Consider the following 55,585-nt stretch of genomic DNA (forward strand, 5'->3'; position numbering starts at 1 on the left):
ACGGCCCGCGACGAGCGCATCGAGGCGCTGGAGCAGGCGTTCCGCGAGCTGGCCGACCTGCTCGACAAGCGCACCGCGCCGGCGCCCGACCCGGCCAAGGGCGGGATCGGCTGATGACATGGCGCCTGGCCGCGTCGCTCGACACGCTGCGCCGGCAGATCGACGCGGCCCGGCCGGCGCGCCGCCGCGATTGGGACGGCACGATCGGTGACGCCGCACACGCCGCGCGCACGAGCGACCACAACCCGAACAGCGCGGGCGTCGTGACGGCGATCGACATCACCCATGACCCGGCCGGCGGCGTCGACACCGCAGCGCTCGCCGAGCACCTGCGCGGCTCGCGCGACCCGCGGATCAAGTACGTGATCAGCAACGGCCGGATCGTCTCGTCGACCATCTCGCCGTGGACGTGGCGGCCCTACACGGGGGCGAGCCGGCACGACAAGCACGTCCACATCTCTGTAATGCCGGATGCGTCGGCCTACGACGACGCCCGCCCATGGGACCTGCCGTTCGGCGGTGCGCGCCCCGCGGCGACCGCCCCGCCGGCGACGGCACCGCCGCCCGGCCGGCAGCGCGACATCACCGCCACGGTGTTCGGCGGGCCGGGCGACGAACAGGCGAGCGCCTACGGCGGCCGGGTCGATCCCGACCGGCCCGGCGTCGCCCTGCCCTTCCGGTTCCCCGGCGCGCGGCCGAAGGTCCGCGTCACCCGGGGCGTCCGGTCCGTGGTCTGCGACGTGGTCGACGTCGGCCCCTGGTATCCGAGCTGGCGGGGCGCGGCCGATCCCTACTGGACCGCCGGCGCCCGGCCGCGCGCCGAGGGGGACGGCCGCACCAACCGGGCCGGGATCGATCTCACCCCGGCCGCCGCCGCGGCGATCGGCCTGCCGGGCAAGGGCCTGGTCGATTGGGAGTTCGTCACCCCGCTGGGCTCGGCGCCGCCGAACCTCCCCACCACCGCCGGCGCTGGCGCCGTCGTCATCGGCTCGGCGCTCGCCGGCCTCCCCCTCCCCGTCGTGGCAGGCGCGGCCGCGGCCGCCCTGGTGCTGCTCGTGCAGCGCGCGCGACATTCCTCTGGAGACCGTTCCCCCATGCTCAAGTCCATTCTCGCCGCCATCACCGGCAACAAGGCCACCACCACGGCCGGCACCAGCGCGATCCTGCTGGCGCTCGCCCACATCCTCACCTCGGTCGCGACCGGCGACATGCAGGTCGGCGCGCTGCTCAACGACCTCGGCATCATCGCGGCCGGCGTGATCGGTCTCCTCTCCGGCGACGGCGGCAAGAAGGCCGCCTGATCCCATGGCCCGCATCACCATCGCCGATCTCGCGACCACCCTGGCGCGGATCGAGGAGCGGCAGGAGGCGGACGCGGCACGGATCGAGCGCCTCGACCAGCGGCTCGAAGCGGCGCTGACGGCCCACGACCTCGTCCCGCTCGACACCCGGGCGGCCGCCCTGGCACAGCGCGTGACGGCGCTGGAGTCGGCGCAGCGGTGGGTGGTGCGGTCCGTCGTCGGCGCCCTGGTCACCGGACTCGGCGGGCTGCTCACCGCCGCCGGGGGGCGGCTGGGATAGCGCCCCGGCCAACTCGTCCCCCACCGCCACCGCCACCATCGCCATCGCCGCCCTCGGGATGCACCGGGGGCGGCTTTGTCGCGTCAACGGTCATGTTGTAAAACGCTGTAAAACAGTCGGGGAAATAGCACTAATTTCTAATGCGAGGCCGAAATCGCACATCTCGTCTTCGAGCGCCGGGAAGGCGCCGACATGCTTCACCCGGCCCTGCTCGTAGAGGGCCGCCACCGGCTCGGCCCGCAGCCATTTTCCCCGGGTGGCGTGAACGGCCGTCACCGGCACCGTCGGATCGACCTCGCGCAGCACCGTCTTCACCATCTCGCCGCCCATATTGATCTCCGCCACGACGGCATCGCCGTCGAGGCGGCGCAGCAGCGCGACGGCGCGCGCCGCCCACGCGGCCGGGGTCAGCCCCGCCGCCGTCGCGTCGTCCAGCACATGGACGATGCCGCTCGCGTCGCGGCCGGCCGCCACGATCCCGCACGCATCGGCACCGCGGCGCGACGAGCCCGGCGGATCGAGCCCGACCACGATGCGGCCGAGCGGCGGCGCCGCCCGCGCGCGGCAGCGCTCCAGCAGATCACGCGACCACAGCGCGTCGGGTCGATCCTCGATCAGCTCGCCGTCGAGCTCCTGGCGGCCGAGCCGGGTGCCGGCGTAGCGCGCCACGACGGTGTCGAGAAAGGCTGGCGACAGGTTGGCGCGGTTGGCCGCCGTGCCGGCCCGCGTCACCCGCGTGTGCGGATCGGCGATCAGCCGGCGGATCAGCGGGATCGGCCGCGGCGTCGTGGTCACCATCTGGCGCGGCCGCGGCCCTAGCCGCAGTCCGAACTGGAGCATGTCGAACGCCTGCTCGGCGTAGCGCCACTTGGCCAGCTCGTCGCACCAGGCGGCATCGAACTGCGGCCCGCGCAGGGAATCCGGATCGTCGGCCGAGAACACCTGGGCGACAGCCCCGTTCGGCCACTGCAAGCGCCGCCGGCTGGGCACCCACAGAGGGCGCTCGTGCGGCGGGGCGACGCGCAGCAGGCCGGACGGCCCCTCCACCATCACGTCGCGGGCGTCGCGCTCGCTCTCGCCGATCAGCGCCAGCGCTCCGCAGCGATGCGCCGCATAGGGCGCGGTGCCGTGCACCAGCGCCCGCACCCATTCGGCGCCGAGCCGGGTCTTGCCGGCACCGCGGCCGCCCAGCACCAGCCAGGTGGTCCACGGGCCGCCATCATTGCCGGCCTCGGCGTGCTCCTGGTGCGGGTGAGCGAACAGGGCGAAATCGTCAGCCAGCCGCCGCAGCGCCGTCGGCGGCAGCGCCGTCATCGCTGCCGTCGTCAGATCGGCTCCGCACAAGCTCCTCAATGCGGCGCGCAAGCACGCGACGGAACTCGTCGATGTCTCGGGGCAGGTCGTCATCGGGATCGCTCGCGGCAGCGGGGTCGCGCAGGCGCCGCACCTTGGCGAGCGTGTCGGTGAGCCGCTCCAGGCTGCGGACGGTGCGCTCGGTGTCGGCAGCGGCGGCGGGTTTTCGCGAGGTGGCCCGCCGCGCCCGCTCGATGGCGGCGATCTCGCGCGCCACCGCCCGCTCCAGCCGCTCGGCCAGCGGACGCGCCGCCCGGCGGGCGGCCGGGCGCCGGGGCGCGCGGGGTGGCGGCGGATCGGCGGAGGCCACGGCCGCATCGGTCGCCGCGACCTCCGGCGCAGCCCCGGCATCCGGCGGCGCAGCATTCGACAGCGCCCCGGTGGACGAGCGAGCGGGCTTGCGGACGGCAGTCCGCGGCGGGCGCACCCAGCCGTTGCGCCGGGCGAGCCCGGCGACGGCGTCGCGCGACAGACCGAAGGCCGCCGCCAGCGCCGCGACGGTCTCCTCGGCCGCCTCGTAGCGGCGGCGCAGCACATCACGGTCCGCCGGCGCGAGGGGGCGGCGGCGCCGCCCGCGGCGACGCGGTCGGGTTCGGTCCGGCATGACGGCTCCGCTCTGGACGTCGTTGCGTGACCGCATTTTCGACGCGCGAACCGGAGTCCACGTCGCCGGAAAATGCTCCAAACGAGCAAACGATGTCGATGATGGACGATGACGATCGATGATGATCGACGAGGAGCGGTGGCGACGAGCATCGCGTCCGGCGCCGCATGGGCGGTGCGCCGGCTCCAGTCGAACCAGCCGGCAGGGCGCATGGCCCATCCCCGGCGGCAACACGGCACGATCAGGCGGCGGTCGTGCGGACCCGGCCGCACCGGCCGGGTCGCGACCGCGCCGCCGTCACGGTTTCAGCGTGGTGACTTCCTTGCAGTTGATGCTGCCGAACGGGCTGCGGACACACTCGCGGGTCGACACATAGGTGGGGCGCGGCGCCTCGGCGGCCGTGCCGGCGCCGGTCGCCTTCGCCACGGCGGCCTGGCGGACGACCGGGGTCGACTGCGGCTTGGCCGGGAAGGGCAGCTTGCCGAGAACGAAGAGCATCACGACGACGACCAGCAAAGCAAACAATGCGCGCATGGGACTCTCCAAAAGGGGCGTCCGGCTCAATCAGGATAGCGACAGGTCGCGGCCGGCCGCCTTGAAAAAAAAGTTCGAGCAACTCCGGATTCGGCGTAGCCGGGTGATCCGCCGTGGTCAAGAGCGGCGCGTGCCGGTCGACGCGGCAACCTGGAACTTCGGGCAGGCGCTCCGGTTGAGCCAACGCCGCCGAGGGCGGTGATCCTATGCTGGAGGCGAGCATGAACAGCGTGATCTACCTGGTCGGTCTGGTGGTGGTGGTCCTGGCGATCCTGTCGTTCTTCGGCCTGCGCTGAGGCCGCGCGCGCCGCCCCCAGCGGCCTGCGCCCCGGGCCTCCGGCCGGTCACGGAACCTACCCCGATCCGCCACGTTGGCCCGGCGGAGCACCGGCGTCCCCACCCGGAGCCGGTCACCGTCGCCTGCACCAAAAGGTCGCGTGCCCAAACACCCAACCGGAACGGCCGCCCGCGCGGCACATCACATCGAAGGAGTGTCGTCATGCGTTCGTCCCCCTCCCCGCGCGCCGGCCGGGCGTGCTCCGCCGGCGTCCGCCTGCTCGGCTCGACCGCCCTGGCGGCCGTCCTCACGGTCGCGGCCCCGCTCGTCGCGCTTCCGGTGATCGGGAGCGGGATGGCCACCGCGCAGGAGCGCGTGGAGGTCTCGGCGGAGTTCCGCGGCGCCCTCGATCCGCACGGCAAGTGGCATCGGCATCAGCGCTGGGGCGAGGTCTGGGTGCCCGCCAAGGCCGGGCGTGACTGGCGCCCCTACCGCAACGGCCGCTGGGTCTATTCGGACGATTACGGCTGGTACTGGAACGCCGCCGACGAGGAGGCCGCCTGGGGCCTGGTGGTCTATCACTATGGCCGTTGGGTGCAGGACACCGAGATCGGCTGGGCGTGGGTGCCGGGCCGCGAATGGGGGCCGGCCTGGGTCGACTGGCGGCGCGGCGAGCGCGCGGTCGGCTGGGCGCCGCTGCCGCCCGACGAGATCGTCGTCGAGGTGCGCGACCGCCCCGACTACTGGGTGTTCGTGCGGCCGCGCGATCTGGTCGCCGAGCGGGTCACCAGCGTGATCCTGCCGCCGCGCGAGCGCGACGTGTTCATCCGCGAGACCGTGGTGGTGAACCGCACCGTGCTGGTGGACGACCGCGGGCCGCGCTTCGCGGTCAATCCGGGCATCCCGCCGGCCTACATCGCGGCCGCCTATGGCCGGCCGATCCGCACCTGGTCGGTGCAGCCGCGGGTGCTGGCCGGCTTCGGCATGGTGCCGGGCGCCGTGGAGGTGCGGGTCGACGATCTGCGCGACCGGCGCAGCCGGGTGATCCGCGACACCAGCTATATCCGCGAGAGCCGCACCACGATCGAGCCGGCACGCACCGTGCCGCGGCCCGAGCCGCTGGCCGCCGGCGATCGTGGCCGCCTCGGCGACACCCCGCCGCGGGCGGCGGCGCGGGACGGCGGACGCGATGGCGCTCGCGATGCAGCTCCGGGCGCGACGGGTCGGCAGCCGGCCGACACGCGACCGGGCGAGACCCGTCCGGGCGATGCGGCGCCGGGCACCGCGACCGCGCCGGCTGAGCGTCGCCCCGGCGAGCGCGGCCCGACGGCGGGCGAGCGGGCCCCGGGCGATCGGCCGGACCAGCGGCGCGACGATGCCGCCGAGCGCCGTGATCAGCGCCAGCAGGAGCGGCCGGACGATGCCGCCGCCCGTCGTGATCAGCCCCAGCAGGAGCGCCGGGACGGTGCCGCCGAGCGCCGCGATCAGCGCCAGCAGGAGCGCCGGGACGGTGCCGCCGAGCGCCGCGATCAGCGCCAGCAGGATCGCCGTGACGGTGCCGCCGAGCGCCGCGATCAGCGGCAGCAGGAGCGCCGGGACGACGCCGCGGAGCGTCGTGAGCAGCGCCAGCCGGAGCGCAGCGACCGGCAGGGCGCGGAGCGGTCCGGCGGCGAGCGAGGCGGCGCCGAGCGCGGCGGGCCGACGGCGGACCGCGCCCCCGGCGTGCGCGTTCCCGGCAGCGAGCGGGGCGGCCCCGAGCGGGGCCCGAGCGAGCGGGGAAGTCCCGAGCGGGGCGCGAGCGAGCGCGGTGGTCGCGAGCCTGCGGGCGCGAGCGCCGGGCGCGGCGGCAGTGACGGTTCGTCCGCCGGTCGCGGCGGTGCTCCCGGCGGCGGGGCTGCCGAGCGCGGCGGTGGCCGCGGCGGCGCCACCACCGGGGCTTCGCCGGGCGGGGCCGGAGGAGCCGGCGGTCCGGGCGGCGGCCCTGGCGGTGCCGGTGGTGGTGGTGCCGGCGGCGGTGGCGCCGGCGGTCCGGGCGGCCGCAACTGACGTTGTTCCCCGGAGATCTCGGGCCGGCGCCACGGCGCCGGCTCGCTGCGCGTCTCGAGACGAAGGCCGAAGCATGCCGGGCAAGCGCGTCCAGATCGACGACGAGACGTGGCAAGCCCTGGTGCTGCTCGGCCGCGACAGCATGAAGGACTTTCAGGAGCTGGCCGACGAGGCGTTCGCGGATCTCCTGAAGAAGCATCACCGGCCGGTCGGTCTGCGGAATGAGCTGCGGCAGAGCCTGCGCCGCGCGGCCGCCAACGACGGTGCCCCGCGCCGCGACGACGCCCGGCGCGATGCGGCGGCGTCCGCGGGCTCCACCGCCCCGCCAGCCACTCCCAAGCGCCGGCCCGCCAAGCGGCCGCCGGCGCGGCGCCTGCGACCCGCTGCCGCCCATCGGAACTGACGAAGGCCACGGCCGGTTGGAGCCGCGACCCCTTCGGCCCGGACGTAGAGGAGACTGTCATGCAGGCCATTCTGCTCGCCGCCGTGCTCGGCGTGCTGGTGCTGGTCCTCTCGGGCCGGCTCAGCCCGTTCGACGACAACGACACGAACACCCGGCCGACGGTCGCCTCGGCGCCGAGCCAGACGGCTCCGGCCGCGCCTCAGCCGACGCAAGCTCAGCCGACGCAAGCTCAATCGACACAAGGCCAGCAGGCGCAGCAGCCTGCGCCGGCGCAGCCCGCCCAGCCTCCCGTCCAGCAGCAGCAGGCGACGCAGCAGCAGCAGACACCCACGCCGCCCCAGCAGCAGGCGGCCGCGCCGGCCCCAGCTCCCGCGTCCCCGGCGCCCGGGGCTCCGGCTCCCGCGACCGGCCCGGTGCAGGACAGCGCCGTCGCCGCCCCGAAGGCCGCCCAGACGCCCGGCCCCAATCCGGTGCCGCCGCAGGGTGGCATCGCGGCCCAGGCCGATGCCGCCGCCAAAGGCGCCACCGTGCCGGAGCGCGAGGTGATGCCGGGACGCACCGCCTACAACACCGAGCGCGTCTGCGCCCGCAGCTTCTGGGGTTCGCTGAGCTGCACCGAGACCTACGTGCAGCAGTGACGGCCGCCCGAACCGGGCTGACTTTCCGAGCCGGAGCGGCGGCGCCGGTGCCGCCGCTCTCCTTCTCGCTTGCCTCGCACCGCCCACGGCGAATCAGCTCGCGGCGAACTTCAGCAGCTTGATGGCGTCGAAGTCCTGCACGCCGCCGCCCACCCGCTTGGTGGTGTAGAACAGCACGTAGGGCTTGGCGGTGTAGGGATCGCGCAGCACCCGCACGCCGGCGCGATCGACCACCAGATAGCCGCGGCGGAAGTCGCCGAAGGCCACCGACAGCGCGTTCGCCGCGATGTCCGGCATGGCGTCGTCGCACACCACCGGGTAGCCGAGGAGCGTCGGCGGCGCGCCGGCGGCGACGCCCGGGCTCCACAGATACTGGCCGTTCTGATCCTTGAACTTGCGGATCACGCTCTCGGTCTTGCGGTTCATCATGAAGGTGGCGTTGCGGCGATAGCCGACCCGCAGCGCATAGCCGAGATCGATCAGCACGTCGGCCGGATTGCTGGCCGGGAACGCCCCGGCCGTCCCGGTGGCCACATAGCCGATATTGCCCCAGCTCCACGAGCCATTGGCCACCGCCGTGGAGGCGAGAAAGCCCTTCGGCTTGTTGATGCCGTCGCCGCTCACGAAGGCGACGCCCTCCTGCTCGGCGAAGACCTGGTCGACCTCGGCGGCGAGCCACTGGTCGACATCCACCATGGCGTCGTCGAGCAGCGTCGCGGTCGCCGCCGGCATGGCGTAGAGCTCCATGGTCGGGAAGCTCAGCTCGGCGAGCACCGGGCTGTTGGTCTGCGGTCGCGCCGCCGTCTCGCCGATCCAGCCGACCGCCGGTCCGGAGGTCATGAACGGCTTCTTGTAGACGCTGGCGCTGACGGTGCGGACGGTGGCGAGCGCACGGATCGGCGACACGTCGACGAGACGACGGCCGATGTCGCGCTCGACCTCGGCCGGCACCAGATAGCCGCCGTCCGGCGCCGAACCGACCGACAGCGCCTTGCGCTCGATGGCGAGCAGGCCACTGGCGTCGCCGCGCCGGACATAGGCGTCGAACGCCGCCTTGTGCTCGCGCCCGGCCGGATCGGCCGGCGGGTCGCCGCCGAGCGCCGGCCGCGCGCCGCGCAGCGCGATCTCGTCGAGCCGCCGCTGCTGATCGCCGAGCGCCGCATCGATGCGGGCGAGCCGGTCGTCGGTGATGGGATCGGCAGCCCCGCGCCGCTCGATCTGGTCGAGCCGGGCGTCGTTGACCTGCCTGTAGGTCTCGAAGATCCGCATCAGCTCGTCGAGGCCGGCGCGGGCCTCCGGCCCGGCCTTGGTCTCCGGCGCGGCGCGCCCACGGTCGAGATCGATGTCCATGGTGTCTCCTTGCTGGTGAGGATGGATGCACGGCGTCGCGGCGCCGTGGCGGCCGCGCACGGCGTGGATGTGATCAGGACGCTCGGTGAGAGCCGCGCACGACCGGCGCCGGCGGCACGGCGCGCACCCGCGCGCCGGCGAGCAGCGGAAAGGTGACGATGGAGATCTCCCACAGGTCGACGGCGTCGAGCTTGCGGATGCGGGTGCGCGGATCGATCCGGCCTCTCACGGTGCGAAACCCGATCGACAGCCCGTCGACGGCGCCGGCCCTGACCAGCGCCAGCACCTCGCGGGCCCGCGCCACGTCGGGGATCAGCCGCCCGCGTGCCTTGAGGCCACGAAAGTCCTCGACCAGCTCCAGCCAGATGCCGATCGGCTCGGCCGGATCGTGCTGGAACAGCATCGGGATGCGGCGCAGGCCGCGGGTGCGCAGCGTCTGCGCGAAGGCGCCCGGCATCACCATGTCGCGTGCCTGGTCGACCTCGCCGAACAGCGACGCATAGCCTTCGACGACGCCGTCGGCGTCGATGGTGGTAGCGGCACGGGGCGAGAGCGCGGGCGCGAGCATGGCGGCTCCGTCGGAACCTGTGTGAGGGCGGACGAACGTGGGACGAAAGTCGGATCGCGAAACGGCCGTCGATCGGCGGACGGGCCTTTCGGGGGACGCGCGGAGGCGCTACAACGCCCCGTGGGCGAGGCGTCTCGAACGACGAACCACCCCGCCCTGCCCCGCGCCGGGAGCCGCGTCATGCTGAGACATCTGAAGGCCAACAACCGTGCCTGGGCGCAGCGCATGGTCGAGCAGGACCCGGACTTCTTCCGGCGGCTCGAGCGTCAGCAGGCGCCGGAGTACCTGTGGATCGGCTGCTCGGACAGCCGCGTTCCGGCCAACGAGATCGTCGATCTCGATCCCGGCGAGCTGTTCGTCCACCGCAACGTCGCCAACCTGGCGCCGCCGCAGGACGCGAACTACCTCTCGGTGCTCCAGTTCGCCGTCGACGTGCTGAAGGTGAAGCACATCATGGTGGTGGGCCATTATGGCTGCGGCGGCGTCAGGGCCGCGGTGGACGGTATCCGCCGCGGCCTCGTCGATCACTGGCTGCATCCGATCCGCGAGGTCTGGCACGACCACCACGCCGAGCTGACCGCCATCGCCGACGAGCGCACCCGCCTGGACCGGCTGTGCGAGCTGAACGTCATCCGTCAGGTGCGCAACGTCGCCTCCGACATCTTCGTCCAGGAGGCATGGGCGCGGGGCCAGCCCCTGTGGGTGCACGGCTGGGTCTACTCGCTCGCCACCGGGCTGGTGAACGACCTCGGCGTCACCGTCGGCGGCCTCGATCAGGCGCTCAGCGCCTGAGCCGGTCGCGCCGCTGCGCTACTCGGCGCGGGGTTACTTGGCGCGGCGTTACTTGACGCGGCGGCGCGGGCGCGGCCTGGCGCGGCGGGCCGGCGGCCCCTGGCGCTCGCGGCGACCCAAGCGGTCGAGATGATCGACGAACTCGCGGAACACCGCGACCGGATCGGGCCGCGACTTGGTCTCGCCGCGCAGGCTGCGCAGCACGGCATGCAGCGTATCCATCAGGATCGTCTCCGCAGGCGGTCGTTGAGGTGGGCGACGGCGTGGACGAAGCCGTCGAAGCGGCGTGCCGCCGCCGCCAGCTCGCGCAGCGCATAGGCGGCGAGCGCGCTCGACGAGGACGCCCACAGGAACAGCGCGAGATGCGCGAGGTCGCCGCGCTCGACCACGGTGGCGACCAGCTCGGTCATGGCGGGCTCCTTGGCAGCGCGGGCTGCCTCACAGGCGGTCGCCGTCGTCGACCGGACCGAAGCCGATCATGGCGCGCTTCTCGTTGACGGTCAGGAAGGGCGCCGCGGTGACGCGCTCCCACAGCGCGTCGCGGTCGGCGGCGAGCGCATCGACCCGGTCGGTGTCGACCTCCAGCCGCACGTCGTCCCCGAAGGCCGGCGCCAGCCAGTGGGCGAGCGCGCCGCAAAGGCGCGTCGCCAGCGGCAGCACGGTGTGGCGCCAGAACGCCCGGTTGGCCTCCTGGAAATTCGCATAGGTGTTGTCGCCCGGGATGCCGAGCAGCATCGGCGGCACCCCGAAGGCGAGCGCGATCTCGCGCGCCGCGCCGTTCTTCGCCTCCAGGAAGTCCATGTCCTTGGGGGTGAGCGACATCGCCTTCCAGTCGAGCCCGCCTTCCAGCAGCAGCGGCCGGCCCGCATTGGCGGCGCCCTGGTAGCTCGCCTCCAGCTCGCTCTTCAGCCGCTCGTACTGGTCCTCGGCCAGCACGGCGCCGTCGGGCGCCGCGTAGACGAGCGCGCCGGACGGCCGCGCCGCGTTGTCGAGCAGCGCCTTGTTCCAGCGCGCCGCGGCGTTGTGAATGTCGATCGCGACGGCCGCCGCCTCGATGGCGCCAAGGCCGTAGTGGTCGTCGAGCGGGTGGAACAGCGCGACATGCAGGATCGGCGGCAGCGTGCCCTGCTGAGCGTAGCGCACCGTGCGGCCAGCGACCGTGTAGTCGTAGGCGGCCGCCCAGCCGTCCGGCCCCGGCACCACCCGCATGCGGTCGGGCCGCAGCACATGCAGCTCGCGCACCCGGCCATCGAGGCCGACCGCCTCGACATAGCCATTGCCGCTGATCAGCAGATGCGCGACCAGCGCCTCCAGCAGCGCGGCACCGTCCTGGCGCGGGTTGGGGCGAGCCAGCAGATCGAGCAGCGGATGGCGGTCGAGCGGCGTGCCGCCGGCACTCGCCAGGAAGGTCAGCGCCGCGATGTTCTCGGCGACCAGCTTGACGGCCCGGTGGGCGACCGCGTTGGCGACGAAGCCCTCGCGGGCGAGCGCCGCGTAGTCGCGCGGCGTCCACCGTGCCATGCCGCCGCTGTCGAGCTGGATCAGCCGCGCCGCCCGCGACGCCTTGTGATGGATGGGAGGGGTCCCGAGTGTGGCAGAGGCAGACGTGGCGGACGGCGGAGCGCGCCGCAGCGCGCGCCAGGGGCGCGTGAGGTTCAGCATGGCGGTGGGTTCCGGTGGATGCGAAGACGTCGGGTGCGGCCCGGCGGTTCGCTCGCGGATGCCCCGCCGCGCCGTCGCCTCAGGCCGAGAAGAACAGGAACCAGACGAAGGCCATCAGGACGACGGCGGCGGCCAGGCTGGTGGCCAGCACCCAGCGGACATTGTGCCCGGTGGTGCCTTGCCGCGCCTCGGTGGCCGGCTTCTCGATCACGGTGTCGTCGTGCGGTGCTGCCATTGCGCCGTCGCTCTCCCTGTCCGGGTCCCGGCTCCGCAGCGGCACGGAGGCGGTGCACGGCTGCCGCGGCCGGGACATGCTGCCCGACCAACGCGGCACGCGCGATCGGTGTTCCGGCCGGGGAGCCGGCGCCGGTGCTCCCCCGCCCCGCTGGCGGGGAGGTGACGCCGGGTGCCATCCCGGAAGCGGGGCGGGTGCTCCCTCTCCCGCTCTGCGGGAGAGGGTGGCGAGGACCGAAGGTCCGAGCCGGGTGAGGGGGGCACGGGTGCTCCCTCTCCCCGCCTGCGGGGAGAGGGTGGCGAGGACCGAAGGCCGAGCCGGGTGAGGGGCCGCAGCGGTGGCGCTGGCCCGGTGTTTCGATGAGCGGTCAAACCCCTCACCCGGATCGCTGCGCGATCCGACCTCTCTCCGCCCGGCGGGGAGAGGTGAAGACGCATTGCCGGATCGCCCCCCGGTGCACGAGGCTCCCCTTGATCTGGCGGTGGGCACGGCGCTCACGTTCCCTCTCCCCGCCTGCGGGGAGAGGGTGGCGAGGACCGAAGGTCCGAGCCGGGTGAGGGGCCGTAGCGGTGGCGCTGGCCCGGTGTTTCGACGAGTGGCAACGCCCCCTCACCCGGATCGCTTCGCGATCCGACCTCTCCCCGCCCGGCGGGGAGAGGTGAGGCCGGGCCTCGACGCAATTTGGGAGCGTGCCCGAAAGGTACCTCGGCAGCGCGACGCTGTCAAGGATTAAAATCCGAAACGAGGATGAAAGTCACAAATGTTGGCCGACCGCCTGGCGGAGCCTTGTCGCGCCTGGCGCCCTACCCCGCCCGGTGGCGAGCGCGCGGCGGGATGCGAGTCGGCCAGGTGACGATGCGGTCCTCCAGCTCGTCGGCTCCCATCGAGTCCTCGAACAGGCCGACGCGGCCGCGCACCGAGACCCCGGCCGCATGCACGGTCTCCGGATCACCCGACACCAGCGGGTGCCACCAGTAGAGATCGCGCCCCTCCGCCACCAGCCGATAGCCACAAGTCTTCGGCAGCCATTTCAGCCGCGGCACGTTGTCGGGCGTGAGGCGATCGCAGTTGTCGACCCGGCGCTGGCGGTCGGCATAGTCGCGGCACCGGCAGGTGACGTCGTCGAGCAGCCGGCAGGCGACGTCGGTGTGGTAGATGGCGCCGGTCTCCTCGTCCTCGAGCTTGTTGAGGCAGCAGCGACCGCAGCCGTCGCAGAGGCTCTCCCACTCGGCCGCGGTCATTTCGGCGAGCGCCTTGCGCTTCCAGAACGGCACGGGATCGGACATGGGGCTCTCGGACCGGCGTGGCGGCTGGGCCGCTGGGGGTAGCAGTGCGGCGGCGCCGGGAGCGGCACGGCGGGCGGCACGGCCAGGTCCCTTGAGATGTCATGCGCGGCCGCGAAGCGCAACAGGCGCGCCGCGCGCCTCAAAGGAACTTGCCGGTGATGTCGAGGGTCGAGCGGTGGCCGATGTCGTCGAAATGGGCGGCGAGCCACGCCCGCGCGGCGGCGCGGCCCTGATCGCGCAGGCGGCAGAGGAAGTCCCAGGCCGGATGGAACAGGCTCACCGCATCGAGCTTCGCCATCACGTCGTCGTCGCCGATCCAGTGCATGAACATGCGGTGATGGCGCTCGGCGTCCAGCTCGTGGGCATCGATCAGCCGGGTCACGAAGGCGATCGCCCGCATCTCGCGCATCATCGACGAGTTGAAGGCGATCTCGGCCATGCGGTGCATCACCTCGGCGGCGGTGCGCGGCAGCTCGGGCCGCGCGATGGCGCCGACCTGCACCACGATCACGTCGCGGGTGCCGTCGCGGTAGACCACCGGAAAGATCGCCGGATTGCCGAGGAAGCCGCCGTCCCAATAGTGCTCGCCGGCGATCTCGACGGTCGGGAAGTAGGGCGGCAGGCAGGACGCCGCCAGCACCGTGTCGGCGGTGATGTCGGGGGTCGAGAACACCGCGAGCTTGCTGGTGCGCACATTGGTGGCGCCGAGATAGAGCGCGACCGGCGTCTCGCGGTTCACCCGATCGAAGTCGATGGTGTCGAGGAGCAGCTTGCGCAGCGGGTTGAGGCGGAACGGGTTGATGAGGTCGGGCGGCAGGCTGTGGGTGAGCGCATGCACGGCGGCATGCGACGGCATGTATTCGGGCGGCAGGCCGATCGCCTGGGCGAAGCGGTCGAGCGGCGCCCAGAACAGGCCGAACAGCGCCTCCATGCGCGACACCTCGTGCCAGAGTGACGCGAGCTTTTCACGCGCGCCCGCGGGGCCGCCTTCGGCGAGCCCGTCCGCGAAGGCGACGGCGTTCATGGCACCGGCGCTGGTCGCGGTGATCGCCTCGACGATTAGCCGCCCGTCCTCCAGCAGGGCGTCGAGCACGCCCCAGGTGAAGGCGCCGTGCGAGCCACCGCCCGGCAGAGCGAGCGCGACGGACTTTTTCCCGGTAGAACTCTCGGACGTCACCACGACCTCTCGACGACGACATTCTCCATGGGCGGGACGAGCGTCACCTCGTCACCCGTCACGCCTTCGCCTTGCGGCGCTTGCTGCCGCCCTGCTGCTCCAGCGCGGTCTCGATGGCGCCGCACAAGGTGCGCAGCACCTTGATGCGGGCGAACAGCTTGTTGTTGGCCTCGATCAGCGTCCACGGCGCCGCCGCCGTCGAGGTGCGGTCCACCATGTCGCACACCGCCGTCTCGTAGACACCCCACTTGTCGCGATTGCGCCAGTCCTCGTCGGTGATCTTGAAGCGCTTGAACGCCACCTTCTCGCGCAGCTTGAAGCGGCGCAGCTGCTCGGCCTTGCTGATCGCCAGCCAGAACTTCACCACCACGGTGCCGTGGCGCACCATGGCGTTCTCGAAATCGTTGATCTCGCCATAGGCGCGCATCCAGTCGGCCTCGGAGCAGAAGCCCTCCACCCGTTCCACCAGCACCCGGCCGTACCACGAGCGATCGAAGATGACGAGACCGCCGCGGCCCGGCAGGTGGCGCCAGAACCGCCACAGATAGGGCTGCGCCCGCTCCTCCTCGCTCGGTGCCGCGATCGACACGGTCTGATAGCGGCGCGCGTCGAGCGCCCCGGTGACGCGGCGGATCGCGCCGCCCTTGCCGGCGCCGTCGTTGCCCTCGAACACCGCCACCACCGACATCGACTTGAAGCGCTCGTCGCGCACCGCGACGGCGAGGCGTCCTTGCCAGGTCTCCAGCTCGCGCTCGTAGACCTCGCGGGTCATCGCCTGATCGAGTTCGAGCGCGCTGATCACCGTCACCCGGTCGCTCGGCGCCGGCAGCGGCGGCGTCCTGTCGGGCAGCCGCTTCGCCGGCTTCTGGTCGAGGCGCTCGCGCAGGGCGGCGAGCAGGTGGCGGCCGACCGTGAGGGCGCGGAAGCGCGGATCGGCGCCCGGCACCACGATCCACGGCGCCGGGCCGGTCGAGGTCTCGCGCAGAAACGGCTCGCTCACCGTGACGAAGTCGTCGTAGCGGCGGTGGAACTCCCACTCGTGCTCGGTCACCCGCCAGCGCGTCGCCGGGTTCTTCTCCAACTCGCGCAGCCGCTGCTTCTGCTGCTTCTTCGAAAGATGGAGCCAGTACTTCAGCAGCAGCACGCCCTCGTCGCACAGCATCGTCTCGAGCCGGCGGATGTCGCCGATCGCCTGGCCGAAGGCGGCGTCGTCGATCTCGCCCAGGGCGCGGCGCACCATCGGCACCGTGTGCCAGGCGCCGAAGAAGATGCCGATGTCGCCCTTGGGCGGCAGCGCCCGCCAGAACCGCCAGTGGTCCGGCCGCCCGCGCTCCTCGTCGGTCGGCTGGAAGAAGGCGCGGGTGTGGATGCGGCGCGGGTCCATCCACTCGTTCAGCAGATTGACGGTCTCGCCCTTGCCGGCCCCCTCGACCCCGGCGATCAGGATCAGCACGGCGAAGCGGCGCTGCGCCGCCAGCTCGAACTGGGCCTCGAGCAGCGCCTCGCGCAGGGCGCTCACCTCGCGCTTGTAGGCGGGCTTGGGAACGTGGTGACGGAGATTGGCGGATTCGAACATGGCGATGCACTTCGAGCGAGACCGGCAGCATCGCGGGCCGCGGCCCCGACGGGGCTGATCCAAATCAATATCCCGGGCCGGTCACCACCTAGAATGGCATGGTCCGAGACGAAAGTCGGTGCGGCTCGTGAACGCGAGCCGGGCGTGAAACGACCAACGGGTTCCAATCCGAGGCGCGACCGATATAGTCGCGACCAACAAGGTCCGGCCGATGGAGTTCGCGACCGATCCAGTGAAGCACGGGACCGGCGGCCGGGCGAGGGTCACGCCATGAAACGGTTGACGTCGACGAAATGGCTTGCCTGGCTCGCGGCCCCCTCCGCCGTCACGGCGGGTGCCGCGCTGCTTCTCGGGCTCGGCGTCGCGGCGCCGCCGCCCGCGGCCGCGCAGAGCGCCGCCGGCGTGCCGGTCGCCGGCGTCCCGGCCGCGGTGGTCGAGGACGTCAAGGGCAAGGTCTCGGGCCTCGAGTTCATGGACTATGTCGAGGCCGGGCGGGTCATCAAGCTCGGCACCAAGGACATGGTCGTGCTCGGCTATCTGAAGTCCTGCTGGCGCGAGACCATCACGGGCGGCACCGTGGTGGTGGGCGCCGAGAGCAGCCTCGTCCATCTCGGCACCATCGACCGCGTCAAGGTCGCCTGCGATCCGGCGGCGACGCTCGGCAGCCGCCAGGCGACCGAGAGCGCCGCCACCGTGTTCCGCGGCATGGCGCCCGGCCAGGCGCCGGGTGCCGAGGGGCCGCAGCCGCCGGTTCTCTACGGCCTCTCGCCGGTGTTCGAGGTGAAGGAGCCCGATACGCTCGTCATCGAGCGGACCGACAAGGTGGGCGAGCGCCGGGCCATCGCGCTGCGCGGCAAGACCCTGGTGCGCGGCCGCTTCTACGATCTCGCCAAGAGCGACACCGCGCTCGCCGCCGGCGGCACCTATGTGGCCAGCCTCGGCGGCCGCAAGGTGGCATTCCGGATCGCTCCGGACGCGCGGGCCGGCGCCACCCCGGCGATCGGCCGGCTGGTGCGGTTCGACTGACGACGTCGAAGGAGAGACGCGGGGAGGACCGCGGCGGAGCGTGCGGGTGCGATGAGGCGGTTCCGGAAACGCGACGTGCTGGCCGTCACCCTCGTCGCGATGCTGTCCGGGCTCGTCTTCGCATCACCGCTGCTCGATCCGCTCGCCGGCGTCTCGGTCGATCTCCTGACGGCGCTGCGCTTCCATCTGCTCGGGCCGCGGCACGATCCGGCGACCTCCCCCTCCGTCGTCGTGGTGATCGACGAGCAGACCTTCCAGACCCCGCCCTTCGCGGGCTCGCCGACGCTCGCCTGGACTCGGGAGATCGGCCGCGTGCTCACCGCCGTGGTCGAGGCGGACGCCCGCGTGGTCGGCTTCGACATCGTCTTCCCGGCCTCGATCGAGCAGTCGGAGATCCCGTTCGGCGACGCTCCCCTGGGCAGCCGGCTGCGTGGCTTCGACCGCGACTTCCTGCGGGCGCTGGCGGGCGCCGCCCGCGACGGCAAGCTGGTGCTCGGCGAGGTGCTGCATCACGCCAACCCGGTGCGGCCGGCGCCGGCCCAGCGGGTGGCGGTGGGACACGGGGCCAACATTCGCGCCCTCAACACCCATGCGGACCCCGACGACGTGGTGCGCCGGCTGCCGCTGTGGTTCACGGTCGGCGACCGGCCGATGCCGTCGATGGCGCTGGAGCTGGCCGCCCGCGCGGTCGGCGAGGCGCCAGTGCGCGATCCCGATGGCAGCACCCGGCTGGCCGGCTGGCGCATCCCGGCCGCGGTGCCGAACACCCAGATGCTCGCCTTCGAGGGCGGCGCCGACGACGTGCCGACCTTCTCGTTCGCGGATCTCAGAGCCTGCCTCGACAAGGGGGACACGGCGTTCTTCCGGCAGCACTTCGCCGGCAAGGTGGTGCTGTTCGGCACGCTCCTCGACATCGAGGACCGCAAGGTCACCTCGAAGCGCTTCGCCACCGGGCCGGAGGGCGCCCGGGCGCCACGCTGCGCGCTGCCGCCGCCCGGCGCCGACGCCGAGGCGCCGGTCCGGCGCTCCATCCCGGGGGTCTACATCCACGCCACCGCGGTGAACGATCTCCTGCGCCGCGACGTGCTGCGGGAGCCGGGCCGCATCGGCGCCACCGCGATCGCGGTCGGCGCCGCGTCGGTGGCGGCCGTCGCCGCCTTCCTGCTTTCGCCGCTGGTCGCGGTGCTCACCATCGTCGGGCTCGGCGTCCTCGTCACCGGCGCCGCGGCCATCGCCATGCTGTACGGCTTTGCCTGCCCGCTGGTCGGCCCCGGCCTCGCGGCGCTGGCCGCCACCGGCGGCACCGTGGGCTGGCGCCTGGTCGCTGCCGACCGCGAGGATCGCTTCCTGCGCAGAAGCTTCGCGCTCTATCTGGCGCCCCAGGTGATCGACCGTATGCTCGACGCCGACGAGCCGCCGGCGCTCGGCGGCGAGATGCGCGACGTCACCGTGTTCTTCTCCGACATCGCCGGCTTCTCGTCGATCGCCGAGACGATGACGCCGCAGGCGCTGGTCGCCTGGATGAACGCCTACCTGTCCGAGATGACCGACATCATCGAGGCGTGCGGCGGCTACGTCGACAAGTATATCGGCGACTCGATCGTCGCGGTGTTCGGCGCCCCGGCGAACGATCCCGACCACGCGCGCAGCGCCGTCACGGCGGCGCTGCGCTGCCGCGAGCGGCTCGCCGTCCTCAACGAGACCGCGGCGTTCCAGGGCCATCGGATCGCCCATCGCATCGGCCTCAACTCGGGCGAGGCGCTGGTCGGCAACATCGGCTCACGCCGGCGCTTCAACTACACGGTGATGAGCGACGCCGTGAACCTGGCGTCGCGGCTCGAAGGCGCCAACAAGTATTTCGGCACGTCCATCATGGCGTCGGAGACGACGGTAGGGCGCACCGGCGACGCCTTCGTGTGGCGCGAGCTGGACGCCATCCGGGTCAAGGGGCGCGTGCAGCCGGTGAAGATCCTGGAGCCGATCGCCGAGGCCGGCCGGGTGACGCCCGCCCAGGCGGCGTGCGCCGCCACCTATGCGGAGGGCCTCGCCCGCTTCCGCGCCCGCGACTTCGCCGCCGCCAGCGCGGCCTTCGACCGGATCGCCGCGGTCGATCCGCCGGCCGCGCTGTTCCGCGAGCGGGCGCGAGCCCTCGCGGCGCAGCCGCCCGGGCCGGACTGGGAGCCGGTGTTCACGCTGGAGGGGAAGTGAGGCGAGCGCCCGCGCTCCCTCTCGCCCCTGGCGAGACGGCAGGCGGGAGTGGAAAGACATCGGTCGGGGCACGGCGCCCGCGTTCCCTCTCCCCGCTCGCGGGGAGAGGGTGGCTCGCCTCGAAGAGGCGAGACGGGTGAGGGGCCAGCATCGGCGCAAGGGTCCGATGATCGAAGAAAGTCCCGTCGCTATGGAAGCGCCCCCTCACCCGCCGCGCTCTCGGCGCTGACGCGCCGCGCGGCGACCTCTCCCCGCAAGCGGGGAGAGGTGAATTCCTGCGCAAGTGGACCAGAGAGATCTTGGGGCGGCACAGCACCGCCTTCCCTCTCCCCGCTCGCGGGGAGAGGGTCAGGGTGAGGGGCCAGCATCGCGCCAAGGTTCCGGTGATCGAAGAAAGTCCCGGCGCTATGGAAGCGCCTCATCACGTCGTGCGCCTGCCGTCGTCGCGCAACGTGGCGACGATCCGCTCCAGCACGCCGGCGGTGTTACCGAGAACGTCGTTATTCCAGAACCGCAGCACGCGGTACTGCCGCTCGGCCAGCCAGGCGTCGCGAATGCGATCGTGCGGATCGCCGGCATGCTGGCCACCGTCCACCTCGATGATCAGCCGCTTCTCGCGGCAGACGAAGTCGACCACGTAGGGGCCGATCGGCTCTTGCCGGACGAACTTGAAGCCTTGGAGACTGCGTGCCCGCAGCTGTCGCCACAGCACCGCTTCGGCGTCAGTGCCGACGCGGCGGAGGTGACGCGCCCGCCGGGTGCTGACGAGATCGGCACCACGCATGGAACGTGTCCCCCTCACCCGGTTCGACAATGCCGAGCATTGCCGAACCGACCTCTCCCCGCAAGCGGGGAGAGGTGAACTCCCTCCCAAGCAGGAACCGGGAGATCGGGGCCCGGCACGGTGCCCGCGTTCCCTCTCCCCGCGAGCGGGGAGAGGGTCAGGGTGAGGGGCCAGCGTCGACACAAGGGCCCGGTGATCGAAGAAAGTCCCGGCGCTATGGAAGCGCCCCCTCACCCGCCGCACTCTCGGCGCTGACGCGCCGCGCGGCGACCTCTCCCCGCCAGCGGGGAGAGGTGAAGGATGCTGCGGCGCCCGCGTTCCCTCTCCCCGCCCGCGGGGAGAGGGTCAGGGTGAGGGGCGAGCGTCGACACAAGGGTCCGATGACCCCGTTCCCCCGCCGCCGGCAGCATCGTATGGTCGGCCCCGCATGACCGACCTCGCCCGCCGCACCGCCTTCGGCTTTCTCAAGCTCACCATCTTCATGGTCCTGCTGGTGATCGGACCCGCCGGCACCTGGCGGTTCTGGCCGGGCTGGCTGTTCCTCGCCGGATCGCTCACCGCCACCGCGGCGATCGCCGTGTGGATGCTGCGCCACGACCGCGCGCTCCTGGAACGCCGCCTCACCGTCGGCCCGGCGGCCGAGCGCGACCCGGTGCAGCGCCGCATCCAGACCGCCGCCGGCCTGTTCGGGGCCGCCCTGATGGGGCTGCCCGGCCTCGACCATCATTTCGGCTGGTCCACCATGCCGCCCGCACTGGTGATCGTCGGCAATCTCGGGGTGCTGGCCGGCTACTGGCTGTGTTTCCTGGTGTTCCGCGAGAACAGCTACGCGGCTGGCACGATCGCCGTGGAGGAGGGCCAGGCGGTGATCGCGACCGGCCCCTATGGGGTGGTGCGCCACCCGATGTATGCGAGCGCGGTGTCGCTGGTGCTGTTCGGGCCGCTGGCGCTCGGCTCGTGGTGGGCGTTCGTGCCGGCCGCCGCCGTGCTGGCCAGCATGGTGGCCCGGCTCCTGGTCGAGGAGCGCTATCTCGTCGCCCACCTGCCCGGCTATGCGGCCTATCGGGAGCAGGTGCGCTTCCGCCTGGTGCCGGGGATCTGGTAGACGGCCCGCCAAACCGGCAGAGGCGCCGCGACGCCGCCGCGGGTTTTCAGCCGCCCTGCGCCGCGCTAGAAGGACCTTGGTCATCCGCGGCGGCCGTCGGCCGTCTCCGGCCCCTTCCCCCTCCATCCGAGGTTTCGCAATGCCGCAGTACCGCTCACGGACCACGACGCATGGCCGCAACATGGCGGGCGCGCGCGGGCTCTGGCGGGCGACCGGCATGACGGATGCCGACTTCGGCAAGCCGATCATCGCGGTCGTCAACTCCTTCACCCAGTTCGTGCCGGGCCACGTCCACCTCAAGGACCTCGGGCAGCTCGTCGCCGCCGAGATCGCCCGCGCCGGCGGCGTCGCCAAGGAGTTCGGCACCATCGCGATCGACGACGGCATCGCCATGGGTCACGACGGCATGCTGTACAGCCTGCCGTCGCGCGAGATCATCGCCGACTCGGTCGAGTACATGGTCAACGCGCACTGCGCCGATGCCATGGTGTGCATCTCCAACTGCGACAAGATCACCCCCGGCATGCTGATGGCGGCGATGCGCCTCGACATTCCGGCGGTGTTCGTCTCCGGCGGCCCGATGGAGGCCGGCAAGGTGGTGGTCGACGGCAAGACCCGCGCGGTCGACCTGATCGACGCCATGGTGATGGCGGCCGACCCCAACCGCAGCGACGCCGAGGTCGCCGCGGTGGAGCGCTCCGCCTGCCCGACCTGCGGCTCGTGCTCCGGCATGTTCACCGCCAACTCGATGAACTGCCTGACCGAGGCGCTCGGCCTGTCGCTGCCCGGCAACGGCACGCTGGTGGCCACCCACGCCGACCGCGAGCGGCTGTTCGTCGAGGCCGGCCACCTGATCGTCGATCTCGCCCGGCGCTGGTACGAGCAGGACGACGCCACGGCACTGCCGCGGAGGATCGCGACGCGCGCCGCCTTCGCCAACGCCATGGCGCTCGACATCGCCATGGGCGGCTCGACCAACACGGTGCTGCACCTGCTCGCCGCGGCGAACGAGGGCGAGGTCGATTTCACGATGGAGGATATCGACCGGCTGTCGCGGCGGGTGCCGTGCCTGTGCAAGGTGGCCCCGTCGGTCGCCGACGTGCATGTCGAGGACGTCCACCGCGCCGGTGGCGTGATGGCGATCCTCGGCGAGCTCGACCGCGCCGGGCTGATCGACCGCGACGTGCCGACCGTGCATGCCGCGACGCTCGGCGACGCGCTCGACCGCTGGGACGTCGCCCGCAGCAACAGCGACAGCGTCCGCACCCTGTTCCGCGCCGCGCCAGGCGGCGTGCCGTCGACCCGCGCGTTCAGCCAGGACCGCCGATGGGACGACCTCGATCTCGATCGCGCCAAGGGCGTCATCCGCGACGCGCAGCATGCGTTCTCGGCCGACGGCGGCCTCGCGGTGCTGACCGGCAACATCGCCGAGGACGGCTGCATCGTGAAGACCGCGGGCGTCGACGCCTCGATCCTCACCTTCTCAGGCCCGGCGGTGGTGTTCGAGAGCCAGGACGATGCGGTGTCCGGCATCCTCACCGGCAAGGTGAAGGCCGGCGACGTGGTGGTGATCCGCTACGAGGGGCCGCGCGGCGGCCCCGGCATGCAGGAGATGCTGTATCCGACCAGCTATCTGAAGTCGAAGGGGCTGGGCAAGGCGTGCGCGCTGATCACCGACGGGCGCTTCTCGGGCGGCACCTCGGGCCTGTCGATCGGCCACGTCTCGCCGGAGGCGGCGGAGGGCGGCGCCATCGGGCTGGTGGAAGACGGCGACACGATCGCGATCGACATCCCCAACCGCACGATCCGGCTCGTGGTCTCCGACGACGAGCTGAAGCGCCGGCGCGACGCCATGGTGGCGAAGGGCGACAAGGCGTGGCAGCCCGCGAACCGCGACCGCAAGGTCTCGGCGGCGCTGCAAGCCTATGCGGCGTTCACCACCAGCGCGGCGCGCGGCGCCGTGCGCGACGTCACCCAGGTGCGGCGGTCGTAGCCGCAGCGCCGGTATCACCCACCAAGACGGCCGGGCACGCCCGGCCGTTCGCGTTTTTGGCCAGCCGGTCCGTCACTCCACCTTGATGCCGGCCGCCTTGACGATCGGCCACCACTTGTCGATCTCGGCCTTCTGGTAGGCGCGCAGCGCCTCGGGGGTCTGCTGGTCGGCCGGGAAGATCACCTGCGACAGCTCGACCAGCTTCTGCTTGGTCGCCGGATCGGCGAGCGCGGTGCGCAGCGCGCCGGAGAGCTTCGCCACCACCTCCTTGGGGGTGCCCTTCGGGGCCCACAGGCCGTGCCAGAACGTGTAGTAGAAGCCCGGCAGGCCGGCCTCGTCGGTGGTCGGAATGTCGGGCGCCACCGCCAGCCGCTCCTTGGCGGTGACGGCGTAGACCTTGATCAGCCCCGAGCGGATGTGCGGCAACGAGGTCGCCGGGGTGTCGAGCTGGATGTCCAGGTTGCCGGCGATCAGATCCTGCATCGACTGGCCGGCGCCGCGATACGGCACCATCGTCCAGGTGACGCCGAGGGTGTTCTGGAGCAGCACGCCCGAGATGTGGCTCGGCGTGCCGACCCCAGAGGTGCCCTCGCTGACCTTGCCGGCATTGGCCTTGATCCAGGCGACGAGGTCGGCGAGCGTGTCGGCCGCCATCGACTTGCGGGCAACGATCAGGAACGGCTGCGTCGAGATCAGGCCGATCGGCTCGAAGTCCGCCATCAGGTCGTAGGACAGCGGATAGATGGCGCCGTTGACCACGTTGGTGCCGGAGTGGCCGATGCCGATGGTGTAGCCGTCGGGCGCCGCGCGGGCGACCCGGCCGACCCCGACGGTGCCGCCCGCCCCGGTGGTGTTCTCGACGATGACCGGCTGGCCGAGCGCCGCCCGCATGCCTTCGGCGACGACGCGGGCGATCACGTCGGTCGAGCCGCCGGGACCGAGCGGCACCACCATGGTGACCGGGCGCGTCGGAAAGCCCTGTGCGCGGGCACTCTCGACGGCCGGTGACATACCCACCACCATCGCCACGGCCACCGCCACGGCTGTCAGAACCCTCATCATCGGTTTCCCCGTCCGTGTTGATCGGCGACGCGCCGCGAAGCCGGCGGCGCATTGTTTTGTATATGAAGAACCACCGGGCACGAGAGTGACGCCGCCGATGGTGAAACACAAGCGGCCGCAGCGCGCCGTCTCGTATCGCAGGACGGAACGCGCGGCGCGGTTCGACACCCGGCGACCGGGCCGCTAAGCTCGCCCCACCTGCACCGTCCCGCCCCGGCATCCACCGACAACCCGAGCCCGAACACCCGCATGACCAGACCGATCGAGATCCGGATGGGCGGCTACGGTCCGTCCACCACCTGCTTCAGCAAGGCCCTGAAGCTCGTCGGCGACCGCGTCGAGGCGGCGTTCGGGGACGCCGTGCGGGTGCGCTATGTGTGGAACATCATGGATCTCGGCTACCGCGCCGAGGACATCCTGTGGCTCGTCGAGTCGGGCATCCTCAGTCTCGGCTACCAGTCGTCGAGCTATCTCACCGACCGGGTGCCGGAGCTGGGACTGGCCGACCTGCCGTTCCTGTTCGCCGACAACGACGCGGCGCGCGCCGCCATGGACGGCGCCCTCGGCGACTGGATGACGAGCCGCATCGAGGCGCAGTGCGGCTACCGCATCCTCGGCTGGTTCGAGAACGGCTTCCGCCACGTCTCCAACCGGCTGCGGCCGGTGCGCAGCGCCGCCGATCTCGCCGGCATGAGCATCCGGGTGCTGCCGAGCGACGTGCATGCCCGCAGCTTCGCGCTGCTCGGCGCCACGCCGCTGCGGCTCGATCTCACCGAGGCGATCGCCCGCATCGCGGCCGGCACCCTCGACGCCCAGGAGAACCCCCTCGCCAACACGGTGACCTACGGGGTGCACCGCTTCCATCCGTTCCACACGCTCACCGGACACTTCTACGTGTCGCGGCCGGTGTTCGTCTGTCGTGATCAGTTCGACGGCTGGCCCCTGGCCCTGCGCGAGACCCTGCGGGCCGCCGTGCGGGAGGCGGTCGTGGCGCAGCGCGTCCTGACGGCCGAGGAGGACGACGATGCCCGCGGCGCCATCGCGGCGGCCGGCTGCACGCTGATCACCCCGACCGCGGGCGAGCACGCGACCTTCGTGGACGCCGTGGCGCCGCTTCTCGCCGACGCCGAGGCGACCTATGGCAGCGCGGCCATGCGGCTGATCCGGCAAGAATGAGGCGCCGCGGTGTTCGCTTCGCCGGGCTGGCGCACCACGGGAACCCGCCCGGCCAGCTTCCTGGTGACGCCGCCCGGCTGGACGGCACGGTGCCTGCCGACACGACCCACATTGCAGCACCGACAGCGCTCGTCTGGGTGATCGGACGCACCAAGACCGACGGTCCGGCTCCAGAACACCAGCCCGGGTCCCGGTCGTGAGTCCAACTGGCTGCCGGCCCCGAAGGGCGCCTTCAATCTGCTGATGCGTCTCTACGCACCGCGCTCCGCTGCGCTGTCCGGCAAGTGGAATCCGCCGGCGGTGACGCGCGCCCACGACATGGCGCATTTCGGCGATCCGTGATCGCGCGACGCCGTCGCCGGGCTCGCCGGTGTGCGCCGAGCCCGGCACCCCGGTCTGCGCGACAGCCGCAATTCTCGATCGTCCACACCCCTCGCAAGCGGCGCGGTGTTCTGCGCCGGGCCTGCAACTCGCCCGGACATTTCGTCGGACCGGCGGTAATCTCCGCGCATTCGGCCGCGGCATAACCGCCGCAGGCGCGGGGGCTCGGGATGAAGATATCCGTGATCGGCATGGGTGCCGTCGGCACCGAGGTGGTGGCGCATCTGATCGCCAGCACGGCGGCCAGCGAGATCGTCGCGGTGGATCAGAACGCCGCCAAGGCGCAGGCGGAGATCTGGGACTTCGCCCACACCACCTCGTTCATCTACGCCAAGAACCCGCGCCTCGTCGCCGGCGACTGGGCCGACACCACCGGCAGCGACGTGGTGGTGATCACCGCCGGTGCCCAGCTCAAGCAGGGTGACGATCGCGACTCTCTCGTCGAGATCAACAGCCGGGTGGTCGCCGACCTGATCGCCCGCACCGCCGCGACCTCGCCGGGCGCCATCGTGCTGATGGTGACCAACCCGGTCGACGTGATGGCGCAGGTGGCGCTCGCCCGCTCGTCGTTCCCCAAGCACCGGGTGATCAGCCTCGGCACCATCGTCGACACGGCGCGCCTGATGCGCATCGTCAGCGACCATGTCGGCATCGATCCCAAGAACATCTTCGGCTGGGTGCTCGGCGACCACAGCCACACCGGCTTCATCCCGTGGAGCCTGTGCAACGTGTGCGGGCTCGACGTGGACACCTATTGCGCCCTCAACGGCGTGCCGCCGATCGATCGGGCGGCGGTGCGCGAGCGGGTGCTGAGGATCGGCCTCGACATCTTCGCCGGCAAGGGCAACACCAATCACGGCATCGCGGCCAGCGTGTTCCGCATCATCCGGGCGATCGCCGGCAACGAGCGCTCGGTGCTGCCGGTCGGCACGCTGCTCGAAGGCGAGTACGGCGTCGACGGCGCCGTGATGAGCGTGCCCTGCGTGATCGGCCGCGGCGGCGTCGAGCGCATCCTGGCCTGCCGCTTCACGACGGAGGAGCAGGCCGCCTTCGCGGTGTCACACGCGCATGTGCGCGAGCTGATGGCGCTCGCCGGGCTGTAGGCGCCCCGCGGCCCGCCCGCAGGGGGCCGCAACGTCGGGGGCCGCGACGCCGCGTCGCTCAGCCGGCGTTCTGCTCCAGGTGGCGGCGCAGGTCCTCGATGGAGGCAAAGCGCAGCGTGTCGTTGCCGAAAGCGGCGTCGATCGAGCCGTCGGTGTAGAGCGTGTAGCCCATCCCGTCGATGACGCCCGACTTGAGCACCGCGGGCGCCTCCTCGCCACCCCCCGATGGAGCTGCCGCCGGCGGCGCGGAAGCCGGGGCGGCCGGCGGTGCCGGCGGCGCGGTGCGCCCACCGGCCCGGGGCGGCGGCGGGGCGGGGCGCGCCGGAGCGCGGGGCGCGGCGGCGGGCGGCTCGGCCGGCTCGGAGCGCTCGAAACCGGGCGGCGGCATCTCGGAGAGCGGGGCCTCGGCATCGGGGCTGACGGTCTGGCGCCGGCGCGTCCAGCCGAAGAAGCGCTTGCTGCGCTCGGCCGAGGGCGCCTCGCCCAAGGGGTCGCGCACCCAGTCGGGCGGCGACGGGACCGCTTCCGGCGGCCCACGCTCAGGCCCACGCTCGGGTCCGCGCTCGGCCGAAAGGCCGCGCGACGCCGCCGGTCGGCCGCGCAGTGCATCGGGCAGGCCGATGTCGGAGGTCGGCCCCGGCGCCGGCGGCGGCGCCACCATGGGGGGCCGATACGGCGCGGGCGGCGGCTCCGGCGGCGGACCGCCGTCGAGGTCGGCGCGCCGCAGCGGCGGCGGGGTCTGGGGGGCGCGGAGCGGCGGCTGCGGCGGCAGCGGTTGCGGCGGCGAGGGCTGCGACAGCGTGGGCTGCGACAGCATGGGCGCATCGAGCCGGTCCGGCGGGGCGGCCCGCAGGCGCTCGGCCGCCACGAGGGCGGACGGCGGCTCTGGCGGCGGCTCGGCCGCCAGGCCGCGTGGCGGAACCGGCGCGGTGGGGCGCTCCAGCGGGCGCTCCATCATGCGCTCGGCGGCGCCCGCCTCCAGGGTGGCGCGCAGCGCCAGAAGCTCGCGCAGGATCGCCGAGAGCGCGATCAGGATCACCCCGGCCACTGTCGCGGTGGTGCCCGAGACCACCAGGATGTTGCCGAGCCCGAAGTCGTTATACGGGATTCCGTAGGCCACGGCGGCGAGGCCGACGACCGTCATCACCGCGCCGACCGCCATCAGGATCACGACCATCGCCACGCCCTCTACGCCGACCCGTGCACCATCCGCCCGACGAGGCCGACGCCGGGCACGACGGCGAGGCGTCGACCGGAGCGGGGCGTCCGACGGAGCGTCGACCGGCGGTGCACACGACGCCGGCCGGATCACCGAACGGACTCGTCCGTTTCGTCCGGAACATTATCCAGTTCGTCCGGAACATTATCCAGGCCGTTGACCCGTCTCAACCATTTTGCAGCTCCGGAACACCGCCCGGGTGCGGCCGGCGACCATCGCCGCGGCAGCCCGGCACCACGGCGAGGTTGCGCATGGGGCGGCCGATCTCTAGGTGAGGTGGGGTCGGATGCCGTTCCGCGACCAGGATGGTCACCCCCGATCCACACCCGAACCCTCGAGGAGCCACGCGATGTCGTTCTCGCTGCCGGACCTGCCCTACGCCCATGACGCGCTCGCGCCCTACATGTCGCGCGAGACGCTGGAGTACCACCACGACAAGCACCACCTCGCCTATGTGAACACCGGCAACAACCTGCTCAAGGGCAGCGAGTGGGAAGGCAAGTCGCTGGAGGAGGTGGTGAAGGGCTCTTACGGCAAGAACCAGGGCCTCTTCAACAACGCCGGCCAGCACTACAACCACCTGCACTTCTGGAAGTGGATGAAGCCGAACGGCGGCGGCGACAAGCTGCCCGGCAAGCTGGAGAAGGCGATCACCGCCGATCTCGGCTCGCTCGCCAAGGCCAAGGAGGACTTCATCCAGGCGGGTGTCACGCAGTTCGGCTCCGGCTGGGCGTGGCTCGCCGTCAAGGACGGCAAGATCACCGTGATGAAGACGCCGAACGGCGAGAGCCCGCTGGTGCACGGCGCGGTGCCGATCCTCGGCGCCGACGTGTGGGAGCACTCCTACTACATCGACTATCGCAACCGGCGTCCCGACTACCTGAAGGCGTTCGTCGACCATCTGGTCAACTGGGACTACGTGGCCGAGCTCTACGAGGCCGCTTCCAAGTAGCCTCCCGGGTGTGAGATGATGCGGCGGCATCGGCACGGGCCGGTGCCGCCGTGCGTCTCGACGCGAGGCGTCCTGCCGGTTCCCCGTGCGTCGAGTCCTGGTCCTTGCATTCCCGGCATCTCCATTGCCGGCATCTCCAGTCCCGGTGCTTCCAGTCCCGGTGCTTCCAGTCCCGGTGCTTCCAGTCCCGGTGCTTCCAGTCCCGGTGCTTCCAGTCCCGGTATCCCGACCGATCGTCCCCGCCCGCTCCGCCACCCCACCGCCGTGCCCATGCCGGCCACCCGCTGCCCGCCGTGATCACCACCGCCCCTGCTCGCCCGGCCGCGGCCCGCGGGCTGCACACCGCCGACGTAGCGGCCGTCATCGTGCTGGCGGCGACCTGCGTGGTCGCGCTGCTGACCTTCCGCGACTTCGGCATGGGCTGGGACGACTACGCCCACGCCGAGTATGGCGGGCTGCTGCTGCGCCTCTACGGCTCCGGCTTCACCGACCGCCGCGCGCTCTCCTTCGTCAATCTCTACGCCTATGGCGGCGGCTTCGACATGCTGGCGGCGCTCGCCGCCAAGGTGCTGCCGTTTCCACTGTTCGAGACGCGCCGCCTGGTCGGCGCGGTGATCGGCATCGCCGGCCTCGCGATGACGTGGCGGATCGCCCGCCGGCTCGGCGGCCCGCTCGCCGGCTTCGTCGCGGTGACGCTGCTCGCCACCTGCCCGCTCTATGTCGGGCACATGTTCATCAACCCGAAGGACGTGCCCTTCGCGGTCGCCATGCTGGCCGCGACGCTCGGCTTCGTGCGCGCCTTCTCGGAGTATCCGCACCCGACGGTGCCGACGACGGCGCTGCTCGGGCTCGGCCTCGGCCTGTCGTTCGGCACCCGCGTGATGGGAGCGCTCGCCGCGGTGCCGGCCGCCGCCGCCTTTCTGCTGATCATCGCGGCCGAGGCGCGACGCAGCGATCTGCGCGCCGCCCTGTGGCGGGCCGGCGAGTTCCTGCTGCGGCTCGTCCCGGCGCTGGTCGTCGCCTATGCGCTGATGGCGCTGATCTGGCCGTGGTCGGTGGTGTCTCCGCTCAATCCGCTGCGGGCGCTGGTGTACTTCTCGCACTTCTTCGAGAAGCCGTGGAAGGAGCTGTTCGAGGGCGCGCTCCTGTCGGTCGCCGAGATGCCGCGCCGCTACGTGCCGGAGCTGTTCGCGCTGACCACGCCCGAGCTGTTCTGGGCCTTCGGCATCGCCGGCATCGTGGCGGCGCTGGCCGGCGCCGTGCAGCGCGACCGCCCGCTCAACCGCCGTGCCAGCCTGGTGTTCCTCGCCGTCTCGGTGGTGTTCCCCATCGCCTTCACGGTGGTGACCAAGCCGGCCATGTATAACGGGCTGCGCCACTTCGTGTTCGTGCTGCCGCCGATGGCGGTGCTCGGCGGCCTGGTCGGCGCCCTGCTGGCCGAGCGGTTCGGCGGCAGCGCCCGACGCAAGGCGCTGATCGCCGCCGCCGTGCTGGCGGTCGGCCTCGCCCATGCGGTGATCGGCATGGTGCGGCTGCATCCTTATCAGTACACGTACTTCAACGCCGTCGCCGGCGGGCTCCAGGCGGCCGACGGCCGCTTCATGCGCGACTACTGGGGCCTATCGCTCAAGCAGGCCTCACATTCGCTGCTCGACGCGCTGGCGGCGCGCGGCGAGCTGGCGACGCGCGAGCACAAGGTCAAGGTCGCCATCTGCGGCCCGCAGCGGCCGGTGCGGCTGGCGCTCGGCAAGAACTATCCCACCGACTGGCAGCCGCAGGGCGCCGACTACGCGATCTCGCTCAACGAGTTCTACTGCGCTCCGCTGGACGCGCCGGTGATCGCCGAGGTGGTGCGCGACGGCGTCGTCTTCGCCCGCATCTACGACATCCGCGGCCGCGACATCCCCTCGCTCCTGACCCTGGCGCCGCCCTGACGGACCGCGGTCGTCGTTCCTTCGTCGGTCTTGGTGGCGCGCTCCCGGCTTGTCAGGATGGTGGCTCCTCGGGAGGAGACGCCGCCATGCCGGTCCATGTGTTCGACGCCTACGGGACGCTGTTCGACGTGCACGCCGCCATCGCGCGCCATCGCGAGACGGTCGGCCCGGAGGCGGACCGGCTCTCCGACCTGTGGCGCACCAAGCAGCTCGAATACACCTGGACGCTGACGCTCGCCGGCCGCTTCGTCGACTTCTGGGCGTTGACCGAGCGGGCGCTCGACCACGCCCTCGCGCGCCACCCGTCGGTCGATCCCGCGGTGCGGTCGCGGCTCCTCGACGCCTACCGGGTGCTCGACGCCTATGCGGACGCCCGCGCGACACTCGACGCCCTGAAGGCGCGCGGCGAGCGCACCGCCATCCTGTCCAACGGCACGCTGCGGATGCTCGCCGGCGTCGTCGAGGCGGCGGGGCTCGGCGATGCGCTCGACGCCGTGCTGTCGGTCGAGGCGGTGCGCCTCTACAAGCCGCGGCCCGAGGTCTACCAGATGGTGCTCGACACCTTCGCGGTGGCGCCGCGCGATGTCGTGTTCGTCTCGTCCAACCGCTGGGACGTGATGGGCGCCGCGGCGTTCGGCTTCCGCGCCGTGTGGATCAATCGGGCCGAGCTGCCGGAGGAGTACCCGGAGCTCGCCCCGATCCGCGTGCTGCGCAGCCTCGCGGCGCTGACGGGCTGATGCGGGCGAGCCCTGGTGACGGCGGCCGAGGACAGGCCGCCTCAGCCGAGCAGCCAGGGCAGCAGCAGCGGCACCAGCACGGCGGTGAGGAAGCCGTTGAGGCCGAGCGCGATGCCCGCGAAGGTGCCGGCCAAGGGATCGACCTGGAAGGCCCGCGCGGTGCCGATGCCGTGCGAGGCGAGGCCGGCCGCGAAGCCGCGCGCCGCGAAGTTCTTCAGGCCGAGCGCGTTCATCAGCGGCGTCACCATGATGGCGCCGGCGATGCCGGTGAGGATCACCAGCACGGCGGTGAGGGCCGGATCGGCACCGACCGCCTCGGCGGTGCCCATGGCGATGGGCGCGGTGGCGCTCTTCGGCGCCAGGGCGCGCACCGTGGTCGCGTCGAGCCCGACCAGGCGGGCCAGCAGCACGGCGCTGACGATGGCGGTGACCGAGCCGACCACCAGCGCGACCAGCATCGGCACCATCAGGCGGCGCACCTGCGGCAGGTAGCGCACCAGCGGTACCGCGAGCGCCACCGTCGCCGGGCCGAGCAGGAAGTGGACGAACTGCGCGCCGGCGAAATAGGCCGGGAATGGCGTGCCGCTCACCACCAGCACGACCGACACCACCGTGACGGCGATCAGCACCGGATTGGCGAGCGGCCGGCGGCCCACGGCGACGAACAGCGCATCCGCCGCCACATAGGCGATCAAGGTGGTGGTGAGCCACAACAGCGGCCCGCCGGCGAGATAGACCCACAGATCGACGAGGCTCACGGCTCGCCCTCCCGGGTCGCCTGCTCGGTCGCCGCCACCCCCATCAGGCGGGCGACGCCGGCGAACACCACGGCGGTGACCACCAGGGTCACCGCCGTCGAGACGAGCACCACGAGCAGGATGCGCAAGCCCTCGCTGCCGACGCGGCCGAGCTGCTGCACGATGCCGACGCCGGCCGGCACGAACAGCAGCGACAGATGCTTGAGCAGGCCGTCGCCGACCTCGCCGACGCCGGCCGGCAGCGGGGCCCGCGCGAGCATCAGCGAGGCGAGCAGCGTCATGCCGATCACCGGGCCGGGGATCGGCAGCGCCAGCGCCCGCACGAATGCCTCGCCGACGAGCTGGCAGCCCAGAAGAGTCGCGAAACCGTAGAGCATGGAACCTCGTCACCTCCGCCGGCAGGATCGGGGCGCGCACTCTCGCCGCTGCGGCCGCGGGTGACAAGGCGGGCTTGCGCGCTGGGCGCGATCACATACATTCGAGACCCGACGAGGACTCCGACATGAAGATCAAGGCCGTCGTACACGAGGCCGACGAAGGGGGCTTTTGGGCCGAGGTGCCCGCCATTCCCGGCTGCGCCACCCAGGGCGAGACCTTGGACGAGGTCCTGCAAAACCTGCGCGAGGCCATCGAAGGCTGCCTGTCGATCGACATCGAGCAGCCGAAGGCCGGCGGAAATCATATCCACGGCAGCACTCTCTGACTGAATCCTCCGTCATGGCCGGGCTTGTCCCGGCCATCCACGTCTTTGTGGCTGCTCGGCCTAAAAGTCGTGGATGCCCGGCACGAGGCCGGGCATGACGAGGCAGCATCAGCGGCCATCGGTATCAGATGATTGTGGGATCGCGATGTGACACCGATATCCGGCCGTGAGCTGGCGCGCCGTCGGCCGGACCATTGCGCCTCTCCCTCCCGCTCCACCAGAACGTCGATGCGCCGCGTCCCTACCCGGCCAGCGCCGCCAGCACCCGCGCCCAGCTCCGGATGCCCTTGTGGAACGACTTGAGGTCGTACTTCTCGTTGGGCGAATGGATGCGGTCGTCGTCGAGCGCGAAGCCGATCAGCAGCGTGTCGAGCCCGGCGAGCCGCTTGAAGTCGGCGACGATCGGAATCGAGGCGCCGGAGCCGACCAGCAGCGCGTCGCGGCCCCACTCGTCGGTGAGCGCCGCCCGCGCCGCGGCGAGCTGCGGCAGGCCCCACGGCACCGCGACGGCGGGCGCGCCGCTGTGATCGGTGAAGCGCGCCGAGCAGTCGGCCGGCAGCCGCGCCGTCACGAACTCGCGGAAGGCGCTGCGCACCCGCGCCGGGTCCTGCCCCGCCACGAGGCGGAACGACACTTTCGCGGATGCCTTGGCGGGAATCACGGTCTTCGAGCCCGCCCCGGTGTAGCCGCCCCAGATGCCGTTGATGTCGCAGGACGGCCGCGAGAACAGCTGCTCGATGACGCTGCGGTCGCGCTCGCCGGCCGGCACGCCGAGGCCGACCGGACCGAGAAAGCTCTCCGGCGTCAGATCGAGGCGGCGCCAGGCGGCCAGCACATCGGCGGGCGGATCGGTGATGCCGTCGTAGAAGCCCGGAATGGCGATGCGGCCGGCGTCGTCGTGCAGCGCGCCGAGGACGCGGGTCAGCACCCGGATCGGATTGCGGGCCGGGCCGCCGTAGAGGCCGGAATGCAGATCGCGGTCGGCCGCCTCTATCTCCACCTCGTCGTAGACGAGGCCGCGCAGCGCCGTGGTGATGGCCGGCGTGTCGGCGTCCCACATGCCGGTGTCGCAGACGAGCGCCAGCGAGGCCGCGAGCGCCGCACGGTTGCCGGCGATCCAGGCCGGCAGGTTCTTCGAGCCGCACTCCTCCTCGCCCTCGATCAGCAGCGTGACCGGCACCGGCAGGGCGCCGGTGACCGCCACATAGGCGCGGCACGCCTCGACGAAGGTCATCACCTGGCCCTTGTCGTCGGAGGCCCCGCGGGCGACGATCACCTCGCGGCCGTCGTCGAGCGTCGCGATGCGGGGCGCGAAGGGCGGCGTCGTCCAGGCGTCGAGCGGATCGACCGGCTGCACATCGTAGTGGCCGTAGAACAGCACGCGCCGGTCGTCCGCTCCGTCGCTGCGCGCCAGCACCACCGGATGGCCGGCGGTCTCGCTCAGCTCGGCGGCGAGCCCGAGGCCGCGCAGATCGGCGGCGAGATGCGCGGCGGCGGCGCGGCAGTCGGCGGCGTGGTCCGGCACCGTCGAGATCGACGGGATGCGCAGGAACGCGAACAGCCGCTCGCGGCTGGCGTCGAGATCGGCGTCGATGCGGGCCAGCACCCGGTCGAGAACGGTCATTTCCAATCTGATCCTTTTGGTTGCTCCACCCGATCGGGACGGAGCGGCGGGGTCGCTCAGCGCCGCCCGGGGCGCTGCGGATTGCCGAACAGGCCGCGCTCGGACGGCCCGGCGGCGGCGCCGGTGTCGAGCAGGCCGTAGCCGCTGTCGCCGCGGCTCGAACGACGGCGCGCGGAGGTCGACATGCCCATGCGCTTCATCGCCTCCTGGGTGGCGGTGCGGGCCACCACGGCGGCGACCGAGCGGCCGAACTGGCGCACCGCCGGATGCGACAGGAACGCCCCGATGCCGCCGAGAATGCGCGTGCCCAGACCCGGCTGCTCGGCCGGTGCGCCGGCGCCGCCGCGGCCCGATCCGGCGTCCGCGTCGCCACCCGCCGCGGCGCTCCCGGCGAGCAGGTCGGTGAGCGGCCGGTGCGGCTCCAGCCGGTCGTAGCGGCCGCGCAGCGGGCTCGCCGCCAGCGCGGCCTGGCGCTCCGGCGCGGTGAGCGGGCCGACCCGCGCGCTCGGCGGGCGGATCATCGTGCGCTCCACCATCGAGGGCGTGCCGTTGCCTTCGAGGAACGACACCAGCGCCTCGCCCTTGCCGAGTTCGGTGATCGCCTGGGCGGTGTCGAGCTGCGGGTTGGGACGGAACGTCTCGGCGGCGGCCCGCACCGCCTTCTGGTCGCGCGGCGTGAAGGCGCGCAGCGCGTGCTGCACGCGGTTGCCGAGCTGCGCCAGCACGGTGTCGGGCACGTCGAGCGGGTTCTGGGTCACGAAATAGATGCCGACACCCTTGGAGCGGATCAGCCGCACCACCTGCTCGATGCGATCGAGCAGCGCCTTCGGGGCCTCGTTGAACAGCAGATGCGCCTCGTCGAAGAAGAACACGAGCTTGGGCTTGTCGAGGTCGCCCACCTCGGGCAGCCGCTCGAACAGCTCGGCGATCAGCCACAAGAGGAAGGTGGCGTAGAGCCGCGGGCTCTGCATCAGCTTGTCGGCGGCCAGGATGTTGATGCGGCCGCGGCCCTGCGCGTCCACCGCCATGAAGTCGGCGAGGTCGAGCTCCGGCAGGCCGAAGAACTTGTCGCCGCCCTGGTTCTCGATGACCAGAAGCTGACGCTGCACCGCCCCGATGGTCGAGGCCGAGACATTGCCGTAGCGGGTGCCGATGTCGCGGGCGTTCTGGCCCAGATAGGCGAGCAGCTCGCGCAGATTGGCGAGGTCGACGAGATCGCGGGCGACACCGTCGGCGGTGCCGTCCGCCTCGTCCACCACCTTGAAGGCGATGTTGACGACGCCCTCCTGCACCTCGTTGAGATCGAGCATGCGGGCGAGCAGCAGCGGCCCGAGATCGTGCACGGTGGCGCGGATCGGATGGCCCTGCTCGCCGAACAGATCCCAGAACACCACCGGGAACTGGTCGGGCGCATAGTCCAGCCCCATCTGCTTGGCGCGCTCGACGAAGGCGGGCTTCGCCTCGCCGCGGGCCGCGACGCCCGACAGGTCGCCCTTGATGTCGGCCGCGAACACCGGCACGCCGGCGCGTGAAAACCCCTCCGCCAGCACCTGCAACGTCACCGTCTTGCCGGTTCCGGTCGCGCCGGTGATCAGGCCGTGACGGTTGCCGAACGCGAGGGACAGGCATTCCGGCTTGCGGCTCGTCCCGACGAGAATCTTTCCGTCCTGATCGAGGGTGCCCATGGTGGTCGCATCTCCCGCGGCGTGCTGCGGCCCGATCGGCCGGCCCGCGGGCGGCGCGATCGCCTGTCGATTCCGAGGTTATCGGTCGATTCCAAGGTTATAGTGAGTGCGACGCGCCGGCGCGAGCCGCCCCGCTCGGCCGGTCGGACCGCACAATGCCGCAGCGGCGTCACGTCCGTTTGACGTTGCGGCCCCGCAACACAGACCTGCAACATGGCGACCGACAATCGTGGCGCGATTGTGTTTCGAAGGCGCAGTGTCAGAATGATGACGTGACGACGGGGCGAGAGGGGCCATGGGGCGGGTCACCGGCCGGGACACGGGGAGAGAGCACGCGGGTCCGGACCGCGTCACGGACGCCGACGCCGTGGATTCGTTCGAGCCGAAGGGCGTGGGGCTCGACGGCACCGCGCGGGACCGCGCAATGCGGTACTCCATCGCGGAGCTCGACACCGTGGTTCCGGGCATCGCCGTCGCCCTCAAGGCGGCCGGCATCCGCACCACCGCCCGCCTCCTCGAAGCCGCCAAGACCCCCAAGGGACGCAAGACCCTGGCGGAGCGGACCGGATTGTCGCCGCAGTGCCTGCTGCGGGTCGCCAACTATGCCGACAAGATGCGCATCAAGGGGGTCGGCGAGGACTATGCCGAGCTGCTGGAGGCGGCCGGTGTCGATACCGTGCGCGAGCTGAAGTACCGCAACCCCGCCAACCTGGCCAAGCGGATGGCCGAGGTGAACCGCCAGCGCAAGCTGGTGCGCACCCTCCCCTCCGAGAAGGCGATCGAGCGGTGGATCGAGGCCGCCAAGGACCTGCCGGTGAAGATCTCCTATTGAGAGCCCGTTTGGGAACTCCGACGGGCTGCGCCGGAGCCGATTTCGGCCGATCCGGCAGGAGCCGATCGAAGGGCGTATCAGGGAGTACGGCGAGATCGGCGACGCCCCGGGCGGTCGAAAGCGGCCCGGCCCTTCGGGTCGCGGGGCGACCGCCGGCCACGGCGTCGAAAAGCTCGCCGATACTCCCTGATATCGGTCTCGCTTTTCTCCTGGTGCCCGACAGGTCGCGCCGCGACGCAGTCCCGTCCGAGTTCCCAAACGGGCTCTAAGACGTGGTGCTCGGGCTCGGCGCTCGCCCCCTCCGCGTCGTCGCGGGGCCTCGACCCCGGTGATCCATCACGCTGGCCGCCACGCCGGGAGGTTGGCGACCGCGGTGCCGTCAGGCACCGCCCCGCTTGACAGCGCTCCGCCGCCGCGCAAAGCCCGTGCGGCATGTCGTCCACCGTCGCCCCGGCCCCGCCCGCCTCCCCTGCACCCGCACCAGCCATGCCGACCCGTTCCGGCCACAGCGTCGTCGATCTCCTGCGCGCCGGCCGGCCGCTGGTGATGGGCGTGCTCAACGTGACGCCGGACTCCTTCTCGGACGGCGGGCAGTTCCTCGACCCGGCGGCGGCGATCGCCCAGGCGCGCCGGATGGTGGCGGAGGGCGCCGACATCATCGACATCGGGGCCGAGTCGACCCGCCCCTACGGCGGCGCCACCCCGGTGTCGGCCGCCGACGAGATCGCCCGCCTCGCCCCGGTCCTGCCGGCGGTCGCCGCACTCGGCCCGCCGGTCTCCATCGACACCATGAAGGCCGCGGTCGCCGCCTGGGCGCTCGATCACGGCGCCGCCCTCCTCAACGACGTCTGGGGCCTTCAGCGCGATCCCGAGATGGCGCGGCTGGCGGCGCGGCGCGGCGTGCCGATCGTCGTCATGCACAACCGTGACGAGGCCGATCCGGCGATCGACATCGTCGCCGACATCGAAGCCTTCTTCGCCCGCTCGCTCGAGATCGCCGACGCGGCCGGGCTCGACCGCTCGCAGATCGTGCTCGATCCCGGCATCGGCTTCGGCAAGACGCCGGACCAGAGCATCGCGACGCTGGCGGCGCTGCCGCGCCTCGCCGCCTTCGGGCTGCCGCTGCTGGTCGGCGCCTCGCGCAAGCGCTTCATCGCCCATGTCTCGCCCGCCCCGCCACAAGAGCGGCTCGGCGGCTCGCTCGCGGCGCATCTGCTCGCCGTCATCGACGGCGCCGCCATCGTGCGGGTCCACGACGTCGCCCCCACGGTGCAGGCCCTAACGGTCGCCGCCGCCATCCGGAACGCCCGATGACCTCCGCCTCCGACACCATCTTCGTCACCGGCCTCGCGGTCCACGCCTATCACGGCGTGATGGAGCACGAGCGCACGGTGGGCCAGACCTTCCTGCTCGACCTCACCCTCACGGCCGATCTGGGCGAGGCATCGCGCACCGATCGCCACGCCGCGACCGTCTCCTACGATCTGGTGGTGGACTGCGCCACGCGCGCCTTCGCGGCCAAGCGCTTCCGCCTGGTGGAGGCTGCCGCCGCCGCGGTGGCGGACGCCATCCTGGCCGATTTCCCGCGCGTCGCCGAGGTGCGGGTGACGGTGCACAAGCCGCACGCGCCCATCCCCGCCACCTTCACGGATGTCGGCGTATCGATCCGGCGCGCGCGGAATGGCTGAGGCCGTCCTGTCGCTCGGCGGCAATGTCGGTGAGCCGCGGACGACCCTCGCCCGCGCCCTCGCGCTCCTGTGCGAGGACGGCGCGGTGCGGCTCGTCGCCCGCTCGGCCGACTACCGGACGCCGCCGTGGGGCGACACCGACCAGCCGTCCTTCGTGAACCTGTGCGCCATCGTGGCGACGACCCTGACGCCGCGTGCGCTCTTGTCGCGGGCACGCGACGTGGAGACGCGGCTCGGCCGCGACCGCGCCCGCGAACGGCGCTGGGGACCGCGCCCCGTCGACATCGACATCGTGTCGTTCGCGGACGACGGCGGCCGCGAGATCGCCATCGACGAGCCGGGCCTGACGCTGCCGCATCCGCGCGCCCTGGAGCGCCCCTTCGTGCTGATGCCGCTCGCCGAGATCGCCCCCGACCGGCCGGTCGCCGGCGTGCGGGTGGGCGAGGCCCTCGCCCGCCTCGACAGCGGCGGCATCGTCCGCCTGGCCGACCCGGCCGGAGCCGGCGAGACCGAGCCGATAACGAGAAATCCGTAGTCGACGCGCCGGCCCTCACGGGTCCGCGAGCCGGTGACGAAATGTCCATCCGGACGTGTACTTATCCGAGAACAGAAAGGCTCGGCGGGGCCACCCGCTCGGGCTGGTTCTGCCATGCGTTCTCGATCGGTTTCTTGGCGAAGCGGCCCAGTCGTGGCATGTTCCGGCCATGACACAGACCGCCGAAGACCTCACTCTCGCCGCGGAGTTCCCGCCGGCCACCCGCGAGCAGTGGCTCGCGCTCGTCGAGGGCACGCTCAAGGGCGCGCCGTTCGAGAAGCGACTGGTGTCGAAGACTTACGACGGGCTGCGCATCGAGCCGCTCTATCCGAGCGACCGCACCGCCAAGCCCGTCGCGGCCCGCGCCAGCGGAGCCCCCTGGCTGGTGATGCAGCGGGTCGACCATCCCGACGCCAAGGCCGCCAATGCCGAGGCGCTGCACGATCTGGAGCACGGCGCGACCGGCCTGTCGCTGGTGTTCGCCGGCAGCCTCGGCGCTCGCGGCTACGGCATCGCCGCCGACGCCGACAAGCTCGCCCGGGTGCTCGACGACATCCGCCTCGACGCCATCGCGCTCGAGCTCCAGCTCTCGCCGCAGGCCCGCGAGGCGCCGCAGCGCATCGCCGAGCTGGTGGCGGCGCGCGGCCTCGCCCCGGCCGCCCTCGACATCCGCTTCGGCATCGATCCGATCGGCGCCATGGCGGCCTTCGGCAAGGCGCGGATCGCCTGGCCCGACATGGCCAAGGAGTTCGTGATCCGGGTTCGTGATCTGGCGGCGCGCGGCTTCAAGGGGCCGTTCGCGGTCGCCGACGGCCGCGTCGTGCACGACGCCGGCGGCTCGGAGGCGCAGGAGCTCGCCTACATGCTGGCGGTGTCGCTCGCCTATGTGCGGGCGCTCGAGGCCGAGGGCGTGCCGCTCGACGCGGCGCGGCGCATCGTCTCGTTCCGGGTCGCGGCCGACGCCGAGCAGTTCCTGACCATCGCCAAGATCCGGGCGCTCCGCGTGCTGTGGGCGCGGGTCGAGGCGGCCTGCGGTCTCGCTCCCGCCCATGCGGTGGTGTCGGCCGAGACGGCGTGGCGGATGATGACGCGGCGCGATCCCGCCGTGAACATGCTGCGCGCCACCGTCGCGGTGTTCGCGGCCGGCGTCGGCGGCGCCGATGCCGTCACGGTGCTGCCGTGGACGGCCCCCCTCGGCCTGCCCGACCGGCCGGCGCGGCGCATCGCCCGCAACACCCAGCTCATCCTGCTGGAGGAGTCCTATCTGGCCAAGGTCGCCGATCCGACCGCCGGTGCCGGTGGCATCGAGGCGCTGACCAAGGGCCTCTGCACCACCGCCTGGACGCTGTTCCAGGAGATCGAGGCGGCGGGCGGCATCTGGGCGGCGCTGACGCAAGGGCTGCTCCAGAAGAAGGTCGCCACCGTCCGCGCCGCGCGCGAGAAGGCGGTGGCCGGCCGGCGTGATCCGATCACCGGCGTGAGCGAGTTCCCCAACATCGCCGAGGGGACGCCGGGCGTGCTCGACGTCGCTCCGGCGAGCGTCGCGGCGCTCGCCGCCGGCGTCACCCTGGAGCCGCTCGCCGCCATGCGGCTCGCCGGCCCGTTCGAGGCGCTGCGCGACGCCTCCGACGCCATGCTGGCGAAGACCGGGGCGCGGCCCAAGGTGTTCCTCGCCAATCTCGGCCGACTCGCCGCGTTCACGGCGCGCGCCACCTTCACCAAGAACTTCTTCGAGGCCGGCGGCATCCAGGCGGTGACCAACGACGGCTTCGAGATCGACGGCAAGACCGATCTCGCGGCACTCGCGGCCGCCTTCAAGGCGTCCGGCGCCCAGCTCGCCTGCCTGTGCTCGTCGGACGACGGCTACGCCGCCGAGGCCGTGGAGGCCGCGAAGGCGCTGACCGCGGCGGGCTGCGCCAACATCTATCTGGCGGGACGGCCGGGCGAGCGCGAGGCCGAGTTCAAGGCCGCCGGCATCGGCCACGCGATCTTCATGGGCTGCGATGTGCTCGCGACGCTCACGGAGGCGCAGAAGCTCGCCGGCGCCGCCGGCTGAGGACGACGTGACGACCCCGGAGCGACGGACGCGGCCTGGCCGCGACCGCGCGCTCCGGCGAGCGGCCCCGTGGCCGCGCGACGAGGATCGGGCCGAGGCACCGTCACGCAGGTGCCGGCGAGCCGCCTCGATCGCTCTTCCGCCACGACGGCGACCACGCCGACGGCGACGGACCGACAGGACCTGAGACTTTGGCGGCCGGCGGGTCGCTTCGCGCGAGAGGCTCGAACATGACGAGGATTCCGGATTTCTCCACGGTCGCGTTCGCCGACACCGCCGCCCCCGCCCCGACCGGCGCCGAGGCTGCGCCCTGGCTGACCCCCGAAGGCATCACGGTGAAGCCGGCCTACACGGCCGCCGACCTGGACGGGCTCGACTTCCTCGACACCTATCCCGGCATCCCGCCGTTCCTGCGCGGCCCCTACCCGGCCATGTACGTGACGCAGCCGTGGACGGTGCGCCAATACGCCGGCTTCTCCACCGCCGAGGATTCGAACGCCTTCTATCGCCGCAATCTCGCGGCCGGCCAGAAGGGCCTGTCGGTGGCCTTCGACCTCGCCACCCACCGCGGCTACGACTCGGATCATCCGCGCGTGTCGGGCGACGTCGGCATGGCGGGCGTGGCGATCGATTCCATCTACGACATGCGCACGCTGTTCTCCGGCATCCCGCTCGATCAGATGAGCGTGTCGATGACCATGAACGGCGCGGTGCTGCCGGTGATGGCGCTCTACATCGTGGCGGCCGAGGAGCAGGGCGTGCCGCCCGTGAAGCTCGCGGGGACGATCCAGAACGACATCCTCAAAGAGTTCATGGTGCGGAACACCTACATCTATCCGCCCTCGCCCTCGATGCGGATCATCTCCGACATCTTCGCGTTCACCTCGCAGAACATGCCGAAGTTCAACTCGATCTCGATCTCCGGCTATCACATGCAGGAGGCGGGCGCGACGCAGGACCTCGAGCTCGCCTACACGCTCGCCGACGGCGTCCAGTATGTGCGGGCCGGCCTCGCGGCCGGGCTGACCATCGACAAGTTCGCGCCGCGCCTGTCGTTCTTCTGGGCGATCGGCATGAACTTCTTCATGGAGGTGGCGAAGCTGCGCGCCGCCCGCCTGCTGTGGGCCAAGCTGATCAAGCCGTTCGAGCCGAAGGACGCGCGCTCGCTCTCGCTGCGCACCCACTCGCAGACCTCGGGCTGGTCGCTGACCGCGCAGGACGTCTACAACAACGTGGTGCGCACCGCGATCGAGGCGATGGCGGCGACGCAGGGCCACACCCAGTCGCTGCACACCAACGCGCTCGACGAGGCGCTGGCACTGCCGACCGACTTCTCGGCGCGGATCGCCCGCAACACCCAGCTCTTCCTTCAGCAGGAGAGCGGCACGACGCGCATCGCCGATCCGTGGGGCGGCTCGTTCTATGTCGAGCGTCTCACCTATGAGCTGGCCAAGACCGCCTGGGGCCATATCCAGGAGGTCGAGCAGCTCGGCGGCATGGCCAAGGCGATCGAGGCCGGCATTCCCAAGCTGCGCATCGAGGAGGCGGCCGCCAAGACCCAGGCGCGCATCGACTCCGGCGTCCAGTCGGTGATCGGCGTCAACAAGTACAAGCCCGAGCAGGAAGCCGCCATCGACGTCCTGAAGGTCGACAACTCCGCCGTCCGCCAGATGCAGATCGACAAGCTGGCGCGGCTGCGCGGCGAGCGCGACCCCAAGGCGGTCGAGGCCGCCCTCGACGCCCTCACCCACGCGGCCTCCGATCCGGCCAAGGGCAATCTGCTGGCGCTGGCGATCGAGGCGGCGCGGAAAAAGGCGACGGTCGGCGAGATCTCGCTGGCGCTGGAGAAGGTGTTCGGTCGGCATCGCGCCGAGATCCGGGCGATCTCGGGCGTCTACAAGCGGGAGGCCGGCGCCATGTCGCAGGGCATCGATCGGGTGCAGAAGCTGGTGGCGCAGTTCGAGCGCGACGAGGGCCGGCGGCCGCGCATCCTGGTCGCCAAGGTCGGCCAGGACGGCCATGACCGCGGCCAGAAGGTGATCGCCTCGGCGTTCGCGGATCTCGGCTTCGACGTCGACATCGGCCCCCTGTTCGCGACGCCCGGCGAGGCCGCCCGCCAGGCGGTGGAGAACGACGTCCACATCGTCGGCGTGTCGTCGCTGGCCGCCGGCCATCTCACGCTGGTGCCGGAGCTGAAGGCCGCCCTCGCGCAGGAAGGCCGGCCCGACATCATGATCGTGGTCGGCGGCGTCATCCCGCCGCAGGACTGGGACGCCCTCAAGGCGTCCGGCGCCGAGGCGATCTTCCCGCCCGGTACCGTCATCTCGGAGGCGGCCGAGGAGCTGGTGAAGAAGCTCAACCGCCGCCTCGGCCACGAGCGCGAGGCCGCCGAGTAGATCGTCGGCGCAGCGTTCCGCCCCGGACCAGGCCACGCAATCGGACGGCCGGCATCCATGGATGCCGGCCGTCGTCGTTTGCGGCCGGGTCAGCGCCGGCTCGGGGTCCGACCCTCTCCCGTCGGGAGAGGGTCGGCGAGCAGAGCGAGCCGGGGTGAGGGCCATAAGCATCGAAGCATGGTGCTCGCGCCCCCCTCACCCGGATTTCTCGCGCGAGCGCGCGAAATCCGACCTCTCCCCGCACGCGGGGAGAGGTGAAAGCCGTGCCACTCGCTGCCCCCCGCGCCGATCGAACGGCATCAGCCGGCGGCCCACACTGGACATTTCGTCCATTTTCATACATCTAGTCCAACGATCGCCCGCTGCGCCACAGCCGGGCGGCTCTGCCACGAACGAAGGACCGCCGGCATGGCCGAACTCCGCTTTCCCGATCCCAGCTCGGTCGCCCCCGGCTTCTTCGATCCGAGGACCGGCGCCCGCTATCCGCTGGACGTGCCGCGCTGGTGCTCGGACGACCGCACGCCCCTCTTGGTGACGCCCGGGCGCGGCATCGGCCATGACGACATCGAGCGCGGCACCCGCTCGCTGTGGCGCTATCGCGCGGCGCTGCCGGTCTCGATCCCCCATCCAATCACTCTGGGCGAAGGCTGCACCCCGCTGGTCGAGCGGCCATGGGGCGACCGGCGCGCCGCGTTCAAGCTCGACTGGCTCAACCCGACCGGCAGCTTCAAGGACCGTGGCACCAGCGTGATGCTGTCGTTCCTGCGCCAGCTCGGCATCGACGCGGTGCTGGAGGATTCCTCCGGCAATGGCGGCTCCTCGGTCGCCGGCTACGGGGCGGCCGGCGGCCTGCGGGTGAAGATCCTGGCGCCCGCCTCCACGTCGCCCGCCAAGATCGCCCAGGTGCGCGCCTACGGGGCCGCGGTGCAGCTCGTCGACGGCCCGCGCGAAGCCTCGCAGACGGAGGCGATCCGCCAGTCCGACCGGACCTTCTACGCCAGCCACAACTGGCACCCGTTCTTCCTCGAAGGCACCAAGACGCTCGCCTACGAGATCTGGGAGGATCTCGGCTTCGTGGCGCCCGACAACGTGGTGGTGCCGGTCGGCGCCGGCAGCAGCCTGCTCGGCTGTCATCTCGGCTTCAAGGAGCTGGTCGCGGCCGGGCAGATCGCCCGGTTGCCGCGCCTGTTCGCCGCCCAGCCGCTCGCCTGCTCGCCCGTCGATGCGAGCTTCCGGGCTGGCGTCGACACGCCGGTCGACCGCCCGGTCCGACCGACCATCGCCGAGGGCACCGCCATCGCGCGGCCGCTGCGGCTCGCCGAGATGATCGCGGCGCTGCGCGAGAGCGGCGGCGGCACCGTCGCCATCCCCGAGGAGGCGATCGTCGCGGCGCTGCGCCGGCTCGCCGCGATGGGGCTGTTCGTCGAGCCGACCAGCGCCACCGCGGCGGCGGCGCTCGACGCGCTCGCCGACGTGATCGCGCCCGGCGAGACCACCGTCGTGGTGCTCACCGGCAGCGGCCTCAAGGCGGCCACCACGGTGGCGGATCTGCTGCGATGACGCGCGGGCGCCGCGTCGCGGCCCGATCGCCGGCCGCGACATCGCCACCGCGGGACCCGCTGATCGACCAGCTCGAGCAGGTGGCCAAGGGGCTCGGCGAGACCTTGGCGCCGTTCTGCGAGGTGGTGCTGCACGACCTCACCACCCCGGACCACGCCATCCTGGCGATCCACAACAACCTGTCGGGCCGGCGGGTCGGCGACCCCGCCACCGAGCTGGGCCTCGCCCGCATCGCCGATCCCGCCTATCCGCAGGTGATCACCAATTACGCCAACATGCTGCCGGACGGGCGCCAGGCGAAGAGCACGTCGATCGGCATCCGCAACGCCGCCGGCGACTACGTCGCGGCCCTGTGCCTCAATGTCGACGTGACGCTGTTCCGCGGTGTCCAGGACATGCTGGCGCAGTTCACCGCGCTGCGCACCCGCGAGGGGCCGCCCGAGTCGCTCGCCCCCGAGGGCGCCGCGGCGATCCGCGCCCGCATCGACCAGTTTGCGGCGCGGCGGGCCACCACGCCGCGTGCCCTCGCGGCGGAGGAGCGGCGGGCGCTGCTGCGCGAGCTGCGCCAGGCCGGTTGCCTGGAGATCCGGCGCGCGGCCGACATCATCGCGGCCCATCTCGGCGTGTCGCGGGCGACCGTCTACGCCGACGCGAAATGACCGCCGGCCGCGCCCCGTTGCCAAGCGTCGGGTCGTGGTGCAGAGGAGCGCGACGAACCGTCGTCGATCGGGATTCCGTACGCATGTCTTTCGTCCGACCGCCTCCGACCATGGCGGCCGCCGCTTTCGCCGCCACGGCATTCGCCCACCTCCCGGCCGCGATCGACGGTCCGGCGATCGGCAGCTCGGCGACCGACCTGGTCGACACCGGACCGAGGGCCGCGGTGCAGCGCCCGACGGGTCCGATCCCGTGAGGGCGATCCTCTCGCTCGTCTTCGTCTCGCTGCTGTGGGGATCGTCGTTCCTGTTCATCAAGGTGGCGGCCGGCGGCATCGATCCGCTCGGCATCGCGGCGGGGCGGCTGGTGGTGGCGGCGTGCTGTCTCCTGCTGCCTGCCGTGGTGCGCAGCGTCGCCTGGCCACGCACGCGCGCCGCATGGGGCAAGATCGTCCTGCTGTCGCTCGGCGGGCAGATCTTCCCGTTCCTGATGCTCGGGCTCGCCGGACACCTCACGACCAGTGTCGACATGGCGCTGATGATGGGAGCCGCCCCGCTCGTCACCTTCCTGATCGCCCGCGTGGTGCCGCCGGGGGAGCCGTGGACGCTGCGCGCCGCGGCGGGTCTCGGCCTCGGCTTCGTCGGCGTCGTGATCGCGTTGTCGCCGCCGGTCGACGTGCTCCCCGGCGGCACCGACGGACATCTGATCGGCCGCCTCTGTGCGCTGCTGGCGGCGGTCGGCTACGCCGTGGGGGCGATCGTCTCCCGCAACCTGTCGCGCGAGGTCGGCGCGACCATGATCGTGACGGCCTCGATGTCGCTGTCGGCCGCCGTCGCGGCGGCGTCCTGGCTCGCCCTATGGGGTGCCTCGGCTGCGGCGGTCCTGGAGACGGTGTCGACCGCGTCGATCGTCGCGCTCGTGGTGCTCGGCGTCGTCAACACCGCCTTCGCCTACGTGGTCTATGTCCGGCTGATCCACACCGCCGGCGCCGTGTTCGCGTCCCTCAACAACTACCTCGTGCCGGTCTTCGGCCTGGTGGTCGGCGCGGTGGCGCTCAGCGAGCCGGTCGGTCCCGCCGCCCTCGCGGGCCTCGCCCTCATCCTCGGCGGTGTGCTGCTGGTGCGGGTGGGATCGGGACGCGCGCGCTGATCGGGCCGGCCCCGAGCGAGCGCGCCGGCGCCGGCGGGTGTGACCGCAGCGTTGCCAAGCACGGCGCCGTCCGGCACAGAGATGACGGGTCTCCTTCCGTTCGGGTTCGACCGTCCATGATGTTCGCCAACTGCCTGCGCATCGCGGCCGTTCTGGTCGTGCTGATCACCGCGCCGCTTCCGGCCACCGCCGCCACCGTGACGACGGCCGACACCAAGGCGCTCACCGCCAAGCTCGAGGTCGCCGACGTGCTCGCCAAGCCGCCCGGCCTCTACGAGAACCTCGCCACCGAGGGCCGGCGCTGGCTGTCGCAGAACCGTGCCGAGGCCGAGAAGGCGTACAAGGACGATCCGTCCGATTTCGCCGACGGCCGCCGCTGGACCTTCGAACGCACCTACACCCAGGTGTCGGCGGTCGGCCGCTATGTCGGCGTGCTGCGGCGTGACTACGTCTACAGCGGCGGCGCCCATCCCAACACGGTGCTCGACACCATTCTCTGGGACGGCGCGATGAAGCGGCGCATCAGCGTGCGGCCGTTCTTCACCGAGACGGGCGACGGCGGCCCCACCCTGACGGCGCTGGCGGCGGCGATCCGTGCCGCCGTGCGGGCCGAGAAGAAGGCGCGCGGCATCGAGGTCGCCGACGATCCCGCCAAGGACGATTGGGTGTCGGCGATCGAGCCGAAGCTGCTCGGCCTCGGGCCGCTGGTGCCGATCGGCTCGACGGTGCCGGGCAAGAGCGGCGGGCTCGCGGTGTTCTTCTCGCCCTACGCGGTCGGCCCTTACGCAGAAGGCTCCTACACCGTGGTGGTGCCGTGGCGCACCTTCGAGCGCTTCCTGTCGGACGAGGGCCGCGCGCTGTTCGCCGGCGATCCCGTTCCGCCCCCGAAGGACGAGTGATCCTGTGTCCGGGCGATCAGTTCGCCGTCGTTCCGGGGCGCGGCCCCCGGATCGGCGCGTCGCGCCGTCCGAGTGCCGCGAACCCGGAACCAACGACACACGTCATCCCGCGGCAGACTTTTGACTCTCGGCTGGATTCCGGACAGCCGCTTCGCGGCTTCCGGAATGACCACCACATGGATCAGCCGGATCTCGTATGAGCCGGTCGCCGCTCAGGCCACATCGGCGAGGCGGAACGAGAAGCCCGGCACCGCCGCGCAGGCGAGCGTCGCGTCGGCCGGGTGCGCCACCACCGACGACCAGCCGTCGCCCTGCGGGGCGGCATGCACGACCGTGGTGCGCTCCATGGTGTCGATCACCCAGTACTCACGGATGCCGTGGCGCGCATAGAGCCGCGCCTTGACCTTGCGGTCGAAGGCCCGGCTGGTCACGGCGACCTCGATCAGCAGCAGCACGTCGTCGGCGCGCGGCTGTGCGAAGCTCTTCGGGTCGGCGTCGTAGACGGACTGCGCGATGACGCACAGATCGGGCGCGACGAGAATGTCGCGGGCGAGCTGAACCGTGGAGTCGACCCCGACATAGAACCCCGGCCCCACCGCCCGGACCAGCGCGATGTTCAGCGCGTTCTTCACCCGATCGTGGGCGATGCTGTTCGCCTGCATCGGGACGATCTCCCCCTCGATCAGCTCGAACCGCTCGTCCTCGCCGAACACCCCGGCCTCGATCATCAGGCGGACGTCGTCGACCGTGAAGGCGCGGCGGGGGTAGCCTTCGGCACCTCGGGTGACGGCGACGGTCATGGGCAAGCCCTCGTAGACCCGACGACTATAGTGGGCGCGTCGGCCCCCCGCGAGTCGGCGCGCCGCTCAGTGCCCGCCGGCGCGGGCGCCGCGGCGGCTGACGAGCGCCGCGAACCACGGCGTCTCGCGCACCGCGGCGAGATCCTCGTCGGCGAGCAGGTGATGAGCATCGGGCAGCATGCCGGCCGCTTCGGCGGTCTCCAGCGCGGCGCGGCAATCGTCCGGGCGACCGCGTAGCGCCGCGATGCAGGCGAGATTGTAGGTCTCGTGCGGCACGGTGCGCAGCGCCGCCCGGCAGCTCTCCTCGGCGCGGTCGAGCAACGCCGCGCGGGTCGCGGCATCGGCGGCGCGGCGTGCCCAGCGCATCAGCCCGGTGGTGCGATCGCACAGCGCGTCGTACTGGCCCGGATCGATGCGCAGCGCCGCCGCATACTTGTCGTCGGCCAGCGCGAACAGCCGCTCCGCCGCCGCCGGGTCGGCGGTACGCTCGGCGCGCTCGGCCAGCTCGGTGCCCCAGTTGATCAGCGCCTCGGGCCGGTCCGGCCGCAGCCGCACCGCCTCGGCATAGCGCTTCTCCGCCTCGCCCAAGAGCCGCTCGGCGGCCTCGGCATCGCGGGCGAGCCGTGCCCGCGCGGTCAGCGCCGCGCCCCAGCTGTACAGCGCCTCGTGCGAGGCCGGATCGACCCGCAGCACCGCCGCGTATTTCGCCTCGGCCTGGACGAACAGGCGATCCGCGGTGTCGGGATCGGAGGTGCGGCGGGCGTGCTCGACCAGCGCGGCGGCGCCGTTGATCAGCGCCTCGGGACGGTCCGGCCGCAGCCGCAGGGCGGCCGCATACTTGGCCTCGGCGGCGGCGAGCAGCCGCTCCGCCTCGGTGCTGGCGCTGCGCCCGGCCCGCTCGGCGAGCGCATTCGCCCAGTCGGTCAGCGCCTCGTACTGGTCCGGGACGAGCTCCAGCGCACGGGCGTATTTCGCCTCCGCCTCCTCGAACAGCCGCGCCGCCACGGCGGGGTCGGCCGCCCGTTCGGCCCGGTCGGCGAGCGCGTTCGCCCAGTCGACCAGCGCCTCGACCTTGCCGGGATCGAGCCGCAGCGCGGCCGCGTACTTGTCGGCGGCGATGTCCCACAGCCGGTCCGCCTCGGCCGGGTCGGCGGCGCGACGCGCCAGCGCCGCGAGCGCCACCCCCCAGTCGACCAGCGCGCCCGGCTGGTCGGGATCGAGCCGCATGGCAGCCGCGAACTTGACGTCCGCCTCGCGCAGCAGGCGCTCGGCAGTGGCCGCGTCGGCGGTGCGGCCGGCCCGCTCGGTCAGGGCGGTGGCCCAGTTGACCATAGCGTCGCCCTGGTCGGGCGCCAGACGCAGCGCCTGGGCGAACTTGGCCTCGGCCTGAACGAACAGATGGTCGGCAACGGCGGCATCGGTGGCCCGCTCGGCCCGCTCGGCGAGCGCGATGCCGAAGCCGTTGAAGGCGTCGGCCCGGTTGGGCGCGAGGCGGGCCGCCTCGGCGAACTTGCGCTCGGCGTCGATCAGCATCCGCTCCGCCACGGCGGGATCGTCGGCGAGGCCCGCCCGCTCGATCAGGGCGAAGCCCCAGCCGATCAGCGCATCGCGGTCGTCGGGCCGCGCCCGCAGCGCCATCGCGAAGGCGTCCTCCCACTCTTCCAGCGGCCGATGGTCGTTCTCGCCGACCACGACATCGCCCGCCGGCCCTGCTGACTCGGCCATGGTGTTCCCCCCGGTTGACTGCATCGTGGCGATCTTGTTCCACGCGCCCGGCGGCACCGGACGTCATGGCGTGCGGCCCGATCAGAGTACCACCGGGCCGGGCAGACCGACAACGCGGACGCGATCGAAAGTCGCCCGACCGGCGCCGCGCGCGGGCTGCCGTTCTCCATGAGAAGCGCGAGCCGGTGCCGCGGTTCAGTCCGCGGCTGGGCGCATGCGACGATCCAGCTCGCTGCCGGCCCCAGGGCGCTCCTACCGCACGTCGACGATGGCGCGGCGGTCGAGGATGTCGCGGGCGTGCCGCACCACCGCGTCGGCCACGATGGCATGGCCCTCGGCGGTCGGATGGAACGCGCCGGAGTAGAGCGCCGCATACGCCGGCTGGAGGATGTCGAAGGGCGAGATGCCCTCGCGGTGGGTGTTGGCGGTGAGGAAGGCGTCGTTGGGGCTGTGGATCAGCCGCCACCGCTTGCCGTAGGGGAGCGCCGCCGCCGGCGAGTAGGGCTGAAACTCGTCGATACGTTGCGACAGCCGCGGCATCATCATGTTGATCTGGTCGGCCAGCGTGCGCTGCGGGTCGCGGGCGCAGACGCCGCGGCGCGCGAACATCGCAGTGTGCTCGGCGACGAAGCGGAAGCCGGTGCCGCTGCCGGTGGCGAGCCGCGGGCAGCCGGGACGCCGGCGGGCATCCGCCATGCACTCCATCCGGGCTTGCAGATCGCGGGTGAAGTCGGAGACCTCCTGCACCCGGGCGCTGCCGTAGTGCAGCTTGGGATGCACGTCGAGCCCGACGGTCGGCTGCATGCCGCAGACCCGGCCAGTCTCGTCGAACTGCACCGGCTCGTAGGCATTGTGCAGCACCGTCGCGGGATCGACCCCGAAGCCGTCGACCAGCGCGTCCTTCAGCGCCTTCATGCGGCGGTCGAGCACGTCGAGATAGACGCGGGCGACGTGCGGCTCGAAGCGGAGCTGGCGGCCGACCAGCCCGGCGATGGGGGCGAGATCAGCGGCGCTCTCGGTGATGCCGTAGGCGACCAGCGCCCCGAAGCCGACGTCGTTGCCGCCGATGGACAGCAGCACCAGATCAATCGGCCGCTTGCGGCTCTCCGGCGGGCACCAGAACTTGGTGAAGGTCTGCTGGCCGATGCTGGTGGAGCCGTGCGCATAGGTCGGCAGCGTGTAGACGGCGTCACGCGAGCGCGGCGCGCCCGGCCGGCAGATCAGCTCGGTGAGCTGGTCGAGCTGCGGCACCACCACGCGCTGGGCGTTCGGCCCGGTGGTCTGCTCGCGCGGCTCGCGCGGGCCGAACAGGCCCTCCGCGGTGTCGGAGCCCGAGCAGGCGAGGCTGACGAAGCTGACGGCGCGGTGGCGGTTCTCCAGTGCGAGCTGGAGGCCGACGCGGAACGGATAGCCGTATTGCGAGCGGTGGCAATCGGCCGACAGCCACTGGGCCCCGCGCTTGTCGAAGGCGGCCTGGAACTCGGCCGAGGACGGCCGGTAGATCAGCCCTCTCTCCTCGTCCTCCATCAGCCGCTTGGGCAGCGATTTCGGATTGACGACCTCGGGCGCCGAGGCGATGCCGTAGGTCGGGGCGCCGCGCATCGAGCGGGTCGCCACCTCATCGCGGGTGTTGACCGGGTCGTAGACCATCTCGCGGCCGGCGCTGAACACCACCGGGCGATCGGGATTGCTCTCGCCGGAGGCGAAGGAATCGCCCATGGCGACGATCAGCACGTCCTCGACCACGATGTGGGAGTCGACGAGCTCGCGGCCGTCCGGCAGCCGCACCGAGACTGCGACGCCCGAGGCGGCGCGTTGCGTCGAGAACGGGACGCGCTTGATCACCAGCGGCACCGTGCAGGACTGCCGCACCGTCTCGCCGGCGCCGCCGCGGCGCGGGCGCCACGTCCAGGTGCAATCGCCGGCGGCAGACGCCAGATGCTGCGGGGCGAGCCGCACGATCACCGTGTGGGCGTCCGGCAGGATGGTGTCCTCCTTGGCGGTGCCCCAGGAGTACTGACGGTCGCAGGTGACGAGATAGCGCCGTGGCCGGGCGTTGCGGTCGTAGCAGTTGACGTCGAGCGTCTGCGCCGCCCAGCCGAGCCGGCTCCTCTCGTAGTTGCGGCCGGCGGTCGCCGCGCAGGCGGCCGGCGAGGAGGCGTCGCGGCAGTCGGGATCGTTGAGGCGGCGCTCGGTGCGCCACACGATGTTGCCGGGCACCGGGTCCTCGGCGGCGCCGCGCACCGCCTTGTAGGCCCGCTCGTGCAGATCGAACGCGCTGGTGCGCTTGAAGAAGCGGAACGGGTTCTCAACCTCCCACAGGAGATCGGCGGCCGCCGCCGGGGATGCCGCCAGCGCGAGCGTCACGACGGCGGCCGATGCGACCCTTCGGGTCATCGCCGCACTCGAACCCCTCGCACCAGCGGTCGTCGGAACCGATCCGGAGCGCATGAGATCCCCTCCCCGCGGAAATTTCTCGAATGATATCGGTTTGGTAGGGCAAGGGGAGAGGAAAGTTCATGTTTCGTTAACCACGCCCATAAACCATTGATATCAATGATCATGAGCGGCGGGTGCGATGGCCGGCCCCCGAGGGCGCGGTGCCGCGACCCCCGCCCGGCCGGCCCCGGCGCAACCCGTGTCCTGGCGGCCTGCATGGCGCCGTCGCCCCGGCGGGCGTTCCGCTCGCCGCCGACCTGTGCTCTACACGGGGGCACCATGAGTCCGCGCACCCACACCGCCCCGTCGGCTCCCGACATCGACCGCCTGGTCGCCGGCGTCCGCGCCGGCCAGCGCGCCGTGCTCGCCCGCGCCATCACGCTCGCCGAGTCGAAGCGCGCCGATCACCAGCTCGCCGCCCGTGCCCTGGTGCAAGCGCTCCTGCCGGACACCGGGCAGGCGCTGCGCGTCGGCATCACCGGCGCTCCGGGCGTCGGCAAGTCGACCACCATCGATGCGCTCGGCGCCTACCTCACCGGCCAGGGCCACAAGGTGGCGGTGCTGGCGGTCGACCCCTCCTCGGCCCGCACCGGCGGCTCGATCCTCGGCGACAAGACCCGGATGGCGCAGCTCTCGGCCGATCCGCACGCCTTCATCCGTCCGTCGCCCTCGGCCGGGACGCTCGGCGGCGTCGCCGCCAAGACGCGCGAGACCATGCTGATCTGCGAGGCCGCCGGCTACGACGTGATCCTGGTCGAGACGGTCGGCACCGGCCAGTCGGAGACCACCGTCGCCGACATGACCGACTTCTTCCTCGCCCTGATGCTGCCCGGTGCCGGCGACGAGCTCCAGGGCATCAAGAAGGGCCTGGTCGAGCTCGCCGACATGATCGCGGTCAACAAGGCGGACGGCGACAACCTCCCCCGCGCCCGCACCGCGGCGGCCGAGTACCGGGCGGCGCTGCACATCCTGTCGCCGCGCTCGCCGAACTGGCAGGTGCCGGTCGTCACCTACTCGGCCTACACGGGCGACGGCCTCGCGGCGCTGTGGGCCAAGGTGGTGGAGCATCGCGACACCATGACCAAGACCGGCGAGCTGGCGGCGCGCCGGCGCGACCAGCAGGTGAAGTGGATGTGGTCGATGGTCGAGGACCGCATGCGCACCCGCATCACCTCCGATCCATCGCTCGCCGCCAAGCTGCCGCGCCTCGAGGCGGATGTCGCCGACGGACGGCTGTCGCCCGCCGTGGCGGTCGACCGGATTTTCGCCGCGCTCGGGTGGTGACTGGCGCGTCGTCCCTCGGGAACAACGGCGACGCATGACAGCGACGATCCTGGTCACCGGCTTCGGACGGTTTCCCGGCGCACCGTTCAATCCGGCGGCCGATCTCGCCACCGCGCTGGTGCGTCGGCGACGCCCGGCGCTCGCCGGCGTGCGGCTCGTCGGCCATGTGTTCGCGACCCGCTGGGACGAGGTCGACGGCACGCTGCCTCGCCTCGTCGCGCAGGAGAAGCCCGACGCCGTGCTGCTGCTCGGCGTCGCGGGCCGCGCCGACCGCGTGCGCATCGAGCAGGTCGCGCGCAACCGGACGAGCGTGCTGTTTCCCGATGCGGGCGGGGCGCGCCGCGCGCATCTCGGCATCATGGCGGGCGCGCCGTTCGTCCGCCGCGGCCGCTTCCCCGCAGCGGCCTTGCAGGCGGCGCTGCGGACGCACGGCATCGATGCGGCCTCGTCGCGCAACGCCGGCACCTATCTCTGCAACTTCGCCTATTGGCGCGCCCTCGACGCGGCGGACCGCGACGGCGGACCGCGGCTCGTCGTCTTCGTGCATGTGCCACCGCTGCATCGTCTCGGTCTGCATCGTCTCGGTCTGCATCACCTCGGTCGGGCATCGCCGCGCCGACTGTCACGTCGGTGTTACGTCGCGGCCGAGCGGGCGCGTCTGCTCGCCACCCTTGAGGCCCTGCTGGTGAGCATCGCGGCCGCCGTTCGATAGGCTGTCGGCCCGCGAGATCAAGAGACCCCGGCCGACATTTGAGCGCGGTACCATGCGGAACCGCGGCGGACCACGCCGGTTGGTGCGGTATCAGGCAACAACGGAGGCACCGCATGAACTGGGATCGCATCGAAGGCAACTGGAAGCAGTTCCAGGGCAAGATCAAGGAGCAGTGGGGCAAGCTCACCGACGACGACCTGACCGCGATCGAGGGCCGCCGCGACCAGCTCGAAGGCAAGCTGCAAGACCGCTACGGCTACACGCGCGACCAGGTGAAGAAGGACGTCGACGACTGGCTGAACCGCCACTCCTGATCACGAT

At 72.2% G+C, this 55,585-nt stretch carries 50 protein-coding genes and 2 pseudogenes; 30 read left to right on the plus strand and 22 right to left on the minus strand.

Features of this window, described 5'->3' with window-relative positions:
• Nucleotides 1–113 precede the first annotated feature (113 nt).
• Nucleotides 114–1,301 (plus strand): hypothetical protein, encoded by a 1,188-nt coding sequence (locus ACFQUV_RS00005; protein ID WP_207211528.1) that lies wholly within the window; start codon nt 114–116, stop codon nt 1,299–1,301.
• 4 nt (nt 1,302–1,305) lie between these two features.
• Complete coding sequence (locus ACFQUV_RS00010; RefSeq protein WP_129610091.1) at nt 1,306–1,581, plus strand: hemolysin XhlA family protein; 276 nt, start codon at nt 1,306–1,308, stop codon at nt 1,579–1,581.
• Nucleotides 1,582–1,671: 90 nt separating this feature from the next.
• On the opposite strand, the gene ACFQUV_RS00015 is transcribed toward ACFQUV_RS00010, so the two are convergent.
• The 3 genes from ACFQUV_RS00015 to ACFQUV_RS00025 form a co-directional block, all read right to left on the minus strand.
• Entirely contained in the window at nt 1,672–2,895 is a 1,224-nt protein-coding gene (locus ACFQUV_RS00015) for a DNA-packaging protein (protein ID WP_378393902.1), read from the minus strand.
• Nucleotides 2,855–3,538: a hypothetical protein gene (locus ACFQUV_RS00020; RefSeq protein WP_129607516.1), complete on the minus strand. Its 684-nt coding sequence runs from the start codon at nt 3,536–3,538 to the stop codon at nt 2,855–2,857. Before ACFQUV_RS00020 ends, ACFQUV_RS00015 begins: the two co-directional genes overlap by 41 nt.
• Nucleotides 3,539–3,835: 297 nt before the next feature.
• Nucleotides 3,836–4,072, minus strand: coding sequence for a hypothetical protein (locus ACFQUV_RS00025; RefSeq protein ID WP_129607518.1), 237 nt, complete (start codon nt 4,070–4,072; stop codon nt 3,836–3,838).
• Between the two features lie 499 nt (nt 4,073–4,571).
• On the opposite strand from ACFQUV_RS00025, the gene ACFQUV_RS00030 reads away from it, so the two are divergent.
• The 3 genes from ACFQUV_RS00030 (at nt 4,572) to ACFQUV_RS00040 (ending at nt 7,436) form a co-directional block, all read left to right on the plus strand.
• On the plus strand, nt 4,572–6,395 hold the full coding sequence (locus ACFQUV_RS00030) for a DUF6600 domain-containing protein (protein WP_129607520.1): 1,824 nt from the start codon (nt 4,572–4,574) through the stop codon (nt 6,393–6,395).
• 73 nt (nt 6,396–6,468) lie between these two features.
• Nucleotides 6,469–6,798, plus strand: coding sequence for a hypothetical protein (locus tag ACFQUV_RS00035; protein WP_378393905.1), 330 nt, complete (start codon nt 6,469–6,471; stop codon nt 6,796–6,798).
• A gap of 59 nt (nt 6,799–6,857) precedes the next feature.
• On the plus strand, nt 6,858–7,436 hold the full coding sequence (locus tag ACFQUV_RS00040; RefSeq protein WP_129607524.1) for a hypothetical protein: 579 nt from the start codon (nt 6,858–6,860) through the stop codon (nt 7,434–7,436).
• 93 nt (nt 7,437–7,529) lie between these two features.
• Here ACFQUV_RS00040 and ACFQUV_RS00045 read toward each other — a convergent pair whose 3' ends face one another.
• Together ACFQUV_RS00045 and ACFQUV_RS00050 are read right to left on the minus strand one after the other, a co-directional pair.
• Nucleotides 7,530–8,786 carry a phage major capsid protein gene (locus tag ACFQUV_RS00045; RefSeq protein ID WP_129607526.1) on the minus strand — a complete coding sequence of 419 codons (1,257 nt, stop codon included), beginning with the start codon at nt 8,784–8,786 and terminating at the stop codon, nt 7,530–7,532.
• A gap of 103 nt (nt 8,787–8,889) precedes the next feature.
• Nucleotides 8,890–9,354, minus strand: a pseudogene (locus ACFQUV_RS00050) (HK97 family phage prohead protease); the annotation flags it as partial.
• 180 nt (nt 9,355–9,534) lie between these two features.
• Here ACFQUV_RS00050 and ACFQUV_RS00055 point away from each other — a divergent pair.
• Nucleotides 9,535–10,146: a carbonic anhydrase gene (locus ACFQUV_RS00055; protein WP_129607529.1), complete on the plus strand. Its 612-nt coding sequence runs from the start codon at nt 9,535–9,537 to the stop codon at nt 10,144–10,146.
• Between the two features lie 48 nt (nt 10,147–10,194).
• Here the strand turns inward: ACFQUV_RS00055 and ACFQUV_RS00060 are convergent, their stop codons facing one another.
• The 7 genes from ACFQUV_RS00060 to pap all read right to left on the minus strand — a co-directional run bounded on the left by ACFQUV_RS00060 (nt 10,195) and on the right by pap (nt 16,082).
• Nucleotides 10,195–10,368, minus strand: coding sequence for a hypothetical protein (locus ACFQUV_RS00060; RefSeq protein WP_165363751.1), 174 nt, complete (start codon nt 10,366–10,368; stop codon nt 10,195–10,197).
• Nucleotides 10,368–10,556, minus strand: coding sequence for a hypothetical protein (locus ACFQUV_RS00065; protein ID WP_111388234.1), 189 nt, complete (start codon nt 10,554–10,556; stop codon nt 10,368–10,370). Before ACFQUV_RS00065 ends, ACFQUV_RS00060 begins: the two co-directional genes overlap by 1 nt.
• 28 nt (nt 10,557–10,584) lie before the next feature.
• Nucleotides 10,585–11,808: a phage portal protein gene (locus tag ACFQUV_RS00070; RefSeq protein WP_129607531.1), complete on the minus strand. Its 1,224-nt coding sequence runs from the start codon at nt 11,806–11,808 to the stop codon at nt 10,585–10,587.
• Between the two features lie 79 nt (nt 11,809–11,887).
• Entirely contained in the window at nt 11,888–12,043 is a 156-nt protein-coding gene (locus tag ACFQUV_RS00075; RefSeq protein ID WP_165363752.1) for a hypothetical protein, read from the minus strand.
• 803 nt (nt 12,044–12,846) lie between these two features.
• Nucleotides 12,847–13,329 carry a YcgN family cysteine cluster protein gene (locus tag ACFQUV_RS00080; protein WP_129607223.1) on the minus strand — a complete coding sequence of 161 codons (483 nt, stop codon included), beginning with the start codon at nt 13,327–13,329 and terminating at the stop codon, nt 12,847–12,849.
• 139 nt (nt 13,330–13,468) lie between these two features.
• The gene (locus ACFQUV_RS00085; protein WP_129607222.1) at nt 13,469–14,506 is read right to left on the minus strand and encodes a patatin-like phospholipase family protein; all 1,038 of its coding nucleotides are present in this window, start codon (nt 14,504–14,506) and stop codon (nt 13,469–13,471) included.
• A 58-nt stretch (nt 14,507–14,564) separates the two neighbouring features.
• The gene (gene pap, locus ACFQUV_RS00090; RefSeq protein ID WP_129607221.1) at nt 14,565–16,082 is read right to left on the minus strand and encodes a polyphosphate:AMP phosphotransferase; all 1,518 of its coding nucleotides are present in this window, start codon (nt 16,080–16,082) and stop codon (nt 14,565–14,567) included.
• 270 nt (nt 16,083–16,352) lie between these two features.
• Between pap and ACFQUV_RS00095 the strand changes: the two genes are divergently transcribed.
• Both ACFQUV_RS00095 and ACFQUV_RS00100 read left to right on the plus strand, forming a co-directional pair.
• Nucleotides 16,353–17,108 (plus strand): hypothetical protein, encoded by a 756-nt coding sequence (locus ACFQUV_RS00095; protein WP_244601412.1) that lies wholly within the window; start codon nt 16,353–16,355, stop codon nt 17,106–17,108.
• A gap of 51 nt (nt 17,109–17,159) precedes the next feature.
• On the plus strand, nt 17,160–19,316 hold the full coding sequence (locus tag ACFQUV_RS00100; protein ID WP_129607220.1) for an adenylate/guanylate cyclase domain-containing protein: 2,157 nt from the start codon (nt 17,160–17,162) through the stop codon (nt 19,314–19,316).
• Nucleotides 19,317–19,737: 421 nt separating this feature from the next.
• On the opposite strand, the gene ACFQUV_RS00105 is transcribed toward ACFQUV_RS00100, so the two are convergent.
• Entirely contained in the window at nt 19,738–20,100 is a 363-nt protein-coding gene (locus ACFQUV_RS00105) for an endonuclease domain-containing protein (protein ID WP_129607219.1), read from the minus strand.
• A 427-nt stretch (nt 20,101–20,527) separates the two neighbouring features.
• On the opposite strand from ACFQUV_RS00105, the gene ACFQUV_RS00110 reads away from it, so the two are divergent.
• A complete protein-coding gene (locus ACFQUV_RS00110) occupies nt 20,528–21,205 on the plus strand; it encodes an isoprenylcysteine carboxylmethyltransferase family protein (protein ID WP_129607218.1) in 678 nt (225 codons plus the stop codon).
• A gap of 139 nt (nt 21,206–21,344) precedes the next feature.
• Nucleotides 21,345–23,198: a dihydroxy-acid dehydratase gene (gene ilvD, locus ACFQUV_RS00115; protein WP_129607217.1), complete on the plus strand. Its 1,854-nt coding sequence runs from the start codon at nt 21,345–21,347 to the stop codon at nt 23,196–23,198.
• A gap of 72 nt (nt 23,199–23,270) precedes the next feature.
• Here the strand turns inward: ilvD and ACFQUV_RS00120 are convergent, their stop codons facing one another.
• On the minus strand, nt 23,271–24,257 hold the full coding sequence (locus tag ACFQUV_RS00120; RefSeq protein ID WP_244601411.1) for a tripartite tricarboxylate transporter substrate-binding protein: 987 nt from the start codon (nt 24,255–24,257) through the stop codon (nt 23,271–23,273).
• A gap of 252 nt (nt 24,258–24,509) precedes the next feature.
• On the opposite strand from ACFQUV_RS00120, the gene ACFQUV_RS00125 reads away from it, so the two are divergent.
• From ACFQUV_RS00125 to ACFQUV_RS00135, 3 genes and pseudogenes are all read left to right on the plus strand, one after another.
• Entirely contained in the window at nt 24,510–25,436 is a 927-nt protein-coding gene (locus ACFQUV_RS00125; protein WP_129607215.1) for a TRAP transporter substrate-binding protein, read from the plus strand.
• A 9-nt stretch (nt 25,437–25,445) separates the two neighbouring features.
• Nucleotides 25,446–25,606: pseudogene (locus ACFQUV_RS00130) on the plus strand (DUF1254 domain-containing protein); the annotation flags it as partial.
• Nucleotides 25,607–25,987: 381 nt separating this feature from the next.
• Nucleotides 25,988–26,920 (plus strand): L-lactate dehydrogenase, encoded by a 933-nt coding sequence (locus tag ACFQUV_RS00135; protein WP_165363732.1) that lies wholly within the window; start codon nt 25,988–25,990, stop codon nt 26,918–26,920.
• A 58-nt stretch (nt 26,921–26,978) separates the two neighbouring features.
• Here the strand turns inward: ACFQUV_RS00135 and ACFQUV_RS00140 are convergent, their stop codons facing one another.
• Nucleotides 26,979–28,097 (minus strand): hypothetical protein, encoded by a 1,119-nt coding sequence (locus tag ACFQUV_RS00140; RefSeq protein WP_378393913.1) that lies wholly within the window; start codon nt 28,095–28,097, stop codon nt 26,979–26,981.
• Between the two features lie 391 nt (nt 28,098–28,488).
• Between ACFQUV_RS00140 and ACFQUV_RS00145 the strand changes: the two genes are divergently transcribed.
• The 3 genes from ACFQUV_RS00145 to ACFQUV_RS00155 all read left to right on the plus strand — a co-directional run bounded on the left by ACFQUV_RS00145 (nt 28,489) and on the right by ACFQUV_RS00155 (nt 31,762).
• The gene (locus ACFQUV_RS00145; RefSeq protein WP_129608007.1) at nt 28,489–29,091 is read left to right on the plus strand and encodes a superoxide dismutase; all 603 of its coding nucleotides are present in this window, start codon (nt 28,489–28,491) and stop codon (nt 29,089–29,091) included.
• A gap of 284 nt (nt 29,092–29,375) precedes the next feature.
• A complete protein-coding gene (locus ACFQUV_RS00150; RefSeq protein WP_371851663.1) occupies nt 29,376–31,025 on the plus strand; it encodes an ArnT family glycosyltransferase in 1,650 nt (549 codons plus the stop codon).
• A gap of 86 nt (nt 31,026–31,111) precedes the next feature.
• On the plus strand, nt 31,112–31,762 hold the full coding sequence (locus ACFQUV_RS00155; RefSeq protein ID WP_129607749.1) for a haloacid dehalogenase type II: 651 nt from the start codon (nt 31,112–31,114) through the stop codon (nt 31,760–31,762).
• Between the two features lie 41 nt (nt 31,763–31,803).
• On the opposite strand, the gene ACFQUV_RS00160 is transcribed toward ACFQUV_RS00155, so the two are convergent.
• Together ACFQUV_RS00160 and ACFQUV_RS00165 are read right to left on the minus strand one after the other, a co-directional pair.
• Nucleotides 31,804–32,520 carry an LrgB family protein gene (locus tag ACFQUV_RS00160; RefSeq protein ID WP_129607750.1) on the minus strand — a complete coding sequence of 239 codons (717 nt, stop codon included), beginning with the start codon at nt 32,518–32,520 and terminating at the stop codon, nt 31,804–31,806.
• Nucleotides 32,517–32,897, minus strand: a complete 381-nt coding sequence (locus ACFQUV_RS00165; protein WP_129607751.1) for a CidA/LrgA family protein — start codon at nt 32,895–32,897, stop codon at nt 32,517–32,519. The genes ACFQUV_RS00160 and ACFQUV_RS00165 overlap by 4 nt, the downstream gene beginning before the upstream one ends.
• Before the next feature lie 125 nt (nt 32,898–33,022).
• Here ACFQUV_RS00165 and ACFQUV_RS00170 point away from each other — a divergent pair, with 125 nt between their 5' ends.
• Complete coding sequence (locus tag ACFQUV_RS00170; RefSeq protein WP_129607752.1) at nt 33,023–33,223, plus strand: type II toxin-antitoxin system HicB family antitoxin; 201 nt, start codon at nt 33,023–33,025, stop codon at nt 33,221–33,223.
• A gap of 241 nt (nt 33,224–33,464) precedes the next feature.
• On the opposite strand, the gene ACFQUV_RS00175 is transcribed toward ACFQUV_RS00170, so the two are convergent.
• Together ACFQUV_RS00175 and ACFQUV_RS00180 are read right to left on the minus strand one after the other, a co-directional pair.
• Nucleotides 33,465–34,847: a M20/M25/M40 family metallo-hydrolase gene (locus tag ACFQUV_RS00175; RefSeq protein WP_129607753.1), complete on the minus strand. Its 1,383-nt coding sequence runs from the start codon at nt 34,845–34,847 to the stop codon at nt 33,465–33,467.
• 56 nt (nt 34,848–34,903) lie between these two features.
• Nucleotides 34,904–36,532 carry a helicase HerA-like domain-containing protein gene (locus tag ACFQUV_RS00180; protein WP_129607754.1) on the minus strand — a complete coding sequence of 543 codons (1,629 nt, stop codon included), beginning with the start codon at nt 36,530–36,532 and terminating at the stop codon, nt 34,904–34,906.
• 424 nt (nt 36,533–36,956) lie between these two features.
• Between ACFQUV_RS00180 and ACFQUV_RS00185 the strand changes: the two genes are divergently transcribed.
• From ACFQUV_RS00185 to ACFQUV_RS00230, 10 genes are all read left to right on the plus strand, one after another.
• The gene (locus ACFQUV_RS00185; RefSeq protein WP_111387940.1) at nt 36,957–37,364 is read left to right on the plus strand and encodes a DUF4332 domain-containing protein; all 408 of its coding nucleotides are present in this window, start codon (nt 36,957–36,959) and stop codon (nt 37,362–37,364) included.
• A gap of 486 nt (nt 37,365–37,850) precedes the next feature.
• Complete coding sequence (gene folP, locus ACFQUV_RS00190; RefSeq protein WP_129611557.1) at nt 37,851–38,678, plus strand: dihydropteroate synthase; 828 nt, start codon at nt 37,851–37,853, stop codon at nt 38,676–38,678.
• Complete coding sequence (gene folB / locus ACFQUV_RS00195; RefSeq protein WP_111387838.1) at nt 38,675–39,052, plus strand: dihydroneopterin aldolase; 378 nt, start codon at nt 38,675–38,677, stop codon at nt 39,050–39,052. The genes folP and folB overlap by 4 nt, the downstream gene beginning before the upstream one ends.
• The gene (folK, locus tag ACFQUV_RS00200; protein WP_129611556.1) at nt 39,045–39,587 is read left to right on the plus strand and encodes a 2-amino-4-hydroxy-6-hydroxymethyldihydropteridine diphosphokinase; all 543 of its coding nucleotides are present in this window, start codon (nt 39,045–39,047) and stop codon (nt 39,585–39,587) included. The genes folB and folK overlap by 8 nt, the downstream gene beginning before the upstream one ends.
• A gap of 169 nt (nt 39,588–39,756) precedes the next feature.
• Nucleotides 39,757–41,643: a methylmalonyl-CoA mutase subunit beta gene (locus ACFQUV_RS00205; RefSeq protein WP_129611555.1), complete on the plus strand. Its 1,887-nt coding sequence runs from the start codon at nt 39,757–39,759 to the stop codon at nt 41,641–41,643.
• A 230-nt stretch (nt 41,644–41,873) separates the two neighbouring features.
• Entirely contained in the window at nt 41,874–44,039 is a 2,166-nt protein-coding gene (scpA, locus tag ACFQUV_RS00210; protein WP_129611554.1) for a methylmalonyl-CoA mutase, read from the plus strand.
• Nucleotides 44,040–44,447: 408 nt separating this feature from the next.
• Nucleotides 44,448–45,599, plus strand: coding sequence for a threonine synthase (locus tag ACFQUV_RS00215; protein ID WP_129611553.1), 1,152 nt, complete (start codon nt 44,448–44,450; stop codon nt 45,597–45,599).
• Nucleotides 45,596–46,258, plus strand: coding sequence for a transcriptional regulator (locus tag ACFQUV_RS00220; protein WP_129611552.1), 663 nt, complete (start codon nt 45,596–45,598; stop codon nt 46,256–46,258). Before ACFQUV_RS00215 ends, ACFQUV_RS00220 begins: the two co-directional genes overlap by 4 nt.
• Nucleotides 46,259–46,508: 250 nt before the next feature.
• Nucleotides 46,509–47,405, plus strand: coding sequence for a DMT family transporter (locus tag ACFQUV_RS00225; protein WP_165364179.1), 897 nt, complete (start codon nt 46,509–46,511; stop codon nt 47,403–47,405).
• A gap of 116 nt (nt 47,406–47,521) precedes the next feature.
• Nucleotides 47,522–48,304, plus strand: coding sequence for a DUF3298 and DUF4163 domain-containing protein (locus ACFQUV_RS00230; protein WP_129611550.1), 783 nt, complete (start codon nt 47,522–47,524; stop codon nt 48,302–48,304).
• A 212-nt stretch (nt 48,305–48,516) separates the two neighbouring features.
• Here the strand turns inward: ACFQUV_RS00230 and ACFQUV_RS00235 are convergent, their stop codons facing one another.
• The 3 genes from ACFQUV_RS00235 to ACFQUV_RS00245 all read right to left on the minus strand — a co-directional run bounded on the left by ACFQUV_RS00235 (nt 48,517) and on the right by ACFQUV_RS00245 (nt 53,226).
• The gene (locus ACFQUV_RS00235; RefSeq protein WP_129611549.1) at nt 48,517–49,104 is read right to left on the minus strand and encodes a Uma2 family endonuclease; all 588 of its coding nucleotides are present in this window, start codon (nt 49,102–49,104) and stop codon (nt 48,517–48,519) included.
• A gap of 66 nt (nt 49,105–49,170) precedes the next feature.
• The gene (locus ACFQUV_RS00240) at nt 49,171–50,829 is read right to left on the minus strand and encodes a hypothetical protein (protein WP_165364178.1); all 1,659 of its coding nucleotides are present in this window, start codon (nt 50,827–50,829) and stop codon (nt 49,171–49,173) included.
• 252 nt (nt 50,830–51,081) lie between these two features.
• Nucleotides 51,082–53,226 carry a hypothetical protein gene (locus ACFQUV_RS00245; RefSeq protein WP_129611547.1) on the minus strand — a complete coding sequence of 715 codons (2,145 nt, stop codon included), beginning with the start codon at nt 53,224–53,226 and terminating at the stop codon, nt 51,082–51,084.
• A 321-nt stretch (nt 53,227–53,547) separates the two neighbouring features.
• Between ACFQUV_RS00245 and meaB the strand changes: the two genes are divergently transcribed.
• The 3 genes from meaB (at nt 53,548) to ACFQUV_RS00260 (ending at nt 55,578) form a co-directional block, all read left to right on the plus strand.
• Nucleotides 53,548–54,552, plus strand: coding sequence for a methylmalonyl Co-A mutase-associated GTPase MeaB (gene meaB, locus ACFQUV_RS00250; RefSeq protein ID WP_129611546.1), 1,005 nt, complete (start codon nt 53,548–53,550; stop codon nt 54,550–54,552).
• 34 nt (nt 54,553–54,586) lie between these two features.
• Complete coding sequence (locus ACFQUV_RS00255) at nt 54,587–55,264, plus strand: pyroglutamyl-peptidase I (protein ID WP_165364177.1); 678 nt, start codon at nt 54,587–54,589, stop codon at nt 55,262–55,264.
• A 113-nt stretch (nt 55,265–55,377) separates the two neighbouring features.
• Nucleotides 55,378–55,578 (plus strand): CsbD family protein, encoded by a 201-nt coding sequence (locus tag ACFQUV_RS00260; protein ID WP_129611544.1) that lies wholly within the window; start codon nt 55,378–55,380, stop codon nt 55,576–55,578.
• Nucleotides 55,579–55,585: the final 7 nt, after the last annotated feature.

Origin of the sequence: Rhodoplanes sp. P11 (genome assembly GCF_964266735.1) — a bacterium.
Taxonomy (GTDB): Bacteria; Pseudomonadota; Alphaproteobacteria; order Rhizobiales; family Xanthobacteraceae; genus Rhodoplanes; species Rhodoplanes serenus.

Bases quoted from the DNA above. Each gene is read 5' to 3' on its own strand.
- folK (WP_129611556.1), top strand. From the start codon at position 39,045: ATGGCTGAGGCCGTCCTGTCGCTCGGCGGCAATGTCGGTGAGCCGCGG.
- folP (WP_129611557.1), top strand. From the start codon at position 37,851: ATGCCGACCCGTTCCGGCCACAGCGTCGTCGATCTCCTGCGCGCCGGC.
- ACFQUV_RS00015 (WP_378393902.1), bottom strand. From the start codon at position 2,895: ATGACGGCGCTGCCGCCGACGGCGCTGCGGCGGCTGGCTGACGATTTC.
- pap (WP_129607221.1), bottom strand. From the start codon at position 16,082: ATGTTCGAATCCGCCAATCTCCGTCACCACGTTCCCAAGCCCGCCTAC.
- ACFQUV_RS00125 (WP_129607215.1), top strand. From the start codon at position 24,510: ATGACCAGACCGATCGAGATCCGGATGGGCGGCTACGGTCCGTCCACC.
- ACFQUV_RS00145 (WP_129608007.1), top strand. From the start codon at position 28,489: ATGTCGTTCTCGCTGCCGGACCTGCCCTACGCCCATGACGCGCTCGCG.
- folB (WP_111387838.1), top strand. From the start codon at position 38,675: ATGACCTCCGCCTCCGACACCATCTTCGTCACCGGCCTCGCGGTCCAC.
- meaB (WP_129611546.1), top strand. From the start codon at position 53,548: ATGAGTCCGCGCACCCACACCGCCCCGTCGGCTCCCGACATCGACCGC.
- ACFQUV_RS00055 (WP_129607529.1), top strand. From the start codon at position 9,535: ATGCTGAGACATCTGAAGGCCAACAACCGTGCCTGGGCGCAGCGCATG.
- ACFQUV_RS00205 (WP_129611555.1), top strand. From the start codon at position 39,757: ATGACACAGACCGCCGAAGACCTCACTCTCGCCGCGGAGTTCCCGCCG.
- ACFQUV_RS00245 (WP_129611547.1), bottom strand. From the start codon at position 53,226: ATGACCCGAAGGGTCGCATCGGCCGCCGTCGTGACGCTCGCGCTGGCG.
- ACFQUV_RS00060 (WP_165363751.1), bottom strand. From the start codon at position 10,368: ATGGATACGCTGCATGCCGTGCTGCGCAGCCTGCGCGGCGAGACCAAG.
- ACFQUV_RS00095 (WP_244601412.1), top strand. From the start codon at position 16,353: ATGAAACGGTTGACGTCGACGAAATGGCTTGCCTGGCTCGCGGCCCCC.
- ACFQUV_RS00105 (WP_129607219.1), bottom strand. From the start codon at position 20,100: ATGCGTGGTGCCGATCTCGTCAGCACCCGGCGGGCGCGTCACCTCCGC.
- ACFQUV_RS00255 (WP_165364177.1), top strand. From the start codon at position 54,587: ATGACAGCGACGATCCTGGTCACCGGCTTCGGACGGTTTCCCGGCGCA.
- ACFQUV_RS00175 (WP_129607753.1), bottom strand. From the start codon at position 34,847: ATGACCGTTCTCGACCGGGTGCTGGCCCGCATCGACGCCGATCTCGAC.
- ACFQUV_RS00080 (WP_129607223.1), bottom strand. From the start codon at position 13,329: ATGTCCGATCCCGTGCCGTTCTGGAAGCGCAAGGCGCTCGCCGAAATG.
- ACFQUV_RS00075 (WP_165363752.1), bottom strand. From the start codon at position 12,043: ATGGCAGCACCGCACGACGACACCGTGATCGAGAAGCCGGCCACCGAG.
- ACFQUV_RS00030 (WP_129607520.1), top strand. From the start codon at position 4,572: ATGCGTTCGTCCCCCTCCCCGCGCGCCGGCCGGGCGTGCTCCGCCGGC.
- ACFQUV_RS00025 (WP_129607518.1), bottom strand. From the start codon at position 4,072: ATGCGCGCATTGTTTGCTTTGCTGGTCGTCGTCGTGATGCTCTTCGTT.
- ACFQUV_RS00155 (WP_129607749.1), top strand. From the start codon at position 31,112: ATGCCGGTCCATGTGTTCGACGCCTACGGGACGCTGTTCGACGTGCAC.
- ACFQUV_RS00100 (WP_129607220.1), top strand. From the start codon at position 17,160: ATGAGGCGGTTCCGGAAACGCGACGTGCTGGCCGTCACCCTCGTCGCG.
- ACFQUV_RS00070 (WP_129607531.1), bottom strand. From the start codon at position 11,808: ATGCTGAACCTCACGCGCCCCTGGCGCGCGCTGCGGCGCGCTCCGCCG.
- ACFQUV_RS00165 (WP_129607751.1), bottom strand. From the start codon at position 32,897: ATGCTCTACGGTTTCGCGACTCTTCTGGGCTGCCAGCTCGTCGGCGAG.
- ACFQUV_RS00230 (WP_129611550.1), top strand. From the start codon at position 47,522: ATGATGTTCGCCAACTGCCTGCGCATCGCGGCCGTTCTGGTCGTGCTG.
- ACFQUV_RS00045 (WP_129607526.1), bottom strand. From the start codon at position 8,786: ATGGACATCGATCTCGACCGTGGGCGCGCCGCGCCGGAGACCAAGGCC.
- ACFQUV_RS00260 (WP_129611544.1), top strand. From the start codon at position 55,378: ATGAACTGGGATCGCATCGAAGGCAACTGGAAGCAGTTCCAGGGCAAG.
- ACFQUV_RS00170 (WP_129607752.1), top strand. From the start codon at position 33,023: ATGAAGATCAAGGCCGTCGTACACGAGGCCGACGAAGGGGGCTTTTGG.
- ACFQUV_RS00235 (WP_129611549.1), bottom strand. From the start codon at position 49,104: ATGACCGTCGCCGTCACCCGAGGTGCCGAAGGCTACCCCCGCCGCGCC.
- ACFQUV_RS00140 (WP_378393913.1), bottom strand. From the start codon at position 28,097: ATGGTCGTGATCCTGATGGCGGTCGGCGCGGTGATGACGGTCGTCGGC.
- ACFQUV_RS00065 (WP_111388234.1), bottom strand. From the start codon at position 10,556: ATGACCGAGCTGGTCGCCACCGTGGTCGAGCGCGGCGACCTCGCGCAT.
- ACFQUV_RS00120 (WP_244601411.1), bottom strand. From the start codon at position 24,257: ATGAGGGTTCTGACAGCCGTGGCGGTGGCCGTGGCGATGGTGGTGGGT.
- ilvD (WP_129607217.1), top strand. From the start codon at position 21,345: ATGCCGCAGTACCGCTCACGGACCACGACGCATGGCCGCAACATGGCG.
- ACFQUV_RS00185 (WP_111387940.1), top strand. From the start codon at position 36,957: ATGCGGTACTCCATCGCGGAGCTCGACACCGTGGTTCCGGGCATCGCC.
- ACFQUV_RS00220 (WP_129611552.1), top strand. From the start codon at position 45,596: ATGACGCGCGGGCGCCGCGTCGCGGCCCGATCGCCGGCCGCGACATCG.
- ACFQUV_RS00110 (WP_129607218.1), top strand. From the start codon at position 20,528: ATGACCGACCTCGCCCGCCGCACCGCCTTCGGCTTTCTCAAGCTCACC.
- ACFQUV_RS00135 (WP_165363732.1), top strand. From the start codon at position 25,988: ATGAAGATATCCGTGATCGGCATGGGTGCCGTCGGCACCGAGGTGGTG.
- ACFQUV_RS00215 (WP_129611553.1), top strand. From the start codon at position 44,448: ATGGCCGAACTCCGCTTTCCCGATCCCAGCTCGGTCGCCCCCGGCTTC.
- ACFQUV_RS00005 (WP_207211528.1), top strand. From the start codon at position 114: ATGACATGGCGCCTGGCCGCGTCGCTCGACACGCTGCGCCGGCAGATC.
- scpA (WP_129611554.1), top strand. From the start codon at position 41,874: ATGACGAGGATTCCGGATTTCTCCACGGTCGCGTTCGCCGACACCGCC.
- ACFQUV_RS00180 (WP_129607754.1), bottom strand. From the start codon at position 36,532: ATGGGCACCCTCGATCAGGACGGAAAGATTCTCGTCGGGACGAGCCGC.
- ACFQUV_RS00240 (WP_165364178.1), bottom strand. From the start codon at position 50,829: ATGGCCGAGTCAGCAGGGCCGGCGGGCGATGTCGTGGTCGGCGAGAAC.
- ACFQUV_RS00035 (WP_378393905.1), top strand. From the start codon at position 6,469: ATGCCGGGCAAGCGCGTCCAGATCGACGACGAGACGTGGCAAGCCCTG.
- ACFQUV_RS00010 (WP_129610091.1), top strand. From the start codon at position 1,306: ATGGCCCGCATCACCATCGCCGATCTCGCGACCACCCTGGCGCGGATC.
- ACFQUV_RS00040 (WP_129607524.1), top strand. From the start codon at position 6,858: ATGCAGGCCATTCTGCTCGCCGCCGTGCTCGGCGTGCTGGTGCTGGTC.
- ACFQUV_RS00020 (WP_129607516.1), bottom strand. From the start codon at position 3,538: ATGCCGGACCGAACCCGACCGCGTCGCCGCGGGCGGCGCCGCCGCCCC.